55 protein-coding genes, 2 tRNA genes and 3 pseudogenes (2 of these 60 cut by a window edge) are annotated in these 55,930 nt (G+C 65.9%); 30 read left to right on the forward strand and 30 right to left on the reverse strand.

Translation table 11 applies throughout. The annotated features are described in order from the left end of the window. From BLT81_RS10570 to BLT81_RS10605, 8 genes are all read left to right on the forward strand, one after another. Positions 1-386 carry the 3' portion of an FHA domain-containing protein FhaB/FipA gene (locus BLT81_RS10570; RefSeq protein ID WP_019193613.1) on the forward strand. 61 nt of this gene lie to the left of the window's left edge, so the window shows 386 of its 447 coding nt (coding positions 62-447); the start codon falls outside the window, past its left edge; its stop codon occupies positions 384-386. Then, a complete protein-coding gene (locus BLT81_RS10575; protein ID WP_019193612.1) occupies positions 383-1,810 on the forward strand; it encodes a PP2C family protein-serine/threonine phosphatase in 1,428 nt (475 codons plus the stop codon). The genes BLT81_RS10570 and BLT81_RS10575 overlap by 4 nt, the downstream gene beginning before the upstream one ends. A gap of 1 nt (position 1,811) precedes the next feature. Continuing rightward, complete coding sequence (locus BLT81_RS10580; protein ID WP_019193611.1) at positions 1,812-3,167, forward strand: FtsW/RodA/SpoVE family cell cycle protein; 1,356 nt, start codon at positions 1,812-1,814, stop codon at positions 3,165-3,167. Then, positions 3,164-4,597 (forward strand): penicillin-binding transpeptidase domain-containing protein, encoded by a 1,434-nt coding sequence (locus tag BLT81_RS10585; protein ID WP_019193610.1) that lies wholly within the window; start codon positions 3,164-3,166, stop codon positions 4,595-4,597. Before BLT81_RS10580 ends, BLT81_RS10585 begins: the two co-directional genes overlap by 4 nt. Beyond that, positions 4,597-6,099 carry a serine/threonine-protein kinase gene (locus BLT81_RS10590; RefSeq protein ID WP_019193609.1) on the forward strand — a complete coding sequence of 501 codons (1,503 nt, stop codon included), beginning with the start codon at positions 4,597-4,599 and terminating at the stop codon, positions 6,097-6,099. The genes BLT81_RS10585 and BLT81_RS10590 overlap by 1 nt, the downstream gene beginning before the upstream one ends. Next, positions 6,096-8,066 carry a Stk1 family PASTA domain-containing Ser/Thr kinase gene (gene pknB, locus BLT81_RS10595; protein ID WP_019193608.1) on the forward strand — a complete coding sequence of 657 codons (1,971 nt, stop codon included), beginning with the start codon at positions 6,096-6,098 and terminating at the stop codon, positions 8,064-8,066. Before BLT81_RS10590 ends, pknB begins: the two co-directional genes overlap by 4 nt. A gap of 56 nt (positions 8,067-8,122) precedes the next feature. Then, a complete protein-coding gene (gene crgA, locus BLT81_RS10600; protein ID WP_019193607.1) occupies positions 8,123-8,398 on the forward strand; it encodes a cell division protein CrgA in 276 nt (91 codons plus the stop codon). Positions 8,399-8,511: 113 nt separating this feature from the next. Further along, complete coding sequence (locus tag BLT81_RS10605; RefSeq protein ID WP_019193606.1) at positions 8,512-9,870, forward strand: hypothetical protein; 1,359 nt, start codon at positions 8,512-8,514, stop codon at positions 9,868-9,870. Between the two features lie 256 nt (positions 9,871-10,126). Here the strand turns inward: BLT81_RS10605 and BLT81_RS10610 are convergent, their stop codons facing one another. The 4 genes from BLT81_RS10610 to BLT81_RS10625 form a co-directional block, all read right to left on the reverse strand. After that, on the reverse strand, positions 10,127-10,747 hold the full coding sequence (locus BLT81_RS10610) for a rhomboid family intramembrane serine protease (protein ID WP_019193605.1): 621 nt from the start codon (positions 10,745-10,747) through the stop codon (positions 10,127-10,129). A 57-nt stretch (positions 10,748-10,804) separates the two neighbouring features. Next, positions 10,805-11,326, reverse strand: coding sequence for a peptidylprolyl isomerase (locus BLT81_RS10615; protein WP_040420971.1), 522 nt, complete (start codon positions 11,324-11,326; stop codon positions 10,805-10,807). A 70-nt stretch (positions 11,327-11,396) separates the two neighbouring features. Next, positions 11,397-13,652, reverse strand: coding sequence for a 5-methyltetrahydropteroyltriglutamate--homocysteine S-methyltransferase (metE, locus tag BLT81_RS10620; RefSeq protein ID WP_019193603.1), 2,256 nt, complete (start codon positions 13,650-13,652; stop codon positions 11,397-11,399). Between the two features lie 45 nt (positions 13,653-13,697). Further along, positions 13,698-14,696 (reverse strand): methylenetetrahydrofolate reductase, encoded by a 999-nt coding sequence (locus tag BLT81_RS10625; protein WP_019193602.1) that lies wholly within the window; start codon positions 14,694-14,696, stop codon positions 13,698-13,700. A gap of 276 nt (positions 14,697-14,972) precedes the next feature. Between BLT81_RS10625 and BLT81_RS10630 the strand changes: the two genes are divergently transcribed. Continuing rightward, entirely contained in the window at positions 14,973-15,677 is a 705-nt protein-coding gene (locus BLT81_RS10630; protein WP_019193601.1) for a hypothetical protein, read from the forward strand. On the opposite strand, the gene BLT81_RS10635 is transcribed toward BLT81_RS10630, so the two are convergent. Next, on the reverse strand, positions 15,674-16,240 hold the full coding sequence (locus BLT81_RS10635; RefSeq protein WP_019193600.1) for a TetR/AcrR family transcriptional regulator: 567 nt from the start codon (positions 16,238-16,240) through the stop codon (positions 15,674-15,676). The genes BLT81_RS10630 and BLT81_RS10635 overlap by 4 nt on opposite strands. A gap of 238 nt (positions 16,241-16,478) precedes the next feature. On the opposite strand from BLT81_RS10635, the gene BLT81_RS10640 reads away from it, so the two are divergent. Then, positions 16,479-16,940, forward strand: coding sequence for a DoxX family membrane protein (locus BLT81_RS10640; protein WP_019193599.1), 462 nt, complete (start codon positions 16,479-16,481; stop codon positions 16,938-16,940). Positions 16,941-17,092: 152 nt separating this feature from the next. Here BLT81_RS10640 and BLT81_RS10645 read toward each other — a convergent pair. The 4 genes from BLT81_RS10645 to gyrA all read right to left on the reverse strand — a co-directional run bounded on the left by BLT81_RS10645 (position 17,093) and on the right by gyrA (position 20,237). Then, positions 17,093-17,165, reverse strand: a tRNA-Ala gene (locus BLT81_RS10645). A gap of 1 nt (position 17,166) precedes the next feature. Further along, a tRNA-Ile gene (locus tag BLT81_RS10650) sits at positions 17,167-17,243 on the reverse strand. Positions 17,244-17,318: 75 nt separating this feature from the next. Further along, complete coding sequence (locus tag BLT81_RS10655) at positions 17,319-17,663, reverse strand: DUF3566 domain-containing protein (RefSeq protein ID WP_019193598.1); 345 nt, start codon at positions 17,661-17,663, stop codon at positions 17,319-17,321. 3 nt (positions 17,664-17,666) lie between these two features. Beyond that, entirely contained in the window at positions 17,667-20,237 is a 2,571-nt protein-coding gene (gyrA, locus tag BLT81_RS10660; protein ID WP_019193597.1) for a DNA gyrase subunit A, read from the reverse strand. Positions 20,238-20,316: 79 nt separating this feature from the next. Here gyrA and BLT81_RS10665 point away from each other — a divergent pair, with 79 nt between their 5' ends. Beyond that, complete coding sequence (locus BLT81_RS10665) at positions 20,317-20,532, forward strand: hypothetical protein (RefSeq protein ID WP_040420969.1); 216 nt, start codon at positions 20,317-20,319, stop codon at positions 20,530-20,532. 7 nt (positions 20,533-20,539) lie between these two features. Beyond that, positions 20,540-20,809 carry a hypothetical protein gene (locus BLT81_RS10670; protein WP_019193595.1) on the forward strand — a complete coding sequence of 90 codons (270 nt, stop codon included), beginning with the start codon at positions 20,540-20,542 and terminating at the stop codon, positions 20,807-20,809. 221 nt (positions 20,810-21,030) lie between these two features. On the opposite strand, the gene BLT81_RS10675 is transcribed toward BLT81_RS10670, so the two are convergent. Beyond that, a complete protein-coding gene (locus BLT81_RS10675) occupies positions 21,031-22,212 on the reverse strand; it encodes an IS1249 family transposase (protein ID WP_083337269.1) in 1,182 nt (393 codons plus the stop codon). Between the two features lie 248 nt (positions 22,213-22,460). On the opposite strand from BLT81_RS10675, the gene BLT81_RS10680 reads away from it, so the two are divergent. Both BLT81_RS10680 and BLT81_RS10685 read left to right on the forward strand, forming a co-directional pair. Next, the gene (locus BLT81_RS10680; protein WP_019193594.1) at positions 22,461-22,739 is read left to right on the forward strand and encodes a hypothetical protein; all 279 of its coding nucleotides are present in this window, start codon (positions 22,461-22,463) and stop codon (positions 22,737-22,739) included. Positions 22,740-22,865: 126 nt separating this feature from the next. After that, on the forward strand, positions 22,866-24,290 hold the full coding sequence (locus BLT81_RS10685; RefSeq protein WP_155860795.1) for an HNH endonuclease signature motif containing protein: 1,425 nt from the start codon (positions 22,866-22,868) through the stop codon (positions 24,288-24,290). Here BLT81_RS10685 and BLT81_RS10690 read toward each other — a convergent pair. Genes BLT81_RS10690 through BLT81_RS10710 form a run of 5 tightly spaced genes read right to left on the reverse strand, consistent with a single transcriptional unit; the run spans position 24,287 to position 28,392 of the window. Continuing rightward, positions 24,287-25,141, reverse strand: coding sequence for an alpha/beta fold hydrolase (locus BLT81_RS10690; protein WP_019193592.1), 855 nt, complete (start codon positions 25,139-25,141; stop codon positions 24,287-24,289). The two genes, BLT81_RS10685 and BLT81_RS10690, sit on opposite strands and share 4 nt — an antisense overlap. 37 nt (positions 25,142-25,178) lie before the next feature. Continuing rightward, positions 25,179-25,967 (reverse strand): ABC transporter ATP-binding protein, encoded by a 789-nt coding sequence (locus BLT81_RS10695; RefSeq protein WP_019193591.1) that lies wholly within the window; start codon positions 25,965-25,967, stop codon positions 25,179-25,181. Between the two features lie 6 nt (positions 25,968-25,973). Continuing rightward, complete coding sequence (locus tag BLT81_RS10700) at positions 25,974-27,005, reverse strand: taurine ABC transporter substrate-binding protein (protein ID WP_019193590.1); 1,032 nt, start codon at positions 27,003-27,005, stop codon at positions 25,974-25,976. A 6-nt stretch (positions 27,006-27,011) separates the two neighbouring features. After that, the gene (locus BLT81_RS10705; protein WP_019193589.1) at positions 27,012-27,827 is read right to left on the reverse strand and encodes an ABC transporter permease; all 816 of its coding nucleotides are present in this window, start codon (positions 27,825-27,827) and stop codon (positions 27,012-27,014) included. Between the two features lie 40 nt (positions 27,828-27,867). Then, positions 27,868-28,392 (reverse strand): flavin reductase family protein, encoded by a 525-nt coding sequence (locus BLT81_RS10710; RefSeq protein ID WP_019193588.1) that lies wholly within the window; start codon positions 28,390-28,392, stop codon positions 27,868-27,870. A 217-nt stretch (positions 28,393-28,609) separates the two neighbouring features. Here BLT81_RS10710 and BLT81_RS10715 point away from each other — a divergent pair, with 217 nt between their 5' ends. Continuing rightward, the gene (locus BLT81_RS10715; RefSeq protein ID WP_019193587.1) at positions 28,610-29,824 is read left to right on the forward strand and encodes a MarR family transcriptional regulator; all 1,215 of its coding nucleotides are present in this window, start codon (positions 28,610-28,612) and stop codon (positions 29,822-29,824) included. 22 nt (positions 29,825-29,846) lie between these two features. On the opposite strand, the gene gyrB is transcribed toward BLT81_RS10715, so the two are convergent. The 5 genes from gyrB to dnaA form a co-directional block, all read right to left on the reverse strand. Beyond that, a complete protein-coding gene (gene gyrB / locus BLT81_RS10720; RefSeq protein WP_019193586.1) occupies positions 29,847-31,895 on the reverse strand; it encodes a DNA topoisomerase (ATP-hydrolyzing) subunit B in 2,049 nt (682 codons plus the stop codon). A gap of 84 nt (positions 31,896-31,979) precedes the next feature. Continuing rightward, entirely contained in the window at positions 31,980-32,582 is a 603-nt protein-coding gene (locus BLT81_RS10725; protein WP_019193585.1) for a DciA family protein, read from the reverse strand. Then, on the reverse strand, positions 32,575-33,747 hold the full coding sequence (recF, locus tag BLT81_RS10730; protein WP_019193584.1) for a DNA replication/repair protein RecF: 1,173 nt from the start codon (positions 33,745-33,747) through the stop codon (positions 32,575-32,577). Before recF ends, BLT81_RS10725 begins: the two co-directional genes overlap by 8 nt. 3 nt (positions 33,748-33,750) lie before the next feature. Continuing rightward, positions 33,751-34,938 carry a DNA polymerase III subunit beta gene (gene dnaN, locus BLT81_RS10735; RefSeq protein WP_019193583.1) on the reverse strand — a complete coding sequence of 396 codons (1,188 nt, stop codon included), beginning with the start codon at positions 34,936-34,938 and terminating at the stop codon, positions 33,751-33,753. A gap of 562 nt (positions 34,939-35,500) precedes the next feature. Beyond that, positions 35,501-37,045, reverse strand: a complete 1,545-nt coding sequence (gene dnaA / locus BLT81_RS10740) for a chromosomal replication initiator protein DnaA (RefSeq protein WP_019193582.1) — start codon at positions 37,043-37,045, stop codon at positions 35,501-35,503. Between the two features lie 906 nt (positions 37,046-37,951). Here dnaA and rpmH point away from each other — a divergent pair. From rpmH to yidC, 4 genes are read left to right on the forward strand one after another with little or no spacing between them, the layout of a single operon-like run. Next, the gene (rpmH, locus tag BLT81_RS10745; RefSeq protein ID WP_019193581.1) at positions 37,952-38,089 is read left to right on the forward strand and encodes a 50S ribosomal protein L34; all 138 of its coding nucleotides are present in this window, start codon (positions 37,952-37,954) and stop codon (positions 38,087-38,089) included. A 49-nt stretch (positions 38,090-38,138) separates the two neighbouring features. Next, the gene (gene rnpA / locus BLT81_RS10750) at positions 38,139-38,504 is read left to right on the forward strand and encodes a ribonuclease P protein component (RefSeq protein ID WP_019193580.1); all 366 of its coding nucleotides are present in this window, start codon (positions 38,139-38,141) and stop codon (positions 38,502-38,504) included. Beyond that, positions 38,504-38,800 (forward strand): membrane protein insertion efficiency factor YidD, encoded by a 297-nt coding sequence (gene yidD, locus BLT81_RS10755; protein WP_019193579.1) that lies wholly within the window; start codon positions 38,504-38,506, stop codon positions 38,798-38,800. Before rnpA ends, yidD begins: the two co-directional genes overlap by 1 nt. Before the next feature lie 15 nt (positions 38,801-38,815). Beyond that, positions 38,816-39,793: a membrane protein insertase YidC gene (gene yidC, locus BLT81_RS10760; protein WP_019193578.1), complete on the forward strand. Its 978-nt coding sequence runs from the start codon at positions 38,816-38,818 to the stop codon at positions 39,791-39,793. A 558-nt stretch (positions 39,794-40,351) separates the two neighbouring features. Here the strand turns inward: yidC and BLT81_RS10765 are convergent. From BLT81_RS10765 to BLT81_RS10775, 3 genes are all read right to left on the reverse strand, one after another. Next, a complete protein-coding gene (locus BLT81_RS10765; protein ID WP_155860793.1) occupies positions 40,352-40,609 on the reverse strand; it encodes an integrase core domain-containing protein in 258 nt (85 codons plus the stop codon). Between the two features lie 98 nt (positions 40,610-40,707). Continuing rightward, the gene (locus BLT81_RS10770) at positions 40,708-41,475 is read right to left on the reverse strand and encodes an ATP-binding protein (protein ID WP_019193576.1); all 768 of its coding nucleotides are present in this window, start codon (positions 41,473-41,475) and stop codon (positions 40,708-40,710) included. A 5-nt stretch (positions 41,476-41,480) separates the two neighbouring features. Next, entirely contained in the window at positions 41,481-42,410 is a 930-nt protein-coding gene (locus BLT81_RS10775; protein WP_231908943.1) for a Mu transposase domain-containing protein, read from the reverse strand. Between the two features lie 139 nt (positions 42,411-42,549). Between BLT81_RS10775 and BLT81_RS10780 the strand changes: the two are divergent. Next, positions 42,550-43,900: pseudogene (locus BLT81_RS10780) on the forward strand (IS256 family transposase). A gap of 86 nt (positions 43,901-43,986) precedes the next feature. On the opposite strand, the gene BLT81_RS10785 reads toward BLT81_RS10780, so the two are convergent. Then, the gene (locus BLT81_RS10785) at positions 43,987-44,298 is read right to left on the reverse strand and encodes a transposase (RefSeq protein ID WP_081582861.1); all 312 of its coding nucleotides are present in this window, start codon (positions 44,296-44,298) and stop codon (positions 43,987-43,989) included. On the opposite strand from BLT81_RS10785, the gene BLT81_RS10790 reads away from it, so the two are divergent. After that, positions 44,297-44,872: an ATP-binding protein gene (locus tag BLT81_RS10790; RefSeq protein WP_231286574.1), complete on the forward strand. Its 576-nt coding sequence runs from the start codon at positions 44,297-44,299 to the stop codon at positions 44,870-44,872. The two genes, BLT81_RS10785 and BLT81_RS10790, sit on opposite strands and share 2 nt — an antisense overlap. A 79-nt stretch (positions 44,873-44,951) precedes the next feature. Here the strand turns inward: BLT81_RS10790 and BLT81_RS10795 are convergent, their stop codons facing one another. The 3 genes and pseudogenes from BLT81_RS10795 to BLT81_RS13130 form a co-directional block, all read right to left on the reverse strand. Continuing rightward, positions 44,952-45,812, reverse strand: coding sequence for an IS256 family transposase (locus BLT81_RS10795; RefSeq protein WP_231908945.1), 861 nt, complete (start codon positions 45,810-45,812; stop codon positions 44,952-44,954). Positions 45,813-45,903: 91 nt separating this feature from the next. Beyond that, a pseudogene (locus BLT81_RS13125) lies at positions 45,904-45,957 on the reverse strand (hypothetical protein); the annotation flags it as partial. Next, positions 45,944-46,090: a hypothetical protein gene (locus tag BLT81_RS13130; protein WP_231286591.1), complete on the reverse strand. Its 147-nt coding sequence runs from the start codon at positions 46,088-46,090 to the stop codon at positions 45,944-45,946. The gene BLT81_RS13130 and the pseudogene BLT81_RS13125, both read right to left, overlap by 14 nt. 126 nt (positions 46,091-46,216) lie before the next feature. On the opposite strand from BLT81_RS13130, the pseudogene BLT81_RS10800 reads away from it, so the two are divergent. The 9 genes and pseudogenes from BLT81_RS10800 to BLT81_RS10825 all read left to right on the forward strand — a co-directional run. Beyond that, positions 46,217-46,552: pseudogene (locus BLT81_RS10800) on the forward strand (transposase); the annotation flags it as partial. A gap of 346 nt (positions 46,553-46,898) precedes the next feature. Then, positions 46,899-47,987, forward strand: a complete 1,089-nt coding sequence (locus BLT81_RS12790) for a phosphotransferase family protein (protein ID WP_155860792.1) — start codon at positions 46,899-46,901, stop codon at positions 47,985-47,987. Between the two features lie 24 nt (positions 47,988-48,011). Then, complete coding sequence (locus BLT81_RS12795; protein ID WP_155860791.1) at positions 48,012-48,824, forward strand: T3SS effector HopA1 family protein; 813 nt, start codon at positions 48,012-48,014, stop codon at positions 48,822-48,824. A 1-nt stretch (position 48,825) separates the two neighbouring features. Beyond that, the gene (locus BLT81_RS13430) at positions 48,826-49,404 is read left to right on the forward strand and encodes a flavoprotein (protein WP_407918951.1); all 579 of its coding nucleotides are present in this window, start codon (positions 48,826-48,828) and stop codon (positions 49,402-49,404) included. After that, entirely contained in the window at positions 49,388-50,266 is an 879-nt protein-coding gene (locus BLT81_RS12800) for a hypothetical protein (protein WP_155860790.1), read from the forward strand. Before BLT81_RS13430 ends, BLT81_RS12800 begins: the two co-directional genes overlap by 17 nt. A gap of 238 nt (positions 50,267-50,504) precedes the next feature. Next, entirely contained in the window at positions 50,505-51,161 is a 657-nt protein-coding gene (gene rsmG / locus BLT81_RS10810) for a 16S rRNA (guanine(527)-N(7))-methyltransferase RsmG (RefSeq protein ID WP_019193573.1), read from the forward strand. Between the two features lie 60 nt (positions 51,162-51,221). Then, positions 51,222-52,187: a ParA family protein gene (locus BLT81_RS10815; RefSeq protein ID WP_019193572.1), complete on the forward strand. Its 966-nt coding sequence runs from the start codon at positions 51,222-51,224 to the stop codon at positions 52,185-52,187. Positions 52,188-52,189: 2 nt separating this feature from the next. After that, positions 52,190-53,230 carry a ParB/RepB/Spo0J family partition protein gene (locus BLT81_RS10820; protein WP_019193571.1) on the forward strand — a complete coding sequence of 347 codons (1,041 nt, stop codon included), beginning with the start codon at positions 52,190-52,192 and terminating at the stop codon, positions 53,228-53,230. An 11-nt stretch (positions 53,231-53,241) separates the two neighbouring features. Next, positions 53,242-53,868 (forward strand): hypothetical protein, encoded by a 627-nt coding sequence (locus BLT81_RS10825; RefSeq protein WP_019193570.1) that lies wholly within the window; start codon positions 53,242-53,244, stop codon positions 53,866-53,868. A gap of 7 nt (positions 53,869-53,875) precedes the next feature. Here the strand turns inward: BLT81_RS10825 and BLT81_RS10830 are convergent, their stop codons facing one another. From BLT81_RS10830 to trxB, 3 genes are all read right to left on the reverse strand, one after another. Then, the gene (locus tag BLT81_RS10830) at positions 53,876-55,066 is read right to left on the reverse strand and encodes an N-acetylmuramoyl-L-alanine amidase (RefSeq protein WP_019193569.1); all 1,191 of its coding nucleotides are present in this window, start codon (positions 55,064-55,066) and stop codon (positions 53,876-53,878) included. A gap of 79 nt (positions 55,067-55,145) precedes the next feature. Next, positions 55,146-55,469 (reverse strand): thioredoxin, encoded by a 324-nt coding sequence (gene trxA, locus BLT81_RS10835; protein WP_019193568.1) that lies wholly within the window; start codon positions 55,467-55,469, stop codon positions 55,146-55,148. 47 nt (positions 55,470-55,516) lie between these two features. Next, positions 55,517-55,930: the final stretch of a thioredoxin-disulfide reductase gene (gene trxB, locus BLT81_RS10840; protein ID WP_019193567.1), read on the reverse strand. It continues 594 nt past the right edge of the window; 414 of the gene's 1,008 nt are visible here — the last part of the coding sequence; its start codon lies off the right edge, out of view; it ends in the stop codon at positions 55,517-55,519.

Genomic DNA, 55,930 nt, shown 5'->3' on the forward strand with positions numbered 1-55,930 from the left:
TCCTGCTCGTCTTGTGGGGCGTGCGCCGAGACGTGTCGGCGGCGTCTGGGGTGCGTCGACAAGCAACTGCGTCTGCCCCCGTTACAAGGGACAAGGCGCGGCAGATCGTGGTGGCCGAGGGCCCGCTGCGGGGCTCGCACATGAGCATCGCCAGCGTCGAGGACATCACCCTCGGGCGCGCCGACACCAACGACTTCGTGCTCGGCGACGACTACGCGTCCTCGCGGCACGCGCGGCTGTTCCGCCGCGGCAGCGAATGGTTCGTCGAGGACCTCGACTCCCGCAACGGCACCTTCGTCCAGGGCACCCGCATTGACCAGCCGGAACGCGTGTCCGTGGGCACGGATATCAAGATGGGCCGCACGATTGTGAGGTTGATGCCATGAGCCTGAAACTCAACTACGTCGCCGCCTCCGACCGGGGCCTCGTGCGCGGCAACAACGAGGACTCGGCCTACGCGGGCCCGCACCTGCTCGTGCTTGCCGACGGCATGGGCGGCCACGCCGCCGGTGAAGTCGCCTCCCAGCTCATGGTGGAGCACATGGAGCACCTCGACCGGGACCCGGCCGACGCCGACGTGCTAGCGCTTCTCGGCGCCGCCGCCGAGGACGCCAACGCCGCGATCGCCCGCTCCGTCGACGACCACCCGGAGCAGGAGGGCATGGGCACGACCCTGACGGCCCTCATGTTCAACGGCACCCAGGTCGGGCTCATCCACGTCGGCGACTCCCGCGGCTACATGCTTCGCGACGCCACCCTCACCCAAATCACCGAGGACGACACGTTCGTGCAGTCCCTCGTCAACGAAGGCCGGCTCGACCCCGAGGACGTGTCCACGCACCCCCAGAAATCCCTCATCCTCAAGGCGTACACAGGCCGCCCCGTCGACCCGCACCTGGAGATGATCCCCGTGCGCGCCGGCGACCGCTTCCTGCTGTGCTCCGACGGCCTGTCCGACCCGGTCACCGCCGACACTATCGAGGAGACGCTGCGCCACGGCACCCCCGAGGCCGCCGCGCAGCGCCTCATCGAGCTCGCGCTACGCTCCGGCGGGCCCGACAACATCACGGTGGTCGTCGCCGACGTCGTCGACAGCGCGGAGGCCGACGGCCCCGCGCTTCCCACAGCCGCCGCTATCGCCGGCGCGCTCGCCCCCGGCTCCGAGCCGACGCACCCCGACTCGGCGGCCAGCCGCGCCGCCGCCCTCGTGCGCTCGGAAAGCGCCCCCTCGTCCGCCGCCGTCCACATGGCCACGCAAAAAAGCCAAAGCGCAGAGAACGCACGCGCCGGACACGCCGGGGACTCCGAGCCCGCCCACCCCGAGGACAGCAGCGACGACGAGGAGCCCCGCCGACGCCACTCGCCGTGGCCCTGGGTCGTCGCTCTCCTCGCCGTCGCCATCGTCGGCGTCGCCGCCGTGGCCTGGTTGGATAGCCGCGCCGAGGACACCTACTTCGTCGAGGCCAACTCCGACAACCAGATCACCATCACGCGTGAGGACGGCTCGCTGTTTTCTGGCCTGCGCTCCGCGGAGCACTCCGAGATGCAGCTCGCATGCATCGACAAAGACAACAACCTCCGCGTCGTTGACACGGGCGCCGAGCCCGAGAACTGCACCGTCTTCACCACCGACGACCTACCCCCCTCGCAGCAGTCCGCCCTCGAGGACTTCCAGGGCGGCACCTACGAGGAGGCCGTCGCCTTGATGAACCGGCTCGCCGACGGCGCCCTGCCGGTCTGCGTCTCCGAAGCGAAAGAACACGACAAGGAAGGTACGGAATCCAGCACCCCCTGCAGGACGGTGAACTAACATGACCCGCTTTTACTCCCGCGGCCGCGAGCTTTTCTTGCTCATCTGCGCGGCCGCGCTCCTGCTACTCATGCTTTTTGGCCTGGAGATGTCGCAGGGGCGCACCCTGTCCACCGAGATGCTCTACCTCGTGGGCGGCTTCGTGCTCGTCTACGCCGTCGCCCACCTGGCCATCTGCGTGACCGCCCCCCACTCGGACCAGCTGATGCTGCCGGTCGTGGCCACCCTCAACGCCATCGGCCTCGTCGTGATCTACCGACTCGACCTCGCCGAGCGCCCCGGCTACGGGCCGCTTGCCGAGCGCCAAGTGCTGTGGTCCCTGGCCGGCGTGATCCTGCTCGTGCTCACGCTCGTGGCGCTGCGCGACCACAAGTCGCTGTCGCGCTACTCCTACCTGCTCGGCCTCGCCGGGCTCATCCTGCTGGCGCTGCCGCTCGTGTGGCCCCAGCCGCCGGAGTTCGCCGACGCGCGCATCTGGATCTGGCTCGGCCCGTTTTCCATCCAGCCGGGCGAGTTTTCCAAGATCCTCCTGCTCATCTTCTTCGCCCAGCTCTTGGCGCAGAAGCGCTCCCTGTTCACCGTGGCCGGGCGGCGCTTCTTGGGTGTAAGCTTCCCGCGCCTGCGCGACCTCGCCCCCATCCTCGTGGTGTGGGCCATCGCGATCTGCATCATGGGCATCTCCAACGACTTCGGCCCGGCGCTCTTACTCTTCGCCACCGTGCTCGGCATGGTCTACTTTGCCACCAGCCGGGCCTCCTGGCTCATCATCGGCGTCGCCCTCGTCGCCCTCGGCGGCTGGGCGGTCTACCAGGTGTCGGACAAGATCCAGGAGCGCGTGAGCAACTTCATCGACCCGCTCGCCCACTACGACACCAGCGGCTACCAGCCGGCCCAGGCGCTGTTTGGGCTCAGCTGGGGCGGGGTGACCGGCACCGGCCTGGGCTACGGCCACCCCGACATGGTGCCGGTAGCGCACTCCGACTACATCCTCGCCGCGCTCGGCGAGGAGCTCGGCTTCGCCGGGCTGGCGGCCGTCATCATCCTCTTCGCCCTCTTCACCACCCGCGGCTTCCGCGCCGCGCTGCAGGTGCGCGACACCTTTGGCAAGCTGCTGGCCGCGGGCCTGGCCACCACCATCGTCATCCAGATCTTCGTCGTCGCCGGCGGCGTCTCCTCGCTGCTGCCGATGACCGGCCTGACCACCCCGTTCATGTCCGCCGGCGGCTCGGCAATCATGGCCAACTACATCCTGCTCGGCCTGCTGCTGCGCATCTCCAACGGCGCAAACAGGCCGTCTGAGCTCGACAACGCTGCGGCCGCCGGCCAGGCCCCGCAGCCCGTGGAGGCAGCCCGATGAACAAAGCCATTCGCCTGGGAGCCTTTGTCTCCCTCATCCTGACCGTCGTCCTGCTCATCAACTTCACGGTGATCCAGGGCTTCCGCGAGGAGCGCTACGCACAGAACCCGCTCAACGCCCGCACCTTCGTCGAAATGAAGCAGATCAACCGCGGCAACATCAACGCCGGCGGCCAGGTCCTCGCCGAGTCCTACAAGGACGACAACGACTTCTACCAGCGCACCTACCCCAACATGCCCGTTTCCTTCGCGCCCGTCGTCGGCTACGTCTCCGACCAGTACGGCACGGCGGGCATCGAGGCCGGCTTCAACTCCGAGCTCATGGGCGAGGACACGCTCGGCGGAAGCCGCTTCGTACGCACCGGGCAGGAAGCGGACAAGGCGGGCAACACCGTCGAGCTCACCCTCGACCCGAACTTGCAGGCTCTCGCCTACGAGCAGCTGAGTAACCCGGGCTACGAGGGTGCGGTGGCGGCCATGCGGCCGTCGACAGGCGAGGTGCTCGCCCTGGCCTCGACCCCCTCCTACGACCCGAACTCGGTGGTCAACCCCGAGACCGCGGAGCAGGCGTGGGAGCAGCTCACCAACGACCCCGGCAACCCCCTGCTCAACCAGGCGACGCAGGAGCAGCTGCCGCCCGGGTCGATCTTCAAGATCATCACCACCGCGGCCGCGCTGCGCAACGGCTACACGCCGGATTCACCGGTCACTGGCGAGGCCGAGATCACGCTGCCGGGCACCAACGCCACCCTGCCCAACTACGGGGGTCAGGCCTGCGCGGGCGGCGGCACGGTCACGCTGCGCACCGCCTTCGCCCTGTCGTGCAACACCGCCTTCGCGGAAACCGCGATGGACTTCGGCCCCGAGCCGTTGCGCGAGGCCGCGGCCGCCTTTGGCGTCGGCGAGCAGTACGACCTGGGGCTGCCCACCGCCGCGGGCTCGCTGGGCGACCTGCCCGGCGCGGCCGAGCTCGGGCAGTCCGCGATCGGGCAGCGCGACGTCACCATGACCGCGCTGCAGGCCGCCGTGATGACCGCGACGGTGGCCAACGAGGGCCGCCGCATGGCCCCCTACGTCGTCTCCCGCGTCGTGCGCCCCGACCTCACGCCCGTGCGCGAGACGCGCCCGCGCGAGATCACCGAGGCCATCACCCCGGAAGAGGCGGCGACGCTGCGCGACCTGATGTTCAGCTCCGAGCGCGCCACCTACGGCTACAACGGCAACGGCTACGCGTCGAAGACCGGCACCGCCGAGCACGGCGAGGACGCCGCCCCGCACGCGTGGTACGTGGCCTTCGACCCGGACAAGGACGTCGCCGTGGCCGTCGTCGTCAAAAACGGCGGCAACCTGGGCGCGAGCGCCACGGGCGGCCAGGTGTCGGCGCCGCTCGGGCGCACCATTCTCAACGCAGCACCGGCAGGAGGGAACTAATGCATACCGACAATAGGGACGAACTGCAGGAACTCGTCGGCCCCGACTACCGGCTGCAATGGGTCATCGGGCACGGCGGCATGTCCACGGTGTGGCTTGCCGACGACCCGACCCACGACCGCGAAGTGGCCATCAAGGTGCTGCGGCCCGAGTTCTCCTCCAACGAGGAGTTCCTCACCCGCTTCCGCAACGAGGCCCGCGCCGCCGAGGGCATCGACTCGCCGAATGTCGTGGCCACCTACGACTACCGCGAGGTGGACACCGGCCACGGGTACGCCATGTGCTTCATCGTCATGGAGTACATCCGCGGCGAATCCCTCGCCGACCTCATCGCGCGCGAAGGCCAGCTCGACGAGGAGCTCGCGCTCGACGTGCTCGAGCAGGCGGCCCACGGCCTCGCCGTCATCCACCGGATGGGCCTGGTGCACCGCGACATCAAGCCCGGAAACCTCATGATCACCCAGAACGGGCGGGTCAAAATCACCGACTTCGGCATCGCCAAGGCCGCCGCCGCGGTGCCGCTGACCCGCACGGGCATGGTGGTGGGCACCGCCCAGTACGTCTCGCCCGAGCAGGCCCAGGGGCTGCGCGTCAGCGCGGCGAGCGACGTCTATTCCCTCGGCGTCGTCGGCTACGAGATGCTCTCCGGCACCCGCCCCTTCACCGGCGACAGCTCGGTCTCCGTCGCGCTCGCCCACGTGTCCAACGAGCCGCCCGCCTTGTCGACCGCGATTAGCGCGCCGGCCCGGGAACTCATCGGCATCGCGCTGCGCAAGGACGCCGCCACCCGCTTCCGCGACGGCAACGAGCTGCAGCTCGCGGTGGCCCAGGTGCGCCGCGGGCAGCGCCCTAGCCAGCCCGGGGGCGGCACCACCACGCTCATCGCCCACGAGCCCTCCGCCACGGAGTCGACGCAGATGCTCGCCTCCGTCGCCCAGCCGACCACGACGAGCCCCGCGCAGCCGCAGAAACGGCCCCCGCAGGGCGAGCTCGCGCAGCAGCAGCACACCGCCGTCGCGCAGCAGGAGGCGCAGCGCCCGGAGGAGCGGGACAAGGAAAACAAGGGCGGCTTCGGCCTCGGCCTGCTCATCGCCGTGCTGGTGCTCCTCGTCGGCGGCGGCCTCGCGTGGGCCCTGACCGTGGGGCCCCTCAGCGGGTCGGGGGAGCCGACGACGACGCGTGAGCCGACCGTCGTCACGCACACGCAGACCGTGTCCCCCTCCCCCGAGCCCTCGACGCAGACGGCGACGACCACCGTGCCCCCGCGCGTGACCACGAACGAGAGAGCACCGGGGACCGTCAGCTTCGTCGAACCGCCGTCCTCGCAGCCCCAGGCTCCCGCGGAGCCCTCCGCCCCGTCGCCCGCGCCCGCCCCCAACGATCCGACGCGAGTGCAGCCGACGAGCGCAGCCCCGACCAACCCCACGACTCCGGCGGCGCCCGACGCGAACGGGCAGGACCCCGACGGCCCGAACGACCCCCAGAATGGCGGTAACTCATGACTCTGATTGCGAACCGCTACGAGCTCAACGAGCCCATCGGCACCGGCGGCATGTCGGACGTCTACGCCGCCACGGACACCGCCCTCGGGCGCCCCGTGGCTGTGAAGATGCTCAAGGTCGACATGGCACGCGACGAAAACTTCCGCGAGCGCTTCCACCGCGAGGCGCAAAACTCCGCGCGGCTGAACCACCCCAACATCGTGTCCGTCTACGACACCGGGTCCGTCGAGCGCGAGGGCGTGGATGTGCCCTACATCGTCATGGAGATCGTCAACGGCCGCACCCTGCGCGACATCGTCCGCTCGGACGGGCCGCTGAGCCCCCGCGCCGCCGCCGAGCTGCTCCTGCCCGTCACCCACGCCCTGCAGGCCAGCCACGACGCCGGGATTATCCACCGCGACATCAAGCCGGCGAACATCATGGTGACCACCACCGGCGCGATCAAAGTGATGGACTTCGGCATCGCGCGCGCCCTCGACGACTCCACCTCGGCCATGACGCAGACCGCCGCCGTGATCGGCACCGCGCAGTACCTCTCGCCGGAGCAGGCCCGCGGCAAGCCCGCCGACGGCCGCAGCGACGTCTACGCCCTGGGCTGCGTCATGTACGAGCTGGTCACCGGCAACCCGCCCTTCGAGGGCGAAACCCCCTTCGCCGTGGCCTACCAGCACGTGCAGGAGGACCCGGAAGCACCGAGCTCCCGCCTGAGCACGCTCGCGGAGAGCGAGGCCGTCAACCTCGACGCGGTGGTGCTCACCGCGATGGCGAAGCACCCCGCGGACCGCTACCAAAGCGCCTCCGAGATGGGCGCTGACCTCGAGCTGCTCGAGCGCGGCGCCGTGACCAGCGCCGCCCGCAACCACCTGTCCTACACCGCGCCCGCCGCCGGCGACGACCCCGACGCCACCGTTGTCACCGGGGCGGCCGTCGGCGCGCGCCCGCCCGCGCCCGCGCAGGACGCCGGCCCGAGCCGCTACGAGGAGCACCGCCGCGCCAACGAGAAGACCAGCGGCAACGGCTGGATGAAGTGGGTCGCGCTCCTGCTCGGCCTCGTTCTCGTCGGCGCCGCGGGCGTGCTGGCCTACAACGTATTCACCGGCCCCGCCGGGGACGGCGAGGTCCAGGAGCAGGCGATCGTCGTGCCCGATGTCGCGGGCGCGCCCCGTGAGGAGGCCGTGGCCCAGCTCGAGGGCCTCGGCCTGCGGGTAGCGGTGAACGAGGCCCCCAGCCCCGACGTCCCGCGCGGGACGGTCATGGCCACCAACCCGACCGCCGGCTCGAAGCTGCAGCCGGGCACCCTCATCACGGTGACGGTCTCCTCCGGCCGCGAGATCACCGACGTGCCCGACCTGACGGGCCTGACCCCGCAGGACGCCGCCCAGGTGCTCGACGACGCCGGGCTGGTGCTCAACACGGACATCCGCGAGGAGCCGAGCGACGACGTGCCGGAGGGCGTGATCATCTCCCAGAACCCCGCGGGCGGCTCCCAGCTGTCCAAGGGCTCCGAGGTCTCCATCGTCGTCTCCACCGGCCGGGAGCAGGTCACCGTCCCCTCCATGGAGGGCCTCAACGCCGAGCAGGCGACCTCGCTGCTGGAGTCCCTCGGCCTCCAGGCCACCGTCACGCAGGTGGATTCGGAGCTGCCGCGCGGTGAGGTCGTCGCCGCCGCCGGCGAGGGCAGCCAGGTCGACCGCGGCACGACGATCGAGCTGCGCGTGTCCAACGGCATGCTCATGAAGATGATCGACATCGCGCGCATGACGCCCCAGCAGGCGGAAAGCGCGCTTCGTGGCGCCGGATGGAACGGCCGCCTCGTCGAGGGCCCGACCGTGCCCACCGGCGCCGTCGTGGACCAGGGCCGCATCGGCCACCAGGAGGTCCCGCCCGGGGAGACGATCCGCAAAGACCAGGAGATCGGCTACAACCTCTGGGAGTTCGACCCCGCGAAGCTGCTGCCCGGCCGCTAGAGCGGGGTGGTAAAATCGCCGCCTAGAGCACGTCCGAGAGCGAAGGGTTATTCACTATGCCGAAGGCAAAAGCCACCAAGGACTCCCACCCCGCCACCTCCTCCTCGGCGGCGGCGACCTCGCGCACCCCGGTGAAGATCAACACTGGCGGCACCCCGATCTGGTACAAGGTCATCATGTTCGCCCTGATGATTGTCGGCCTGGGCTGGCTGGTGCTGTTCTACGTCGCGGGCGACCAGATCCAGTTCCTCGCCGAGCTGGGCCCGTGGAACTACCTGATCGGCTTCTCCGGCCTCATCCTTGGCCTGCTCATGACCATGGGCTGGCGCTAGCTTTTCTACTTTCGTACCGTATTTCCCAGCTCCTGTTGAACTTCCTTCCAGGCGGGCATAGGTTCTTTCTTCGGTAAAGGTCCCCGAGCCCTTCTGAAGAAAGGTCAACAACCATGAAGTTCACCGGATTCGCGCGCCGCGCGGCATCCCTCATCGCGGCCGCGGCCGTCGCTGGCACCGCCGCGACCGTCGCCCCGTTCGCCTCGGCGCAGACCCTCGAGGTCTCCGCCCCCGAAACCCCGGCCACCAACAGCGCACTGCCCATCATCCACACTTACCGCGGCAGCGACCACCTGAAGGCCAACATCCTCAACCCGCGCCCCATCTGCAACTCGACGGAGGACTACCGCACCGTCGTGTACAAGGTCACCGACAACTTCCTGCCGGTGGGCACCATCTCCACGACCAACCTGAGCGACAGCCCCGTCCCGCTCACGCAGGACCTCTCTCGCACGGCGTCCATCTCCGCCTCGATCAACGGCTCGCGCACGGAGACTCTCAACATCGGCGGCAACGCATCGCGCAACGGCATGCAGGGCTCCATCGGCTACTCGCTGGCCAAGACCCTCGGCTTCAGCGTCTCCGGCTCGCTCGCCTGGACCGCAGGCCAGAAGATCGGCCCGTACACCGTCCCGGCCGGCAACACCGGCGAGGCCACCTACGGCTTCCGCACCGTCACCATGACCGGCACGCAGCAGCGTTGCCGCCCGAACGGCACCTGGGCCACGCCGACCGCGTGGGTGGCCAACATGCCGGTCAAGAACGAAGTCCGCGTGAAGAACTACTCCACCCCCGCCGGCTCCTGGGCCCCGAACAAGGGCGCGCAGGTCACCGAGAAGGTCAACCCGTCCTACGAGGCGGACTCCAAGGAGATCACCGAGGGCGAGTCGCTTGATGACGTCACCAAGGTCGCCGACACCGAGCCCTCGGACGTGAGCAACCGCGAGTTCGACGCGACCACCCCCGCCGAGAACACCGCCGCCGACACCGCCGCTGCCGCACTCGACCTGGAGCCCTACTTCACCACCTCGTCTGCGAAGTCGGCCGGCTTCGCGGGCACCGTGGCTCTGCGCGTGAAGAACAACGGCACTGAGCGCTACTGGGGCGAGTTCCCGCTGCTCACCTTCCGCGTCGAGGTCAAGACCGCCGAGGGCCCGAAGGGCGTCGACCGCCTAATCACCCCGCGCGGCGCGAACGGCTCCCACGTGCGCGACCTGGGCTACAACTTCTCCACCGGCACCCGCACCTTCGAGGTCACGCTGTCCAACCCCGTCAACGCCGGTGAGGACGTCTTCCTCGCCGCCTTCGACTTCGGCGACGGCAACACCCGCGAGGGCCGCCTGCGCAACTACATGACGGTCACCCAGACCGGCCGCCTGAGCGGCGACACCTCGACGTCCAACGACCAGAACGTCGATTCCCGCTCGGCCACCCGCAACGACTTCGGCAAGCCGAACGCGGGCCTGTTCTAACTGTGAGTCGAGTTATCCACAGCGTGTGAAGGATTGTGTGATCCGCGGGGTTATCCCCACCTGTGGATAACCCTGTGTACTACCTACCCACATGCGAACACCGCTCGGTGAGCGCTCGCTCCCCCGCTGGTCAGACGACCGCGGGGGAGTTTTCATCGCCACGGAGTTCGAGGAATAACACACGTGTGGTTATCCACATTGTGGGCAAAAGTTGTGGGTAACTCGGCCTGGGGACAACCGGTGAACAACACGCCGGCTACGCCAGAAGGAGCCCCACGGCGACGCCGCCGAGGACGACACCGCCCGCCGCGCCCAACGCGCGCACCCGACCATCCTGCGAGGTCAGCGGGTACGCCAGCACGATCCCCATGAGCATCCCGCCGATGTGGCCCCACAGGCTCACGCCGGGGGCGATGAGGGAATACACCAGGTTCACCGCGATGAGGGCGAAGGCGGGGCGCAGGTCCGTCTGACGTCGATACGCGATGCCGACGAGCAGCGCCATGAGCATGTAGAGGACCCCCGAGGCGCCCGCCGTGGGCGTGGTGAAGTTCATCGCGAGCACCGCGGCCGAGGAGCCCAACAAGCCGGCCAGGTAGGCGAGGGCGTAGGCGCGCGAACCCACGAAACGCTCCACCTCCGCGCCGATGAGCGCGAGCATGAGCACGTTGAGCGCCACGTGCGGCAGATCCAGGTGCATAAAGCCGGACGTCAGGGCGCGCAGCCACCCCCACCCCTCGGCCGCGTACGGGCCGAACAGGTACATCGATTCGCGCAGCCCCGTCCCCGGCAGGGCCGCGGCGACGAACACTATCGCGCACAACGCGCAGGCGAGCGCGGTGACGGGGGCGCCGGCAAAGATTCTCTGTGCATTCATAGATAAAAACCCCCGGCGCGGCGAGGCGCTCGGGGGCGGGTCGGGCAGCGGCTGGTGCTAGTTCACCTCGACGGACTCGATGACGACGTCCTCGACTGGGCGATCCATGCGGCCGGTGCGCACCTTCGAAATCTCCGTGACGACCTTCTGGGAGTCGGGGTCGGTGACCTCGCCGAAGATCGTGTGGCGGTTGTTCAGCCACGGGGTGGCGTCGACCGTGATGAAAAACTGGGAGCCGTTCGTGCCCGGGCCTGCGTTGGCCATGGCCAGCAGGAACGGGCGGTCGAACTGCAGCTCCGGGTGGAACTCGTCGGCGAACTGGAAGCCCGGGCCGCCGGTGCCGGTCCCGGTCGGGTCACCGCCCTGGATCATGAACCCCGGGATGATGCGGTGGAAGATCGCGCCGTCGTAGAACGGGCCCTCGGTCGTGCCCTGGGCGTTCTTGGTGGAGTACTCCTTCTCGCCGGTGGCGAGGCCGGTGATCGTCTCGACGGTTGTCGGCGCGTGGTTGCCGAACAAATCGATGACGATATCGCCGTGGTTGGTGTGCAGGGTCATAGTCTGCGTCTTCTGAGTCATGCGGTCCAGCGTACCCGCGACGCGTGTTCCCCGACGCGAACCCCTTAAGCCCCGCCACCGGCCCGCGAGGCTACTGGGCGCCCACGACCTCGTTGCGCGCGGCGACCAGGTTGCGCAGAGAGGGCTCGACCTCCTTGTAGCCGCGGGTCTTCAGGCCGCAGTCCGGGTTGACCCAGAGGCGCTCGGCCGGGACGTTGTCCAGCGCGGCCGTGATCAGCTCGACCATCTCCTCCTTCGACGGCACGCGCGGGGAGTGGATGTCGTAGACGCCCGGGCCGATCTCGGCGTGGAAGGTCTCGTCGATGTCCTCGAGCAGCTCCATCTTGGACCGCGCGGCCTCGATCGAGGTGACGTCGGCGTCCAGGCCGGCGACGGCGTCGATGATCTGGCCAAACTCGGAGTAGCACAGGTGGGTGTGGATCTGCGTGGCCGGCTGGGCCTCCAAGGCCACGAGGCGGAAGGCGCGCACGGCCCAGTCGAGGTAGGCCGGGCGGTCGTCGGCGCGCAGCGGCAGCAGCTCGCGGAGGGCCGGCTCGTCGATCTGGATCACCTTGATGCCCGCCTCCTCGAGGTCGCGGACCTCGTCCGCGAGCGCGAGGGCGATCTGGTCGGCGGAGACGGATAGCGGGACGTCGTCACGCTTGAAGGACCACGCCAGGATGGTGACCGGGCCGGTGAGCATGCCCTTGACCGGCTTGTCGGACAGGGACTGCGCGTAGCTCGACCACTCGACGGTCATCGCGGCCGGGCGCGAGACGTCGCCGACGACGATCGGCGGGCGGGTGCAGCGGGAGCCGTAGGACTGGACCCAGCCGTTCTCGGTGACCACGAAGCCCTCGAGCAGCTCCGCGAAGTACTGCACCATGTCGTTGCGCTCCGCCTCGCCGTGGACGAGGACGTCGAGGCCGATCTCCTCCTGCAGCTCAATGACGTTTTTGATCTCCGTCTTCAGCGCCTCGCGGTACTGCTCGTCGCTGAGCTCGCCGGCCTTGTGGTCGGCGCGCGCCTTGCGGATCTCGGTGGTCTGCGGGAAGGAACCGATGGTGGTCGTGGCCAGCTTCGGCAGGCCCAGCTCGGCGTGCTGCGCCTTCTGCCGCTCGGCGAACTCGGGGGAGCGCTTGACCTCGCCCTCCGGTAGCGTGGCGACGCGCTGCGCCACCGCCTCGTTGTGGATCGTCGTGGACTCGGAACGGGTGCGCACGGCGCGGTCGGACTGCGCGAAGGCCTCGACGGCCTTCTCCGGGCCGGCGACGAGGGCCTGGACCTCGCCGATCTTCTCGTCGGCGAAGGACAGCCACGGGGCGACCTCGACCGGCAGGCTGCGCTCGGCGTTGACCGTATGGGGCACGTGCTGCAGGGAGGTGGAGGTGGACACCGAGACGGAATCGCGCGAGAGGGAGGCCAGGACCTCGGCGCGCTCGCGTAGGTTGGCGGCCCAGACGTTGCGGCCGTCGATAAGCCCGGCGACGAGGTGCACCTCGGAGGGGATCGCGGCGGCGACGCGGGCGGGGTAGCCCGGGTCGGCGTCGAGGGTCCAGGGGGCGAGGTCGACGTGCAGGGCCTCCGGTGCCAGGGAGCCGAGGACGTCGAGGGCCTCGCGGGCGGAGCCGTACGGGGTGGTCAGGTAGACGTTGGGCCGGTCCTCGCGGGCGAGCAGCGCGGTCCACGCCTCGCGCAGGTAGCCGGCGAGCTCGGAGTCCGGGGTGGACAGGTCGGCGACGAGGGCAGGCTCGGCGACCTGGACCCACTCGACGCCCGCCTCCTTGAGCGCGCGGAACACGACGGCGTAGGACTCGACCACCGCGTTCAGCAGCGACCACTCGGCGGGCTTGGATAGCGCCAGGAGGGTGACCGGGCCGACGAGGAAGGGGCGCACGGTGTGGCCGGCGTCGCGCGCCTCCTCGACGATGCGCACGATGCGCTCCGGGGCGGGGGTGACGTCCTGGCCGGCGGCCAGCTCGGGCACGAGGTAGTGGTAGTTGGTGTCGAACCACTTGGTCATCTCGAGCGGGACGCGGGTGTCGGTGCCGCGGGCGAGCGCGAACTCCTCGTCGAGGTCCGTGCCGCCGGGCACGACGCCGACGGTCAGGGCGGTCTCGAGGACCTGGTCGTAGTAGGCGACGTCGGCGGGGATGGCGTAGTCCTCGGTCAGGCCCAGGTCACGGAGGCGGTTGTAGGTGTCAATGCGCAGCGCACGCGCGGTGGTGCGGAAGGTCTCGGCGTCGATACGCCCAGCCCAGTAGGACTCGAGGGCCCTCTTCAGCTCGCGGTTGGCGCCGATGCGAGGGTAGCCCTCGATCGTCGCGGCGGGAAAGGAAGTGGTCATGGGGTGTCCTTAACAAGTAGGTCGTGGGTACAACTGACGGGGCGGCTACTGGGGCCGCGGGATGCCCACCCGGTCCAACAGGTCGCGGGTGACCGCGATGTTGTTGTGGGTGTAGATGTGCAACCCGCCCGCCCCCGCATCCAGGATCGTGCGGGTCATGTCGGCGGAGAGCTCCATGCCGACCTCGTACTCCTCCTCCGGCGTGGCGGCGGCGGAGAGGCGGTCGATCACGCGGTCGGGCACGGTGACCCCGGACAGCACGCCCATGCGCTCAACCCGCTTCAGGCTGGTCATGGGCATGATCCCCGGAATCAGCGGGATGCGCACCCCCGCCATGCGGGAGGTCTCCGCGAAGCTCAGGTAATCCTGGGCGTCGAAGAAGAGCTGCGTGATGGCGAAGTCCGCGCCGAGGCGCTGTTTGGCCAGCAGCACGTCCAGGTCCTCGTCGCGGTTGCGCGACTCGGCGTGGCCGGCCGGATAGCACGCGACGGAGAGCGCGAGTTTGCCCGCGGCGAGGTGGAACGCCTCCTCGTCCTCCACGTCCTGGATGAGGTTGAGCAGGTCAGTGGCGTGCTGCAGGTAGCCCGCCGGCAGTCGGGTCTCGCCCTCCGGCAGGTCGCCGCGCAGGGCGAGGAAGCCGCGCACCCCGGCGTCGAGAAGCGTGCGAATCCACTCGGCGAGCTCCTCGCGCGTGCCCGCGGTGCAGGCGAGGTGGGCGATGGTGCGCAGGTTCGTCCTGCTCGCGAGCAGAGAGATCAGCTCGGCCGTGCCGGCGAGCCAGCCCGAGCGGCGCGAGGAGGTCACGGAGACGTAGTCCGGCCGGTAGGCCGCCAGGCCCTGGATGAGCGCGCCCAGGCGCTCGGCGTCGGCGGAACCGCGGGGCGGGATGAGCTCGAAGCTCAGCGCCGTCCGGGTGGCCGGCTTGGGGGCCGGAGGTGGATCGTCGGGGCCATCCAGCGGCGCCGAGGCTGAGACCAGCGGATGCGTGGCCCAGACCCGGGGCGTCGGCGTGGAAAGCCGCGACGAAGGGTTATTCCCACGCATGAAGAGCAACCTTTCATCAGCGGTAATTCCTGGCCGGGCTCGGCGCTTACGGTGCAATGGTGCATAGGTTATTGGGCCGGTATGGGCGTGACAACGCGTTCCGTACAGCTCTGTCTAATTTGCTGGTCAGCGGCGCGTTCACGGTGAATATAATTCACTCGGCGGGGGTTCCCGGTGGACAGCTCTGTCCACTTTTGCCTGCGTGTCTTCCGCCCCCGGCGTAGCTAGGCTGGTGCCACGGACGTACCGCACCACAATGAACACGAAGGAGCGCCCATGAACCTCACCTCCGCCCGCCTCGCCCTCCGCGGGGCCAACGCCGCCTACACCTACTTTCGCAAGCTTGACGACGAAAAACAGCGCGACGTCTACAACGCCGTCGTCGACTCCATCAAGAACAGCACCGACGACGTGGAAGGCCGCCCCACCCTCGACGACCTGCGCGAGATCTACGGCGCCGCCCGCGCCGAGGCCGGCGCCGTGACCCGCAACGCCCACGACCGCCTCGATCGCCGCCGCGCCGACTTCGACGCCTCCGCCCCCGCGCGCAAGGCCCGCCGCCAGGCCCTGCTTGACGACGCCAAAACGGCCCCCTCCCGCATCAAGAACAAAAAGAAGGAGGAGCGCAAGGCCGCCGCGCGTCGCGCCGCCACGGCTGCCGGCGTCGTCGGCGCGATCGCGGCGCTCGGGGCCGCGGCCTACGCCGTGTACGCCTTCGTGGTGAACAAACGCGACGAGACCCCCGCCGCGCCCGCTCCGGCTGCTGGGGGCGGGCGCGGGCGCGCGACCCTCGTCTACTCCACCACCACGGAGGACGACCGCAACCCCGCCGACGCGTCCTCCAACGCGCACGGCTCGGCGGGCCCGCTCGGCGAAGAACCGGCCGAGCGCGACGAGGAACTACTCAGCTCGCTCGACGAGCAGCTGTCCACGCTGGACACCCTCGAGGACGAGCAGCGCGACACCCGCGGCACCAACTAAGCGCGCTGCGGCCGCCACGCCACGAGCAGGTGGCGCACCATCCTCTCCCGAACGTCGGGGAACAGCTCGTTGATCGCGCGGTGTCGGGGGCGCGTCACCGCGATCAGCTCCGCGGCGATCACCCGCGCGTCAAGTGAGGCATCGACCAGGCCGCGCCGCGCAGCCTTGGCCAGCAGTTCGTCGAAGCGCGCGATGACCTGCTCCAGGCGGGTCAGCAGGGAGGGGTCGATGTCGCCGGTGTGCTGTTCGGCCAGCGCCGCGTCGAGCATCCCCGTGCCCTCGTCCACCATCCGGCAGATCAGCCCCTCCCAGTGCCGCACCGGCTCCGTGTCGAACGACTCCAGCGCCTCGGCGATGACGGCGTCCAGCGTGTCCAGGAGGTCGAGGGCGCAGGCGGTCCGCAGGTCACGGCGGGTGGGAAAGTGGCGGTAGAGGGTGGCAATACCTACGCCCGCCTCCTTGGCGATCCCCTCGAGCGTGATGCTGACGTCGGGAGCCGCGCGGAAGGTCCGGGTCGCAGCATTGATGATCAGCTGGCGCCTGTGTCGCGCGTCGGCTCGCATGACGCCGATGCTAACACGGGGGCATCTCCCGCGAGCCCGACAATCTTCGGGCGGCAGGTACTCATCCACGTTCACGTATTGATGCCCATACTGATCCCGTGCCGCGGGCTCTTTTCTCAGACGGGGTGCGTCCACGGCGGACGGTGGGTTCGCGGAGGGCGCCTCCGCCCTCGGTGCCCTCGCCCGCGGTCGGGTTACCATAGTGATGTATTAAAGATCGCCTACGTAAGGAGACCCCATGTTTAACCCTCTCAAGCTCATCCCGACCGGCGTCAGCACCGCCCAGGACAAGGCCACCACCAAGGTCGCCTCCGTTGCGCTCCGCGCGCCTCTCGGCCTGTACATCCTCAACGCCGGGCTGGGCAAGTTCAACTCCGACGAGGAGGCCGCGCAGGGCCTGCAGGACATGGCCGCCACCGGGCTGCCCTTTGTCAAGGAAATCGAGCCGAAGAACTTCGCCTCCCTCCTCGCCGCCGGTGAAACCGCCCTCGGCGCCGCCCTCCTGCTCCCCTTCATCCCGAACCGCCTCGCCGGCCTCGGCCTGACTGCCTTCTCCGCGGGCCTACTCAGCATGTATTTCGGCAACCCGGACATGACGGAAGACGACGGCATCCGCCCCAGCCAGTCCGGCACCAGCTTGGCCAAGGACTCCTGGCTCGGCGCCGCTGGCGTCGCGCTCATGGCGCTGCCCAAGAAGTAAGCACACGGCGCGCTTCGCCCGAAAAACGCAACCCTAAAAAACCACGTTTAGGGCGCCTCGGCGCCGGTTTTTAGGGTTCCGTTGTGAGAGTTTCTCGGGCGGCCGCCCGGCCACGGCAACGCGAAACCCCCGCTGCGCGGGGGTTTTTTCTGTGGAGGATAGGAGAATCGAACTCCTGACATCCTGCTTGCAAAGCAGGTGCTCTACCAACTGAGCTAATCCCCCGTGGTGGGCCTAGCAAGAATCGAACTTGCGACCTCATCGTTATCAGCGATGCGCTCTAACCGACTGAGCTATAGGCCCTGGGAACGAGATAGAACATTACCCACCGCGCCAGTCGACGCCAAATCGCCAGGTAGCAGGCATGTTCAACCCCGTCTAGCGCGCGTTGTTGTCCATCTGCACGCACAGCCCGCCCACGAGGTTGGCCACGGCGTTGTACATCACCGCGGCCAGCGGGGACATGACCGCGACGAAGACGACCCCGACGAGGCCGAGGAGGGCCGCCGCGGACAGGAACAGCGGGAAGTCGACGACTTGGTCGCCGCCCACGCCGCCGATGAGCGAGTTGAGCGACTCGATCACCCCGGCGCCCTGCAGTCCGCCGTAGACGAGCGCCGCCGCGAGCATCCACGCGAGGAAGCCGAAGATGGCGAGGATCGATCCGATCTTGAACGCGGACACCGCACTCACGTGCGTGATGGTCACTTTCCGGGCAGCCATGGCTTACTCCTCACCTTCTGGTTTCACGGGCGCCCCCGGGGCGGACGAGGTGATCTCCATCGCCTCCTCGAGCGTCTTCTCACCTTTCGCCACGGCGGTGGCCTCCTCCTCGCCCTCATCCTCGACGTTCTTGTCGATGGCAAGCAGCTCCACCCCGTCGGACAGGTCCACGAGGCGCACGCCCATCGTCGCGCGTGACGACGGCCTGATCTGGCTGACCTCAGTACGGATCACGCCGCCGGCGGAAGTGATGGCGAAGATCTGGTCCTCCTCCTCCACGGCCAGGGCGCCGATGAGCTTGCCGCGCTTCGGGGTGTACTTGAACGTCATCACACCCATGCCGCCGCGGCCCTGCGCGTTGTACTCCTCGATCGGCGTGCGCTTGCCGTAGCCGCCGGTGGTGGCCACGAGCAGGAACTGCCCGTCGGCGACGACGGTCATGGCGAGGAGCTGGTCGTCCCCGCGGAAGCGCATGCCCTTCACACCGGCGGTGGCGCGGCCCATCGGGCGCAGCTGGTCGTCGTCGGCCGTGAAGCGGATCGCCTGCCCCTGCTCGGAGACGAGGAGGATGTCTTCGCCCTCGTTGACCAGCACGGCGCCGATGAGCGAGTCGCCCTCGTTGAGGTTGATGGCGATGAGCCCAGCGGAACGCGCCGATTCGTAGTCGGTCAGGCGCGACTTCTTCACCCGGCCCTCGCGGGTGGCCAGAACCAGGTAGGGGGCGTCCTCGTAGGACTGGATCTGGATGACCTGGGCGATCTTCTCCTCCGGCTGGAATTCCAGCAGGTTGGCCACGTGCTGGCCGCGGGCGGTGCGCCCCGCCTCGGGCAGCTCGTAGGCCTTGAGGCGGTAGACGCGGCCGAAGTTGGTGAAGAAGAGGATCCAGTCGTGGGTCGAGCAGATGAAGAAGTTCTTCACCACGTCGTCCTGCTTCAGCTCGGCGCCGCGCACCCCCTTGCCGCCGCGCTTCTGGGACTTGTAGGCGTCGACCTTCGTGCGCTTGGCGTATCCGGTGGAGGTGATGGTGACCACGACGTTCTCGCGGGCAATGAGGTCTTCCTCGGTGACGTCGCCGGTCGCGGCGACGAGCTGGGTGCGGCGGTCGTCGCCGTACTTGTCCACGATCTCGGCGAGCTCCTCGCCCACCAGCGCGCGCTGGCGCTCCGGGGTGGCCAGGATCTCCTTGTAGTCGGCGATCTCGCGCTCGATCGCGGCGAGGTCGTCGACGATCTTCTGGCGCTCCAGGGCGGCCAGGCGGCGCAGCTGCATCGCGAGGATGGCGTCGGCCTGGACCTCGTCGACGTCGAGAAGCTCAATGAGCCCGGCGCGCGCCTCGTCGACCGTCGGCGAGCGGCGGATCAGGGCGATGACCTCGTCGAGCATGTCGAGGGCCTTGACCAGGCCGCGCAGGATGTGGGCGCGCTTTTCCGCCTCCTCGAGGCGGTAGCGGGTGCGCCTGACAATGACGTCGATCTGGTGCTGCACGTAGTAGCGCAGCATCTGGTCGAGGCGCAGGGTGCGGGGCACGCCGTCGACGATGGAGAGCATGTTCGCGGCGAAGTTCGTCTCCAGCTGCGAGTGCTTGTACAGGTTGTTGAGCACGACGCGGGGCACGGCGTCGCGACGCAGGGTGACCACGATGCGCATGCCCACGCGGTCGGAGGACTCGTCTTCGATGCGGGCGGCGCCCGGCATCTTGCCGTTGGTGATCTGGTCGGCGATGCTGGCGATGAAGTTGTCCGGGTTGACCTGGTAGGGCAGCTCGGTGATGACGATGACCTGGCGGTTGCCGATCTCCTCGATCTCCGTCACGCCGCGCATGCGGATCGAGCCGCGGCCCGTGGTGTAGGCGTCCTTGATGCCTTGGTCGCCCACGATGAGCCCGGCCGTGGGGAAATCGGGGCCCTTGACCCGTTCCATCACCGCGTCGAGCGCGGCCCTCTCCTCGGCCTCGGGGTTGTCCAGGAGCCAGTAGATCGCCTCCGCCAGCTCCCGCAAGTTGTGCGGCGGGATATTGGTGGCCATGCCCACGGCGATGCCGCCCGAGCCGTTCATGAGGAGGTTGGGCACGCGCGAGGGCAAAACGTCCGGCTCGCGGGTCTTGCCGTCGAAGTTGGGGGAGAATTCCACGGCGTCCTCGCGGATGTCGCGGACCATCTCCATCGCGATGGGCGTGAGCTTGCACTCCGTGTAGCGCATGGCCGCCGGGCCGTCGTTGCCGGGGGAGCCGAAGTTACCTTGGCCGTCGACAAGCGGGTAGCGCATCGCCCACGGCTGGGCCATGCGCACGAGGGTGTCGTAGATGGCGGAGTCGCCGTGGGGGTGGTAGTTACTCATCGTCTCGCCGACGGCCTTCACGCTCTTGACGTAGGAGCGCTCGGGGCGGAACCCGGCGTCGTACATGGCGTACAGGACGCGGCGGTGGACCGGCTTCATGCCATCGCGGACATCGGGAAGAGCGCGGCCCACGATCACGCTCATGGCGTAATCGATGTAGCTGGTCTGCATCTCCTCATTGATGTCAATGGGCATGATGCGGTCGTATTCGTCACCGCCGAGGGTGTCATCACTCATGGGAAGCCTTTCTTTCGTCTGCGCACATTCTAGCGGCCCCTGCGCGCTTTCCCGCCCCCGGCGGTGGTATCACAGTGGTATGGCAATGACACTTCGGCTGACCACGGAGGAGGACAAAGCCCTCGTGCTGCTCGCCTCCGCGTGGGGCTGCTCCAAGCAGGAGGCCGCGCGCCGCGCTATCGCCACCGCGGCCGCGCGCATGCTTGACGACGCCACCATTACCGCCCTGGCCCGCACCCACGCCCAGGAGTACGCCACCACCGAGGCGCGGATCCGGCGCGCGAGGGACGCGTGAGGCGCCCGTGAAGAGCCTGAGCTCCGAGCAGATGCTCGCCATCGCCGACGAGGTGTGCCACATATATAGGGTGCGCGTGCGCTCCTTCGCGGCGCTAGCCGCCTGCGCCGCCGTCCCCGGGGCCCGCATCCACGGCGCGCCGGTGTTTGATTCGCGTGACGCGGCGGCCGCCCAGCTGCGCCGCACCGTCCTCGCGCTGGGTCCGCTGACCGGCCACAACGACGCCCTCGCGGAGGTCGCCGCGGCGGTGTACCGGGAGTGGGTTGACGCGGGGTGAGGGCGTCGACAAGCAAACCGTGCATGCGGGACGGGCTGACGGTGGCGCCGCCCCGACCCCCGTGTTACATTTGTTGCCGTTGTGGTTGCAGTGACGAATGTGGCTGAGGAGTTGCCCGGCGCTGCGGCGGAAGAGCCCCAACACGAAGAGGCCCCTGTCACGAGGGGCCTTTTTCGGGTTATACGACAAAATGTGTGTCTGGTGTCGGCGTGTCGCGGGGGCTAGATGTGGCCTTTTTGGATGCCGATTGAGTGGGTGTAGTTGGTGTCGATAGCGTTGTCGTAGAGGGCTGGTCGTCCTGTTTCGTGGTCGGCGTGGTTCTCGTTGTGGGTCAGGGTTGGAACTTTGGCGAGTTGGTCCTGACCCCAGTTGGACTGTCTGGCGATCTCGACTGGGTCGTCAGGCAGTTCTGTTTTCAGGTAAAGCCACCAGTCGAGCATCCGGCGTTGATGCTCACCGGATCTGCCGCGATGGGTGCGGGCAAGCAGTTTCAGCTGGGCGTTGATCCCGCCTTCAAGACTGTTAGTCGTCGGTTTGATCCGCCCGGGGTTGATCACACCAGCGGGTGGGGCGAGGTAGACAAACAACAAGTTGTTGCGCCACAGGTGGTTGAGGCTGTTGTAGGCCTTGCGGGTGCGCTCATGCGTCCACGACCAGGTGCGTTGTTTCGTCAATGGGTCGGTTGTCCACGTTTTCTGGTTCATCCAGTCGCGGTAGACGTTGCCGTATTCGTGGAGCTTGGCACCCCACGCGGCCGCCTCATCAAGATCGGTGATCTTCGTGAGGTTAAGCGCGAGATGGTAGATCGCTCGTCCAGCATCCGTGCGCGGGCGGGAGGTGGTGTAGCGGCGCACCACACGTTGGGCGTGGACAAGGCAGCGTTGGATCTTGGTGTTAGGCCAGCACTTCTTGATCGCGCTGGCCGCGCCTTGTCCACCGTCGATCACGGCGATCAGGGGCGCGGGGATGCGTTCACACAGTTGCTGGTAGTCGCGGGTGGTTTCGTGTGTGCACCAGTGCCAGGCAATGACGTGATCCAAAGTGGCGGCAACTATGAGACATCCGCCGGCGGTGTAGGTGCCGTCAAGAAAGACCTGGTCATAGACTCGGCCTTCGTGCCCGATGGTGGGATCGGGAACATCAACTAGCCAGAAGTGCTCAAACCGGCGTTGCAAGGTGCGTGGGTTGCAGCCTGTTTTGGCAGCGGTGATTTTCAGACTGTCACCCGTGGTGACGTGAGTGATAAAGGCGTTGAAGGCGGCGGCGTTGGTGATATCCGGCCGTCGTTTCGTGACGGAGGCACCGCAGATCTTGCATCGCCACCGAGTGCGGTTCGCGGAGGTTTTCCCATTACGCTTCATTTCGCCGCCGCACACAGCGCAGCGGGGTCGGTTCTTCGGCATTGGGCCACCACACCACCGGCCCCTACCACATCAACCACGCCACACCGGGGATATACGACCACAACAGCGGATATACGCTCTTGGGGCATATACTTCCGGAAATCGCCGAGGTCAGATACCGGAAATCACCAATTCCGGACACACATTTTGACCCTTAACCCCCTTTTTCTGTATGGAGCACCCCGCAACCTTGTAAAATCCTGTAATCTAGATCACGTTCCCCCCCACCACCCACGGAAGGCACTCTCATGAAGCTCAAGAAGGCGCTGGTCGCCGCACTCGCAACCACAACCATCGTTTCCGCGGCCCCCGCCGCCAATGCGCAGATCGTTGCGCCGGAACCCAGCTCTCGCATCCAGATCCCCGGCGACATCGTCGACTTTTTCGACGGTCTGACCCCGATCAACCGTTTCGAGACCGAGCAGGCCCTGAAGATTGGCGCCGCCGCCATCCTCATCAACTCCTCCATCGGCATCATCAGCTCCCTCATCCTCATCCCGCTGCGCCTGGCCGGCTCCTCCCTCTAGCACCCCAGCCCGGGCTGTCCCGGGCCTTTTTTGCAGGCTGCGTTCGAACGTGTGTTCGTATCGATAGGGCGTGTGTCGGGGCGGGGCTTTAGGGTGTGGGGCAGGTTCCAAGAAAGGGGGGTGGCCGTGTCAACGTCACTGTCAACGCCGCTCGGCTCGCTTGTCGACGCCATCACGTCCGCCACCAGCGACCTTTCCGCGATCTTCTCCACCCCCGACGACCTCACCTTCGGCGCGGTGCGCGCCGACATGGAGCGCCTCTACGCCTCACTCGACGCGCTCGCCGCCATCGACGCCGCCTACGCCTACCTCGCCGACCGCGACGGCGCCGGCGAAGTCGTCGGCGCCAACCACGCCACCCAGTACTTCGTCGACGTGCTCGGTCTCTCCCGCGCCGAGGCGCGCAGCCGCATCACGCGAGGCCACGACCTCTACGGCGAGCCCGTCGTGCCCGACATTCCCGCCGACTCCGAACCCACCCCGGAACGCGAACGCGCCCGCGAAAAGCGCCTCGAGCGGGCCCGCCGCGCCCGTGCCGCCGCCCGCTCGCGCGCCGGCGCCGTCAGCGCGGAAAAGCACAAAGTTATCCAGTACGCCCTGCGTGACCTCAACGAACACGCCACCCCCGGGTACGACGAGCTACACGCCGAGGCCCTCGCTCACGCTACGGGGTGCGGGCCGGAAGAGCTGCGCCGCTGGCTGCGCGACAACGTCCGCCGCGCCAACCTGCGCGGCCGCGACTACGACGGAGAGAAAGACCCCCACGCGGCGTGGAAGAAGCGCTCCATCAGCTTCGGGCGCCCCGACGCCGACGGCTTGGGCCGCGTCACCCTCCAGCTCGCCCGCGGGGAGATGGCCCTGCTCAAAGCCCTCATCGAGCCCGGGTACGCGCCCGGCACCAACGTCTCCACCGACCCGGCCGAGGACACCCGCACCCGGGCCCAGCGCGGACACGACCAGCTCGTCGCCATCCTCCACAGCTACGAGCACGGCAAGCAGCAACGCGGCCGGGGCGCGGCCTCCGTCGTCCTCTCCCTCACTGCCGAGGACCTCACCTCCAGCGACCGCGACACCCTCTTTGCCACCAACACCGGCATCGACCTCGACGCCCACGACATCCTCCGGCTGGGCCTGAGCGGCACCGACTTCATCCTCGAACTCGACCCCGTCACGGCCCTGCCCCTGTCGCTGGGGCGCACCCGCCTAGCCTCCGTCGGGCAGAAACTCGCCCTCCTTGCCACCCAAGGCGTCTGCGCCTGGGCAGGCTGCGACCGCCCCGGCATGGAGCTCGAGGGCCACCACATCGTGGCCTGGAAAAACGGCGGCCTCACCGACATCTCCAACCTCGCCGGGCTGTGCCGCGAACACCACCGCTGCGTCAACGACGACAGGGACGGCGCCCGCAACAAGGGCCACGTGGACATCAACCGCACCACGGGCCGGGTCGAACACCACCCGGCCGACGGATCCCCACCCCGCACGAACGAAACCCACGGGTACCGCACCTCAGCGGGCGCACGCATCCGACATCGCGCGGGGCCCGCCGCTTAGGCCAGCTTCTCCTCGTAAAAGCGCACGAACCTGCGCCCCACGACCTCCGGGTCGCGCGCCCACTTGTTGTGCCCCAGGCCCCCGTCGAGCTGCTCCACCGCCAGCTCGGCGGCGGGCGCATGCTGCGCGAGCGCCTCCGCCGAGGCGATCGTGCAGTCCTCGTCGTTGCCAAACCGCGTCAACAGCACCGGGACCTGCACCCCCGACACAGCCGTCGGATAATCCGCCCCGGCGATGTGGCCGATCGAGTTGCTGCGCGACAGCTGCGCCCACTCCCGGACGTGGCGGCCCGCCTGCCGCCCGTAGCCAGCCAGGTCCCACTTCCCCGCCGGCCAGAAGCCCAGGGTGCGCGAGACCCCCGCCATCACCGGCGCCCCCATCCCGATGCGCCGCTTGCTGCGGCCCGTGAAGGACTTCCAGTACGGGCTGCCTGTGCCCACGCCCATCATGCCGACGACGTTCTGCTCCCGCGCCCGCGCGCTGGACAGGTACAACATGCCCACCTGCCCACCCATCGAGTGCGTCAGCAGCGCCACGGGGTGCCCGGCCGATAGGCCCAGCACCTCCTTGGCGGCGCTAATGGTCAGCGGGTAGTCCTCGGTGACCAACGTGTGGTAGCCCCAGGTGCGCGAGCGGGAGGCGCGCGCCGTGCTGGTTCCCTGGCCGCGCAGCTCGCCGATCGCCGAGGGGAAGCCGTTATCGCTCAACCAGCTCGCGATGGGTGTGTAGTAGCGCGCCCCCATGCCGAAACCGGGCCAAATCACGACGAGGGGCTTCTCCGCTCCCGCCGCCGGAAACAGCGAAACGGTGCTGGTCGAACGGTCGGGCAACGTGATGTCGACAGAAACCATGTGTGGAGAGTGTACTCGCCTCTCTGTGATCCCGCTCTCAAACAGATGACGTATTGACGGCCGCCTCACTGATCGCGCCCTTCACCTCGCGGCGCAGCTCGCGGAACTCGGGCAGGTCGCTCACCGCGGCGAGGTCCGGCTCCGCCCCGGCGAGAGAGCCGTAGACGTCGGGCACGTCGTAGACGCCCACGATGCGCCCCGGCTTCGCGGCCATCACCACGACCCGCTGGCCGAGCAGTAGGGCCTCGTCGACCGAGTGGGTGACGAAGACGATGCTGGGCGTACTCGCCGCCCAGATGCCCAGCAGGTCGGCTTGGAGCTGCTCGCGGGTGAACGGGTCGAGCGCGCCGAAAGGCTCATCCATGAGGACCACGCGCGGCGACTGCGCCAACACGCGCGCGATCTGGGCGCGCTGTTGCATGCCGCCGGATAGCTCGTGGGGGAAGCGCTCCCGCGCCTCGCTCAACCCCACCACCTCGGTGAGACGCTCGGCCGCCTTCTCCTGCTCAGGGTCTCCGGTCAGGGAGGCGCCGAAGCGAATGTTGTCCTTCACCCGCAGCCACGGGAATAAGGTCGGCTGCTGGAACACCACCCCGCAATGATTGCCGGGCCCCTTCACCGTGCGGCCCGCCACGGTAATTGTCCCGGTGGTGGGGAGGAGGAAGCCCGCGATGAGGCGCAGCAGCGTCGATTTCCCGCAGCCGGACGGGCCGACGACGCAGACGCGCTCTCCGTCGGCGATGTTGAGGCTGAACTTCTGCAGGCTGGGCACCTGCTCGCCGTCCTCCGTGGTGTAGACGTGAGACACGTGGTCAAGCGTGATCATCGTGGGTTACCTTCCTTCCATGAAAAACACCGCGTCGTAGGCGTCCTCGCTGGACAGCGGCGCGGCGACCTCGCGTTCGCCGGCGAGGAAGGCGGAGGTGCGCTCGAGCGCCTCGGGCACGCCCCGGAGCTGCTCGAGCTGCTCCGCGCCGCCCACAATGTGCAGGCCATCGAGCTGGTACAAGGTCTCTTCGACGCTGAGCTGCGCCTCGTTGGCGTTGCCCTGCGCAAACTCTTCTGGGTCGTCGCGTCGCACCTGCGCCGCCCAGTCCTGCAGGTCGAGCCACGTCTGCACAAGCTCCGTGTTCTCCTCAACCCAGCCGCGGGCTGCGAGCGTGAAGTTGTACGTCGGCGCTCCCGCCTCCGCGACGTCGGTGCTGGTGAGCACGATGTGGCCCGACTCGGCGAGGAAGGCCCGGACGGGATCCCACACATAGGCGGCGTCGATCTCGTCCGACTGCCACGCCGCCGGCAGCGCGTCCGGGGAGAGGTTGACCAGCTCGACGTCCTGCGTGGGGTCCATTCCGGCCGAGCGCAGGGCGTTGAGCAGGCTGTAGTGCGCCGTGGAGGAGTACGGCACGGCGATCCTGCCGCCGCGCAGGTCCGTGATGGTGTCTACCGAATCGTCCTTGGCCACGAGCGCCTCGGTGTCCCCGATGACGGCGCTGACGCGCGGGATAACCACGTCGAGGCTGAGCGGCTCGCTCAGGGCCTTCGCGGAGGGCGTGGATCCCAAAAAGCCGAGGTCGATGGAGTCGGAGGCCAGCCCTTGCACGACGTCCTGGCCGGTGGGGAAACGGATCCAGCGCAGGTCGGCGTTGGGCATACACGCCTCCGCCAGCCCCCGGTCGCGGACGTAGAGCTCAGTGCCCAGAATGACCTGGTAGCCGAGCCGGACCTCGCCCGCCGCCTCGGTAGGCTCGACGGGACATTCGGCGTTCGTGCGCTGCTCGTACTCGCTGGCCGGAGTGCCCACGCACCCGGTGAGGAGCACACCCGCGGACGCGAGAAGCGCCGCGGTGAGAGATCTCGCGTTCATCGGCAGTTATCCCTTTCCGCGCCAGGGGGCCCAGCGCCGCTCGGCCCAGAGGAAATGCTGATCCATACCCACGGCCACGACGCCGATCACGATGATGGAGGCGATGGTCAGCGAGGTGTTCAGCTGCGTACCGGAGATGAACGCCAAGGCGCCGATCCCCGGGATGCCGTCGTTGAGCTCCGCGGCGATGATCGCCGACCACGCCATGCCGTTCGCGAGCCTCATGCCGCTTAAGATCTCGGGCAACGCCCCGGGGATGGTCACGCGTTGGAGTACCTGCGCGCGATTCGCCCCCATCGATTGGGCGGCGCGCACCCAATCGTGGCGCACGCCGATGACGCCGGAGGTGGTGGCGACGGTGATGGCGGGGAACGTGGCGAGGAACAGGAGGATGACCTTCGAGGTGTCTCCGATGCCGAACCACACGATGAGCAGGCCGATGTAGCCCAGCGGGGGCAGCGCGCGCATGAAGCTGACGTAGGGTTCGACGATCGCGCGGAGCACGCGGTGCGACGCTAGGAGCCAGCCAAGCGCCACGCCGACGATGATGCCCGCGCCGAAGCCGACCGCCACGCGCTGGATGGTGGCGAGCAGGTGCTGCCACAGGAAATAGCCCTGCACGCCGCACGTACGGCGCGCACTGCCATCGCCCTGCTCGCGGCAGATGTTCGTTTCCACGAGTTGCCTGCCCACGTCGACCGGGGAGGGCAGTATCACCGGGTTGATGTGCGAAAAGTGGGTGATGGCCCACCAGACGGCGATGAGCGCGACGAGCACAGAAAACTGCACGCCGCGGAGACGCCACCGGTTATCCGCCAGCATTCGTACTCCTCAGAGGTGATACTTCAGTAGGGGCCGCGGCCTAGATCGTCGTTGTCACCGCGGAGCGGTGGAACACGAGAGGGCGGTGGCTCTCGCCGTCGTCGGTGGTGGTCGTGTGCGCGCGCTCGATCTGCGCGATGGCGAGGATGTGGTCGCCCACATCGATTTCCTCGACGAGCCGGGCGGTGGCGTTGAACGCGGCGCCGGGCAGGAGGATGGCGCTGCCGTCGGTCTCGAACTCGAGCCCGTTGAAGCGCTCGGCGGAGGGGCGGGAGAAGTTCGCGACGGCCTCGCGGTTGGCCTCCGAGAGGATGCTCAGGCCGATCAGCGGGGCGCGGCGCAGCAGCGGCCACGTGGTGGAGGTCTTTTGGATACTCACACTCACCAGCGCCGGCTCCAGGCTGTGGCCGACGAAGCTACCGATGATCATGCCGGCCGGGTGGCCGTCGACAAGTGCTCCCGCGGTGGTCAGCGGGGTCGGGGCGAGCGCGAGCGCGGCGCGCAGGGCCCGGGTGTCCGCGAGGTCGACTGCGGTCCGCGTCGGGGCTGGGGTGCTGGTGGTCATGGGGTCTCCTTCAGAGCGGTTTCTGTGCGGTGTCACTGCGTGGCCTGTGTCGTTCGCATCCTCGGTGCGAGGCATGATCGCGAGTAAACCACACGGTCTATTTTTGCCCCATAGTTCCAACCACGATGGATAAAACTAAGGTCAACGGGCGTGCCTCGGTACACGCGAGACGCGGCCCTAAATAGACCGCTTTGTCTTTATCCCGTATCATCAGCGTATGGCTGTACCCCCCACCACCCAGGCGACGCCCCGGCCGGTCCACTTCCGGCTGCCCTCGGATATCGCCGGACGCTGCCTCCAACAGGTCCGCGTCCACCCGGGGATTACCCGCCGCGAGCTGCAAGACGACCTCGGCCTGACGCAAGCCACGACCTCGCGGCTGATCACCCGGCTGGAAAAGGCCGGCCTGATCCGCCTCGGATCGTCGCAGGACACCGGGCCCGGCCGCCCGAGCGCGGGACTCTACGTCGATGGCGAGGAGCTCCTCGCGGTGGGCGCCCACGTGGGCAAGCGCGACACCCGCATCGTTCTCACCGACCTGCAGGGCCGGGTGCTAGCGCAGGACCGGCTCGCCCTCGACGTGAGCACGGCTCGCGCCGACGACGCGCTCGAAACCGTCGCGTGGCGCATGGCGCACCTCGCGCAGCAGGCCCCCGTCCCCATCCAGAACGCGGGCGTGGCGTTTTCCGCCGACGTCCACGACGACGGCACCATCACCAGCCCCACGTACGGATGGGACAACGTTCCCGCGCTCACACTTACCCGCGCGGCGCTCGGCCGTGTCGCGGCGACCTCGAACTTCGCCCCCGACGTGGACGTGGAGGTGTGCACGGGCGTCTCCGCGATGGCCGCCTTCGAGCTCGCCCACATGGACCTACGAGACCTCGAGAGCGCGGCGCTCACGCGCTCGGCGCTCTACGTGTACGCGCGCGAGGTGGTGAGCTACGCGTGGATCGTGCACGGCGGCATCCACCGCCCCCGCCTGGGCCACCAAAACCCCCTGCTGTCGCGCTTCATGCGCGACTCGCCTCTCTCCGCTGCCTCCGCGCACGATGGCACCGACCCGCTGAGCGTGTCGGCCCTGCTCGCGTGCGCGGCCGACTACGGCTACCGCGCGTCGAGCCTCCCCGAGCTCGTGCGCGCGGCGCGTCGCGACGCCCGCCTCGCCGCCCTGCTCGACCACCGGGCGGACATCCTCGGCGGCGTCGTCGACGTCGCGGTGCAAGTGATCGACCCCGCGGCGGTGGTCTTCGCCGGCGAGACCTTCTCGGCGGACCCGCAGCGCACGCGGCGCATCGCCGGGCACGTGCAGTCCGCCCCAGGCAGCGACTACGCCCTGAAGGCCTACCCGGCGAACATCGACGTCATCGTCGAGGCGGCGAAGATGATCGCGCTGCACGCACCATGGCAGCAGCCGCTGGGCGCCCTCTGAGCGCCCCTCTGCGAGCCCAGCGTTAGACGTCGAGGAAACGGACGTCCTTCGCCTTGCGTGTGATGAAGGAGCGGCGCGCCGCGACGTCGTCGCCCATGAGCACGGAGAAGAGCTCGTCGGCGCGCTGCGCGTCCTCGAGGTCGACGCGGCGCAGGATGCGGTGCTCCGGGTCTAGGGTTGTCTCCCACAGCTCGCTGGCGTTCATCTCGCCGAGGCCCTTGTAGCGCTGGATGCCGTCGTCGGTGTTGATCTTGCGCCCGGCCTCGAGTCCGGCGGCGAGCTCGTCGTCGCGCTCGGCGTCGGAGAAGGCGTACCCCGGCTCGCCCTTGGCCCACTTGAGCTTGTACAACGGCGGGTTAGCCAGGTACACGTGCCCGTTTTCGATGAGCTCCGGCATGAAACGGAACAGCAGGGTGAGCAGCAGGGTGGCGATGTGCTGGCCGTCGACGTCGGCGTCGGCCATGAGCACGATCTTGTGGTAGCGCAGCTTGCTCAGGTCGAACTCGTCGTGGATGCCGGTGCCGAGGGCGGTGATGATGGCCTGGACCTCGGCGTTCTTCAGCACCCTGTCCATGCGGGCCTTTTCCACGTTGAGGATCTTGCCGCGCAGCGGAAGGATCGCCTGGTACATGGAGTCGCGGCCCTGCTTCGCGGAGCCGCCCGCGGAGTCGCCCTCCACGATGAACAGCTCGGAGTTCTTCGGGTCCTTGGAGCGGCAGTCGGCGAGCTTGCCGGGCAGCCCGCCCATGTCGCCGGCGGACTTGCGGCGCACGAGGTCGCGGGCCTTGCGCGCGGCCTGGCGGGCCTGGGAGGAGGCGACGGCCTTGTTGATGATGGCCTTCGCCTCGGCCGGGTTGGCGTCGAACCAGTCGGACAGGTGCTCGCCCACGGCGCGCTGGACGAAGCCCTTGATCTCCGTGTTCCCCAGCTTGGTCTTCGTCTGGCCCTCGAACTGCGGGTCGGTCACGCGCACGGAAACGATCGCGGAGATGCCCTCGCGGCAGTCGTCGCCGGTGAGGTTCGCGTCTTTCTCCTTGAGCAGCTTGTGCTCGCGGGCGTAGCGGTTCATCAGGGTCGTCAGGGCCGCGCGGAAACCCTCCTCGTGGCTGCCGCCCTCGTGGGTGTTAATGGTGTTGGCAAAGGTGTGCACGGACTCTGTGAAGCCGGCGTTCCATTGCATCGCCACCTCGGCCTCGTGCTCCGCGGCCTTCGCCTCGAAGCCGATGATGGTGGGGTGGATGGCGTTCTTGGCGCGGTTGAGGTACTCGACGTAATCGATGAGGCCGTTCGGGTAGTGGTAGGTGACCTTCTTCTCGCGCTTCTTCTTCGTCGCCGGGGCGCCGTCCGTTCCCGCAACCACGTCGTCGTCGAAGGAATCGCCCTCGACCAGCGCGGCGCTCTCGCCCTCCTCGACGATCGCCTCGATCTCAAGCTCCTCGTCGGAGGCACGTTCGTCCTTGAGCGTGATGGTCAGGCCCTTGTTCAAGAAGGCCATCTCCTGCAGGCGGCGGGCGATGGTGTCGTAATCGAACTCGACGGTTTCGAAGATCTCCGCGTCGGGCCAGAAGCGGATCGTGGTGCCGGTGCCGCGGGCGTTGCCGCCCTCCTCCAGTTCGTCGGGGATGGCGTTGGTGAAACGCTGGTACCAGTGCTTGCCGCCGCGCTTGATGTCCGCCTCGACGCGGGTCGACAGCGCGTTGACCACGGAGATACCCACGCCGTGGAGGCCGCCGGACACCGCGTAGGACTCGGAGTCGAACTTGCCGCCAGCGTGCAGCTGGGTCATGACCACCTGGACGGTCGGGGCGCCGGAGGGGTGCATCTCGACGGGAATGCCGCGGCCGTTGTCGACGACCTCCACTCCGCCGTCGGCAAGCAGCGTGACGTCGACGCGGTCCGCGTAGCCGGCCATCGCCTCGTCGACTGAGTTGTCGACGACCTCCCACACCAAGTGGTGCAGGCCGCGCGTACCGGTGGAACCGATGTACATACCGGGGCGCTTGCGCACGGCCTCGAGTCCCTCGAGAATGGTGATCGATGACGCGTCATAGTGCGGTTCGTTGGTAGCCACGTTTGATGGACTCTCCTATTGCGCTATCGGGTCTTTAACCCGTCCTATCTTACACCGTGTGATCCCACCCACGGCACGCGCAACTTACCCGTACGTGTCGCGCGGCCCGCGGCCCTTGACGTGCAGCGGCCCGTAGCGCCAGCTCTTCGTTTTCGGCGGGTAGACGTGCAGTTTGGTCACCACCCCGGGGCCAACCTTGCGCGCGATCTCCGCGAGCACCGTACCCTGCATGTACTTCAACTGCGTCGCCCAGGCAGTTTGGTCGCAGGAGACGAAGACCTCGCCGTCCTTGACCATCTCCACCGTGGTGTGCTGGGCGATCTTCTCTCCCACGAGGCCCTCCCAGTTGCCCATGACCCAGCCGTAGGCGATGTTGTGGGTCCAGTCGCGGTCGCGGATCTCCTTGCTCACCAGCGCGCCGAACCCCTGCACCCGCGTGCTGCGCCCCAGCGGGCGCCCGTCGAGGCCCGTCGGCCGGCCCCTACCCCGCCACGGCGTGGGCCCCGCCTGCTCCAGGTTCAGCCCCGGCACCGTGACCTCCGGGGTCCCAGGAACCGCCACGCCCCGCGGGGCGCTGCGGCGGGGAATGACGCTCGCGCCCTGGCGCCGCAGGTCGGGCAGCTTCACCCCGCGCCGCCGGGCGGTCAAGCGCAGGGTGTCGAAGGTGTCTTTGACCAGGTCACTCAATGCGCGACACCCCCTCCTCCATGACCACGCTGTAGCGCCCGCTCACCACGTCGTGGAGGTTGCCAGGCAGGTCGTCGCCCACCGCGGCGGTGATGAGCACCTGCTCGGCGCCCTCGGCGACGTGGACCAGACGCTGCCGGCGCGCGGCGTCGAGCTCGGCGAAGACGTCGTCGAGGATGAGCACCGGCTCGGACCCCTCGGCCGCGAGCAGCGAATACTCGGCCAGGTGGAGAGCGAGCGCGAGCGACCAGGTTTCGCCGTGGCTGGCGTAGCCCTTTGCGGGCTGCTCGCCGAGCAGAAGTACCAGGTCGTCGCGGTGGGGGCCGACGAGGGTGGTGCCGCGCTCGATCTCCTCGGCGCGCCTGCGGCCGAGCTCGGTGAGCATGGCGGCCCCGATGACCTCCGGGTCGCGGGTGCCCTCCCCGAGCAGGGTGCGCACCGCGTCGTCGACCGTGGAGCGGTAGTGCGCCGCGGCGGGGCGCGACTCGGGGGCGACGGCGGCGTAGGACTCGGTGATGGGCGCGGCGAGGTCGTCGAGAAGCGAGAGCCTGCCCGCGATGACCTGCGCCCCGGCGTGCGCGAGCTGGGCATCCCACGCGTCGAGGGTGCTCAGCGCGGCGGCGCCGGCCGGGTCGTCGTAGCCGCGCCGCAGGTTGAGGGCCGAGCTGCGCAGCAGGGCGTTGCGCTGGCGCAGGATCTTGTCGTAGTCCGCCTTCACCCCGCCGAGGCGCGGCGTGCGCAGGGCGGCGAGGTCGTCGAGGAAGCGGCGCCGCTCCGCGGGCTCGCCGACCACAAGGCGCAGGTCCTCCGGGGAAAAAAGCACCGTCCGCAGCACGCCGAGCACCTCGCGGGGGGACTTTAAGCGGGTGCGGTTGATCTGCGCCTGGTTGCCACCCGACTCCTTGATGAGCAGGTGCGTGGTCAGCTCGCGGCCCTCGTTAACCGTGGTCACGGACACGCGCGCGTTGGCGGCGCCCGCGCGGATGAGCGGGCCGTCGGCGGAGACGCGATGGCTTTTGAGCACGGAGCTGTAGTACACCGCCTCAACGACGTTGGTCTTGCCGTGGCCGTTGCGCCCCGACAGGACGGTCACCCCCGGCGAAAGCTCGAGCGAAAGCTCCGGCCAGGAACGAAAGTCCCGCAGGTCGAGTTCGCGGATGTACACGGCTTAGCCCGGCAGGCGCACCGGCATGAGCAGGTAGGTGAACTCCGTCTGCGGGGTGGCAAACGTGCCGTCGGCCCCGGGGGCGGGCAGTTCGTCGGATGCCGGGATCATGATCGCGGGGCGGGAGGCTTCGGTGAAGCCGAAGACCACGTCGTCGGTGGGGATGACCGCGAGACCGTCCTTGAGGTAACCGGAGTTGAAGGCGATGAGCAGGCCCTCGGCACCCTCGAACTCCGCCTCGACCGTTTCCGTGGCCTCGCCGGAATCAGCGCCGGAGGCGAACAGGGTGACTTCGCCCGAGCGGAACTGCATGCGGATCTGTGCGTTGCGGTCGGCGACAAGGCTGACGCGGCGGATGGCCTCGACCAGGGGCGCGATGGCCACGCGCGCCATGGAGGTGTGGGACTTCGGCAGGAGCGGCTGGACGTTCGGGAAGTCGGCGTCGAGCATGCGGGTCGTGGTTTCGCGGTTGCTCGAGTGCAGGCCGAAGAGCCCGTCTCCGCCGATGTTCTCGGTGTCGCCGACGGCGATCTCGACGGGGGTGTCGATGTGCGTGTCCAGGGTGCGCGCGTTGTCCAGCAGCGTCTTCGCGGGCACGAGCAGCTTCGCCTGGACGGACTCGGCGACCGGCTCCCACGAAATGGTGCGCAGCGCCAGGCGGAAGCGGTCGGTGGCGGTGAGCTGCATGGTGGAGCCGGTGACCTCGAGGTGGATGCCGGTGAGCATGGGCAGGGTGTCGTCGCGCCCGGCGGCGGAGGCGACCTGGGTGACGGCGCCGACGAAGTCCGCGGGAGACAGCGTGCCCGTCACCTCGGGCAGGGTGGGCAGCTGCGGGTAGTCGTCAAGCGGCATGAGCGGCAGCTCGAAGCGCGCGGATCCGCCCTGGAGCAGCAGCTTCGATCCGTCGGAGGAGACCTCGACGGGCTTGGCGGGCATGTTGCCCACGATGTCCGCGAGGAGCTTGCCCGCGACGGCGACGCGGCCCGGCTCGCCCACCTCGGCGCCGATGCGCACGCGGGAGGACACCTCGTAGTCGAAACCGGCGAACTCCAGGCCGTCGTCGTCGACGGTGATGACGACGGCGCGGAGGATCGGTTGCGTGTTCTTCGTTGGCAAGCTTCGTGCGACCCAGGCTACGGCGTCGGAGAGGTCTTCCTTGTGAACGCGAAATGACACGCGGTTGTCGTCCATAGCGGCGAGCGGCTCCTTGCACGTTGGCCCGCGCCCGAAAGCAGCGGACAGAATGACGGAATTTCACTCCACCTTAGGCGCAGCGCCCACCCGTGTCATTTACCGGGGTCGCGGATTTCGCTTGCTTGTCGATGTCCCGAGCGGCGTGACTCACAGGTCCTCTTTCCCTCGGGAGAATGACAAAAGTGAGGAGTCGGTAACAGCAATAAGTCCTGTGCATTCTGTGGATGAACCAGGGTTTGGTGTGGTCGCGCCGGAAAAACGGGGTGTGCCGTCCGGTGTGGATAACCTGTGGATAAACCGGGGCCGATGTGGATAACTTTCCAGGCGTCGCGTCCTTCCACAGCGCGTGGGGGCTTGTCCACTGGGCTTTCACACGAACCCGCGAGTTATCCACACCCACGCTGCGTCGTGGTCTGGGTCAGAGTGTGCGTGAAATCATGGAATCACATCGGTGGAATTACACAGCTGTGCACAAACCTGTGGAGAAGGCTCTGCGCGTACGAAAAAACCGCGGGCGCTGCCGAAACAGCGCTCGCGGCGAGGGAGAAGAGAAGCCGGGTTACAGCATCCGGGCCCTGTTCTTGATCATCTGGGTCAGCTCTTGGATCTCGTCGTAGGTCCCGCGGTTTTCCGTCATTTCCTTGCGGATCTTTCGGTCGGCGTACATGACGGTCGTGTGGTCCTTGCCGCCGAATTCGTCGCCGATCCTCGGTAGGGAGAGCTCGGTGAGCTCGCGGCACAGGTACATCGCCAGCTGGCGGGCGTGGGCAACCTGCCGGGTCTTGCCCGCGCCGGTGATCTGCTCGAGGGTGACGCCGAAGTACTCGGCGGCGGCGTCCTTGATGGCGGCGGCGGTGATGTTGATGTCGTTTTCGTCCGGCAGGATGTCGCGCAGCGCGACCTGGGCCACCTCGAGCGTGATGGGCTCTTCAATGAGTGAGGAGTAGGCGGAGACCCTGATCAGCGCGCCCTCGAGCTCGCGGATGGAGGACTGGAACTGGCTGGCGATGAGCTCGAGCACCGCGTGGTCGACATGGGTGCCGTCGGCCGCCGCCTTCTTCATCAGGATGGCGATGCGCGTTTCCAGGTCGGGCGGCTGCACGTCGGTGATGAGCCCGCCTTCGAAGCGGGTGCGCAGCCGGTCTTCCAGGGTGGTCAGCTGCTTCGGGGGCCGGTCCGAGGACAGGATGATCTGCTTGTTGGCCTGGTGGAGGGCGTTAAAGGTGTGGAAGAACTCTTCCTGGGTGCCCTCCTTGCCCTCGAGGAACTGGATGTCGTCGACCATGAGGATGTCGAGGTTGCGGTAGCGCCGTTTGAAGGATTCCTGCCGGTCGTCGCGCACGGAGTTGATGTAGTCGTTGGTGAACTCCTCGGAGGAGACGTATTTGATCCTTAAGCCCGGCTGGAGCACGTGCGCGTAGTTGCCGGCGGCGTGCAGCAGGTGGGTCTTGCCCAGCCCGGAGCCGCCCCAGATGAATAGGGGGTTGTAGGCGCGGGCGGGGTTTTCGGACACGGCCACGGCGGCGCCGTTGGCGAAGCGGTTCGAGGAGCCGATGACGAAGTTCTCGAAGGTGTATTTCGGGTTGAGCGAGGTCTCGCGGTCCGGGTCGTGCGCCGGCTTCTCGCGGGGAATGCGCTGGGCTGGTGCCGACGGCTGCGAGGCGGCCTGCTGCTGAGAGTGCATGCGGGCGAGCTCGTCGAGGCCCATGGGGATCTGCTCTCCCGGCTGGTGGGGGCGCTCGGTGCGAAAGGACTCGGACGTCGTCGGGTACCACTCCTGCCCCGCGGGCTCGGGTTCCGGCGCAGGTGGCGCGGGCGGCGCGGGCTGGTGGACGGAGACGGCGAGGCTGCACGGGGTGCCCAGGTGGCGCGTGAGCAGCGCAACGATGTGGGGGGCCAGGTTGTCCTCGATGACGGACTTGGCTGCGGCGTGCGGGGTGGACAGGATGGCGTAGCCGTCGACAAGCATGACGGGGCGCACCAGCTGGAGGTAGGCGCGCTCCTGTGGCGTGAGGGTCGGAATCGCTGAGCTCGGGCGCTCCGACAGAGTCAGCAGTTCTGCGACGATGTCGCGCCACAGCGCTTCGATGGGTTGTTCCGCCACGTTATTGGTCCTCGTCCTTCCTTCTTGCGCGCCGCGCGAGCATAACTCCGCGGGGCGCGATGAAACGGCACGGGTGTCATTCGCCCGCGATTCACCGTTTCATCCACACGTTCAGCGCCACCGGCGGTGGCTTCTACCTGTAGTTCCACAACTTTATCCACAGGTGTGGAGTACGCGACTTTGGCCCGTTCTCCACAACCGACGCACACGCCTGTGAATAACTCTCGCCGATTAATTATGCGCCTTTACCTGCATAAACATGTAACCTTTGCTGCCGGTCTGAACCATTCGTTGAGAGTTACCCACACGACTGTGGGTCGTTTCGGTGTGAAGTTGTGGTGATTCATCATTGGTACCCCGTCGACCGTGCGCGTGTCCACGCGTTCTCTCGCCGCGTGCCTGTGGATAACTCCGCGGCGTGCGCGTCGCGCCGGCGAGCCGCAGCATGCGTCGGCGTGTTGGCAATTCGCCAGCTCATAACCACAGTTGTGTAATTACGGGGGGAGCCCCGTTACCCCCGTGTCCTCGCGGTGTGTCGATTTGTCCGCAGGCCCGGAACTCACGTAACCTGATGGGGTCTGTCACATCGAGCAGCGAGGCAGCCGGGTACATGACCCCGCCCCCCACGCTGCGCCGGTGTGCGTGAGAGCAACACCCGCGCGGTGCACCGGGCCGCCCTAGGGCGAGTCAGCGCAGGAGTTGCACGCGTGGAGCACCGCCGACCCCTCGGGAAACGCCCCGGGAACGGTCACGGAGCGCCCGCAGCTCGCACGAAGTTTTCATACCGGGACGGTCTCTACCCCGGGAGGTCGCACGCGCACGAGCGCGTCGCCGCTGGCCGTCGCACAGTGCCACCGGGCCTTGCCCCGACGGCGCTGGGCAAACAGCACAGTACAAGGAGTCTCCATGTCGAAGCGGACTTACCAGCCGAACAACCGTCGCCGCGCCCGCAAGCACGGCTTCCGCACCCGTATGCGCACCCGCGCCGGCCGCGCCATCGTCTCCGCGCGCCGCCGCAAGGGCCGCGCGAAGCTCACCGCGTAGTTGCGTAGTTCGTATCCACGCGGCAGCGACAACGACGGGCCACCCGATCGTGCTTCCCACGCACCACAAGCTCACCTCCTCCGCGGACTTTCGCCGCGCGATGAGGAAAGGCACGCGCGCGGGGTCGGCGACGCTCGTGGTCCACGTCACAGCCCGGACCGACCTCGCCATCACAGGCGGGCCTCGGTTCGGGCTGATCGTGTCCAAGCAGGTGGGCAACGCGGTGACGCGGCACGCGGTGTCGCGCAAGCTGCGTCATGTGTGCCGCGGGGACGTCGACATGCTTGAGCGGGCCCACGACGTCGTGGTGCGGGTGCTGCCTGCCGCCGCGACCGCGACGAGCGGGGAGCTGGCGCGCGACTACCGCTCGGCGTTGGCGCGGGCCCTGAAGAAACAATCCACCAAGAAACCGTAATGGCCTATTACAACGTCCTCGGCCAAGAAATCCCCGCCGCCCCCGGGCCGGCGGCGCGACTGCTGGTGAGGGCGGTGCGCCTTTACCAAAAATACGTCTCACCCCTTAAGATGGCAGGGACGTGTCGCTTCATGCCTGTGTGCAGCGCTTACGCGCTCGAAGCAGTGTCGCGCCACGGGGCGGTGAAGGGAAGCCTCCTCGCCGTCGGGCGCGTCTGCAAGTGCGGGCCCTGGCATCCGGGCGGCTTCGACCTCGTCCCTGTCCCGGGCAGCGCGACCCCACCCGTTACCGACTAGGAGCAACGACGCCAAGTGCTGAACTTCGTATATTGGCCGATCTCAGCAGTGCTGTGGTTCTGGCACAAAATCTTCGGATTCATCTTCTCGCCCGATTCCGGCATCTCGTGGATCCTGGCCATCGTCTTCCTGACCTTCACCATCCGCGTCCTGCTGGTCAAGCCGATGGTGAACCAGATGCGCACGATGCGGCGGATGCAGGAGATGCAGCCACGCATGCAGGAGATCCGCGCCAAGTACAAAAACGACCAGCAGAAGATGGCGCAGGAGACCCAGAAGCTCTACAAAGAGATGGGCGCGAACCCGCTCGCCTCCTGCATCGTGCCGATCGTCCAGTTCCCCGTCTTCCTCGGCCTTTTGCATGTCCTTCGGTCCTTTAACCGCACCGGCACCGGGCTCGGGTCGTTGGGCATGAGCGTCGAGGAAAACCGCAACACGGCGAACTACGTCTTCTCCCCGGAAGACGTCCGCTCCTTTCTTGACGCCGATTTCTTCGGTGTGCCGCTGTCGGCCTACATGGCCATGCCGGAAAGCGCTTTCGCCGCCTTCACCGGCTTGGACTTCACCCGCGTCAACATCATCGCGGTGTGCTTGCCGCTGGTGATTATGTCCGCCGTGTTCACCCACCTCAACGCCCGCCTCTCCGTCACCCGCCAGAACGAGCGTCGTGCCTCGGGCAAGATCAGCGCCCCGACCGGCGATAACGCGCAGATGATGGAAACCCAGATGCAGATGATGAACAAGATGACGCTGTGGATCTTCCCGGTCATGATCCTCGCCTCCGGCTTCATGTGGCACATCGGCCTGCTGATGTACATGCTGGCCAACAACGTCTGGACCTTCTTCCAAACCCGCATCGTCTTTGACAAGATGGGCAAGGAGGAGGCCGCCGAGGAGGAGGCCAGGCGCGAGGCAAAGCGAGCCTCCGCGCCGCAGGTGGCCGCGCGCCGCGTGGACAAGCGCAGCAAGCGACAACGCCGAAAAGGTTCTTAACTCGGTATCGTTGCGTTCTAAACCGTATGACTGCTAGATCGTATTATAGGACAATTTTTCTGAGGTTAATGGAGGATAAATACTCTGAATGGCACCTACAGCTGCCTTCGAAGTACGCTCTCAAGCTAGGTCAGCGTGTTGTTGAATTGGTAGAGTGTGTCCTCGCTGAATCGGACGCCTCAGGTGCTGCGATTGCCTGAGTCGGTGGCGAGATAGAGGTCAGCTAAGTAACACACCGCGTTATGTGTACGAAGCCCAAGGCAGTCGGGAGTGTAAACCCCAGCTGAGTCGATGCACGCTGCGGTACGAAACCGTAGGGTGCTGGCCGGGCACAGGAAAGCGAAACGGGGCATTGAAATATTCGGAGAGGAAGTCGTCTTTCTAGCAGCGGAACCTGAGGATCATCGAAGCAGCTCTTTGCTTTACCGGCCGCGGCAGCCGTGACAAGTTCCGAGCCAGGCCGATTGCTTGCGAGCAAGGTATAACCACTCCGAGAGCCGTCACCCAGCGTCATTTATGTCAAGCCCCGAGTTTTGTAGAGGGTCCTATTGTTGTCGATTAGGCCGCTTGGGTGTTCGCGGCGGTGTATTCCTGATGGGCCTGGCGGGGCGGGCGGTATCCCAGCGCCGAGTGCAAGCGGCGGTTGTTGTACCAGCCGACCCATGTCGAGGTCGCGACGAGAACATCTCGCAGTGCCGGCCAGGTCCTTCGGTCGATGAGTTCAGCTTTGAATACGGAGTTCAGCGCTTCTGCCATTGCGTTGTCGTAGGAGTCTCCCCGCGAGCCAACCGAGGCGATAACCTGCGACTGAGCCAAGGTTGTTCAGAAGACCGAAATGGTAGCGGTGTGGTGAGTATCTGGTAGCGCCTGAGTGGGTACCCGGTAGCGGTATCTCACTCAGGCGTTGCCGGTTGTTATGCGTTGGTGGTCAGGCGCATGTTTGGTCCTTCGAGTGTGATGATTTCGGCGCCGGAGACGAGTCGGTTGAGGATTGACTCGGAGATCACGGCGTCGGGGATGGACTTGTACCACTCGTGTGGGGTGAACTGTGAGGTCACAATGGTTGAGACTTTGCGTTCCCGCCCGGCGAGGATATTGAGTAGTTGGTGCGCGGTCGCGGCGTCAACAGGTGTGGTGAGAAAGTCATCCAGGACCAGGACGTCGACGTCGTGGAGTTGCTGGATGAACTTCAGCCGTGTGGGGTTATCGGGTTGGAGGACTGCCAGTTCGGCGGCGAGCATGTCGGTGCGGTAGAACCGTGCGGAGTAGTCGTTGCGGCATGCGGCGGTGATGAGTGCTTGGGCGAGGTAGGTTTTACCAACTGAGGATTTGCCCAGGATGACGATGTTTTGGCCCAGGTGGCACCATTGTCCGTGAGCGAGTCTGCTGACTTGCTCGGGGTTGATGTTGCGGTCAGGCGTGCACACCACGTTTTCAAGGCAAGCATCATGGTTTGGCGATCGGGATGCTTTAAGCAGTTTGCTGATGCGTCGTTCACGCCTGGCTGCGACTTCTTTATCGAGTGCGTAGAGCACCTTTTGGGAAAACGTCCACGTGTCGAAGGCGGGATCGTTGGCGATATCGATGACGCTTCTGCCGAAGGCAGTCATCCGCAGTGCGGTGAAGTCGGCCAGGACGGATTCGTCAAGGAAGCGATCTGTTGGCGGGGTTGGTGAGGACATGGGTTTTAGTTTCCTTTCTTAGCGAGGTTGTCCATGCTGAACTGGTCTGCACCGCCAAGGAACGCGCCGGTGGTGTCCCGGTCAGCGGCTACAGGTCGGGCGGGTTGGTTGGTTGTGGTGCTGCGCGGGGGCTGGTCAAACCCGCGTGGTCGGGTTGCGTGTTCCTTGCGGACAGCGGCCATCATGTTTTTGACTGCGGTATATGACACTGCCCGTCGGCTGCCGTCGTTGGCTATCAGGCGTTGGCATGCTTCTTCCAGGATTGGTTTGTTGGCATGTTTGCCCATTGACAGCACGTTTCGGCAGGACTGGTATGCCTGGGCCGGGATGGCTTTCGCCGTGATGAGTTCTTCGATGACCTTGCGTGTTGCCGGGCCAACTTTGCTGGCTTCGCGATAAAAGTAGTCGCTTGTCCACAGTCCACGGGTGGAGTCCATTCCAGATGGAATGTGCTCGTAGTCAGTGACATAGGCCCCACGCTTATGTGAAACCCGGTGGGTTGCCACGGTTGCCCCTTGGTCAAAGACGGTCAACATCTGGCCGGTGATGCGCACATCGACAGTGCGGCCAACAAGCTGGTGCGGAACGGAGTAACGCACTGTTGCAACCGTGACATGGAAATCCGGGGCCACTTTTGCCCGTTTCCACTCGGTGTGTTGCCACGGGGTTGCCGGCAGATCCGCAAGCAGATGCTGTTCGTGCTCTTCAAAGAGATCCCTCCGGCTTGACTGCTGGCTGCGAAACGGCACGGACGTGTTGATTGCGTCGACGAAGCCCACAATCTTTTCGTTGAGCTCGTCAAGGTCAACACACTGGTGGCCATTAAGCGCGTGGATGACTTTGTGTGTGACGATCTTTACCGCAGCTTCCACATTTGCTTTATCCTTCGGACGACGCGCGCGTGTGGGAAGTGCTGCTGTGTTGTAGTGCTCCAAGAACTGCTGGTAGGTGTCGTTGACCTTCCGATTCCTATCGGCAGTGCTGATCGCATTCGACGCCGTCGACGCGTTATCTGGGAGAGGGTGTCAGGTGTTTTGTGTGTGAGGCTCTGATCCAGAAGGAGTTTCACTGATAATGACTACTGTGTCACCGAAGAAAGGCCATGACCCGAGCAGGGTCAATGAGATCAGCGCGAAGCTGATGGAAAACCCGGAAATCGCCGCACTGATCGGCGAGCTATCAACCTCCGTCGACGATGCCAGCGACCTGGTCAAAGGTCTTCTGCAAGCCTCGATCAACGCAGGTCTGCAGGCGGAGATGGACGCCCATTTGGGGTACGGGCACTCAGATCGCGCGGCGAAAGCCCAGGTAAGCCCCTCAAACGGTGGCAATCACCGCAACGGGTCGTACACCAAAACTGTGGGCACCGGCTACGGCCCGGTGGATATCACAGTGCCTCGGGATAGAGCGGGCACGTTTCACCCGGTCATGGTGCCGAAAGGGGCACGCCGGCTGACAGAGCTCGATGACATGATCGTCTCGCTCTACGCCGGCGGAATGACGGTACGCGATATCCAGCACCACCTGGCATCGACCCTGGGGGTGGACATCAGCCCGGATACCATCAGTACCATCACCGATGCGGTCCTCGATGAGGTGATGGTGTGGCAAAACCGTCAGCTCGACGAGTTCTACCCGGTCATTTTCCTTAGACGCGCTGCGGGTGAAAATCCGCGACGGTCACCGGGTGGTCAATAAATCCTGCTACATGGCTGTTGGCATCGACATCGACGGGACCAAACACATCCTGGGACTATGGATCGCCGACAACGAGGGTGCCGCATTCTGGGCATCCGTGTGCGCGGACCTGGCGAACCGTGGAGTCAATGATGTGTTCATCGTCTGCTGCGACGGGCTCAAAGGCCTGCCTGAGGCCGTGGAAGCGACCTGGCCGAACTCGATGGTACAAACCTGCATCGTGCACCTGATCCGGGCCGCCAACAGGTGGGTGTCCTATAAGGACCGCAAATCTGTATCCAGCGCATTGCGGCAGGTCTACACCGCACCGAATCAGGACGCCGCTTGCGCCGCCCTCGATGCCTTCGAAGCCTCGGAACTGGGGCGGAAGTACCCCCAGTCGGTGAAAGTCTGGCGCGACGCGTGGGAGAGGTTTATACCGTTTCTGCAGTTCCCGCCTGCAGCTCGCCGGGTGCTCTACACCACCAATGCCATCGAGTCGCTTAACGCTGAGCTGCGGAAAGCGACCCGCAACCGTGGCCAATTCCCCACGGATGCTGCGGCGTTGAAGACGCTGTGGTTGATGGTCTGCAACATCGAGGACAAACGCGCCGCCCAACGCGCGAAAAAAGCGAAGCGGGCAATCGACTGCAACGGCTATATTGAAGGGGCGAAAACCTCAGGGTGGAAACAAGCCATCAACCAACTATCCGTGGCCTACCCAGACCGGTTCGCCAACTACTTGTAAACCAAGCCCCCGCACACAAACAAACGGACACTCTCTAATCGGCTCGACCCCGAATTCCTCCCGGTTGTCGTCGATGAACCGGACGACTACCTGTGTGGGCGCTCGCACTCCGCCGCGAAAAAAGCCGACGCTCTTTTCACAATCTCGTTAGCGCGCTTCGCTTCAATCAGTTCAGCTCGCAGTCTGCGGTTTTTTGCTGCAAGATCCACCGATTCAGCCGGGGTTGCCGCGCCGGATTGTTTATGAGCGCGGACCCAGCCGCGCAGAGTTTCCTTGCTCATTCCGAGCTCGACAGCGATGCGGGATATCGCACCACGAGACGTGTCAGGGTCAGCTTGCGCGTGCAGCACCAGTTCGATGGCACGCTGCCTCAACTCAGGCGTGTACTTCGAGGGCATGTGTAGGGCTCCTTTTCCAAATTCCTACCCTCCATTAAACCCGGGGCGAACCACTTGTATCGAAGACATCACTTACACGCCCGGCCGCACCATCAACAAAGAGCAAATCACCCGACTCGCTCACTGCCGATGGTGCCAAAGCGCACAAAACATTGTCATCCTGGGCAAATCCTCCGTCGGCAAGACCTACCTCGCCCAAGCACTGCTCGCCGCGGCGTGCCGAAACGACTACTCCGCACGCTTCTTCCGCACCGACACGCTCTCCAACCACCTCGCCGTGCTCAAACACGACGACCCAGCCCGCATCACATTCCTCGAAGACCTCCACCACACAGACGTGTTAGTCCTCGACGACTTCCTGACCACCCCAATCGATGCCGCTACCGCACACCAACTGCAAAACATCCTCGCAGAGCGCGAACCCCGTGGATCCACCATCGTGACATCCCAGTTCACACCCGACGAGTGGTACAAATCCATCCCGGATGCCGTCATCGCCGAATCCATCCTCAACCGACTCGTCGCCGGCGCCGAAATCATCACACTCGACGGCACCAACATGCGACTGGCCTAATAACCCCACCGAAACCCCAAAACGCCCGGGTGTTACTCGATACTCACCCGGGCGTTACCCGATACTCACCACACCGTTACTAAACACGTGGTCCTAACACGAGTACCGCCCCGACCAGACGCACGACGGCGTCGCGGTTGGGGAAGATCCCCACGACGTCGGTGCGACGTCTGATCTCCCGGTTGAGCCTTTCGGTGGGGTTGTGTGACCACACCTTCGTCCACACCGCTTTCGGGGCGTTCGTAAACGCCAACAGGTCGTCTAAGGATTCCTCCAGGTGAATGCGCCACATGGGGGAATGTCTGCTGGCAAAACTCGACAACGTCTCGGGCTTGGTCCCACACGGTGTGGGCGTCGGGTTGTTGGAAGATCGTGTGAAACATCGCCGATAGGGTGGGCCACTTATGTTTTCGGCACCATCGATGATGAGGTTCTTCGCGAAATGGGTGCGGCACCGCTGCCAGGACGCGTTGGGCAGGCAGTCCCCCACAGCGGTGTGGATGCCTAGGTGGGCGTCGCTGGTGACCAGGTACACCTGATCCAGGCCCCGGGCTTTCAGGTCGCGGAAGAACCCGGTCCACGACGCGACCGATTCGGCGGTGGCGACCTGCATACCACACAACTCCCGGTACCCGTCGGCGTTAACCCCGGTGGCCAGCAGCACGCTGGTTTTCACGACGCGCCCACCTTCACGCACCTTCATCGTCAGCGCGTCGCAGGAAACATAGAGGTAGGGGCCGGTGCCCAACGGGCGGGTGCGGAAGTCTTCGACCATCACGTCGAGTTCTTTGGCCATGTCAGACACCTGCGATGTCGATAGGTTGGTGATCCCGAGGGTGGCGACCAGGTCGTTCATTTGGTGGGTGGAGACCCCCTTGAGGTAGCAGGTGGCTACGACGGTGGCCAGGGCGCGTTCTGCTCTTAAGCGGCGCGGGGGCAACCAGTCGGGGAAGAATGATCCGTGGCGAAGTTTCGGGACTTTTCACGCAGGTGGTGCCCACACGAAGGTCCAGGTCGCGGTGGCGGTAGCCGTTTCGATGGTTGGTGCGGGTGTCGCTGACTGTGGCGTAGTCAGCCCCGCAGATGCTGTCTGCCTGGGTGGATAAGGATCTGGTTGATGACATCCTGCAGCATCTGACGCATCAGATCCGGGGATGTGTGGGCGAGCAGCTCATCAAGGTAGGCGGTCGGGTCGACATGATTGGGTCCAGCGGCCACTCGCGTTGGTTCCTTTCGAGGAGATGTTGGAGTTGATTCGAAAGGTACTGCGGTGGCCGCCTCACACATTCATGAGGCCCCTCACCGACAGTCACAGATACACCACGCTAACGGACGCAACCGCTCTGGCGTGATGCGTGGGAGAGGTTTATACCGTTTCTGCAGTTCCCGCCTGCTGCTCGCCGGGTGCTCTATACCACCAATGCCATCGAGTCGCTTAACGCTGAGCTGCGGAAAGCGACCCGCAACCGCGGCCAATTCCCCACGGATGCTGCGGCGTTGAAGACGCTGTGGTTGATGGTCTGCAACATCGAGGACAAACGCGCCTCCCAACGCGCGAAAAAAGCGAAGCGGGCAATCGACTGCAACGGCTATATTGAAGGGGCGAAAACCTCAGGGTGGAAACAAGCCATCAACCAACTATCCGTGGCCTACCCAGACCGGTTCGCCAACTATTTGTAAACCAAGCCTCCGCACACAAACAAACGGACACTCTCGTAGGGGTCGCCCAGGCGCCGGCACCGGGGCGAACTCTTTGGATTATCGCCCGCCGACAATTTGGAAAAAAATTCCCAGAAGGATTTACAAGGTGCCGAGCATCCTGTAGCATCAATCAAGACAACCTCAATACCCACTGGGAAAGGCAAGCCATGGCTGATATCAACCGATACACATCGACCAAATCAATCGCGGAAGACGCTCGCCAAGCGGATGATGGACGCACCACCCCGACGACTGTATCTTCCTGGATCTGCACCGAAGCAGCTTCGTACACCGTAACGATTACGGCTTCCTTGGGCTGCTGACGATGGCGGTGTCTCCCCTAGAAGACAATAGATCTGAAGCTCGAAACTGGACAACGGCGACACGGCGAGATCTAAAAGTTACTCTGGGGGAGTTTTCTAATTTCGAGGTTGGTGATTTCACCGGCCGTGGGGAATATTTTGTCGTCGAACTGAAGGAAAGCGGCAAAAAGTTTATCAAGACTATTTTACGTAAAGATTTCCTTGATGACAGTTCACGGCGCGCCGAAGGAGAGCTTCTGGCAAGCATGGCGGAAATTCCTAGTACTAGTCGGATAGCCCCTCTGACGCCAACTCAGGTGTTGCAATCTACCCAGTTTTCAGGCGACTTCTACGCCGTATCGACGTTCAAGGAGCACACGCGAAATCTTTACGCAGATAGGAAGCTCCTAGACCCGGGTCTCCTAATGGATCTAGGTGAGTTCACTTATCGGCTAGGTTCGACGGCGGTGCCGAGGAACTTTGAAACCCGGCGAGCTAGTGACTCCATACTGTCGCTGCTGCATCTTTCAGAGTCTCGGGCCTCGGCGGAATGGTCCCAAAGTTCCAGGGGCGCTCACCAAGCTATCTCAATCGTCCAGAGTGAGTCTCCAAAGATCAAGGCATTAATCGAAGAACTCAATTCTTTTCCGGATCCACCGGTGTTCTCTCACGGCGACCTAAAGCTTGCTCAATTCATCGAACCGTTAGGTGAGGATAAGATCCTATTGTGTGACTGGGAGGAGTGTGGCGTTTCTTCCCATCTAGCCGATTTGTGTTTTCTTTGTTCGGACGTTTTCTATAGCCAAGTCAGAAGCCAAACCGACGACGATATGGCTGGGGAAAGCGATCCTGCGCTCATTCAAGAATCGTACGATTCCGCAGTTGCTAACGCCTCGACACAGGTCTCTCGTGTTTTGACAGGCTACTTAAATGCGCGGCGTAAGCCGTTTTCGGATGGCGAGCGGCGCGCGATTGAGATCCGCATTGGGTTGTCCGGTTTGTATCGGCTTTTTACCGTGGGCGTCAAAGGGTCTGATCTTCGACCGCGCGAGTTGGCACTAGCATCCATAGGTATGCAGATAGCCCTAGGGGATATCCCTGAGCTTTTTTGAAATCAATAAGGAGGTTCTTGCCGGATGGGTTTTCAGCGCGAGATCGGGGAAATCTTAGAGCATTTCAAGCTCTTAGACCCGAGGACGATCGAACTACCTCCAGTTTACGGCGACTTAGGAACGGTGTCAGTTGACATTCAAGCACCAGATGCTCACTCACTCCTGAGCGAATTAATTTATAATAAATTTCACGCGCGAACGCGCGAAGTCGTAGCGGATACCACCAAAGTAGACATCGTGCGTTTCCTGCGTAGTCATTCGATGTTTCAAAAAGCGCAGTCGGGCGCCGGATATGAGAAGCCCTTTCCAAGGCTTTCATTTGATCGCTCTCCGGGTTTTGCTCACGTCTTTGGAAGGCAAGGGTGGAGCGACCAGATAACGGGAGTTGGTCGCGTGTATATTACCGCTCCGGGTGCGGTCGCTAGAACCAACCTGTTCATAAAAGTCCTTGAATCGTTCGAGAGTTTTGCCTATCCGCTTCAAGCAAAGATGAGCTGGAACCCCTCAGCGTTACGTTCGGACGACATCGTACTTTACTTCGATGCGAGTCATGGTTTTAGTGAGGGCTGTGATTTAGCGTCCTTCGTTTTGAACGAGGTCGTCGACCCGCATTTTCGGGGTGCGAAATCGGTGTTTACAAAGACTTTGACAAGCTGCGCAAGTATTGCGACAGAGGTTCGCACACCAAGGAATGAAGGTATGAGCTTCGGAATAGAACGGTCAGCGATTTGCGCAGACCTAGTATTGGCAATTTTACGGGGAAAGGGTGACGAGATACAGTCTATTGCGGAAGGTTGGGGGATCGACTTATCAGCGCTTTTCCCGGGGGTGAATTGAGTTGAAAGTATCTTGGCTCATAACTGGATCTTTACCTGCAATGGCTATTCCGGGTATCTTGTTCAGCCTAAGGTCTCACTATCCTGCTATCAGTGTCTCACCATTCGTAACTGAGAGTGCCTCAAGGATGGTTACCAGAACATTGCTTGATCACTTCGCGGGTGCGGCTTCTCATTTAGATATATGGGAGGAAGTAGGCTCGCCAGCTTCGAACTCGGTTCCTTCTAAGCACATTGATCTGGAGGCTAGTTTTGACGCATTTGTTGTCGCTCCTGCTTCTCTGGATTTCATGGTGAGATTTGTCCACTACGATTGTTCAAGCCCGTTTAGACTTGCGCTCCAGTGCACGCGTAAGCCAGTCGTTTTGGCCCCTTGCTTGCCACCTGGCGGCATCGATTCCGTCGCATACCTCGATGTTGTTGACAAACTCGCAAGGTGGGATAATGTCTCGTTACTTCCGCCGGTTCCCACACTGAGTGTTGCTCTTTCGGATCGATCGTCCGCTGGTTTTGGAGATCCGACTCGATTGATGGATTTCGTCCTGCAATCGTTGGAGGTGACCGATGGAGGTGATCTTTGAAAACTCTCTACGGAGAGTATGGAGGCAGTCGTCGACCACCGAGCCAACGGTTTGGACGGAGGTACGTGAATATTCTGAAATGACACCGGCCCTTTTGTCGCGCTCGGAGAGGAGGCTGCGTGATGACAGTCCCATTTATTGGGGTGAAGCCGAAGGCCATACCTTTCGTATCGGGTCGGTAGAAGCGGAACCATTTTGGGAATATTTTAGACGGCAGGCATCGTGCTTCTCCGACGTTAGTAACGAATTGCGTCTCATTCGACATGTCGACCTTGCTCTTGAGGCTTCTTCCGCCTTTTCTGAGGAGGCAGAAATAAGATATTCGGCACTAAGGAGCGAGTGTTTAGGTCATTTACCACGCGATTTTTGGGAGCTCCGATTGCTCCTCGGAGATCCGCTTGTTGTTTCCACGTTTTCCGATTCTGGTCTCAATGTTTCTAGTGTGCAAGAAATTCTGTCACTCGTATTGGAATACCTGTCGGGGTGCAGCAAAATGGTGCACGGTTGTTTTCGGCTCAGAAATATAATTTTCACCCCGCGGGAACGGCTTGCCGTTATTGCGGGCGACGATGTTGTTTATGGATCTAACGTAGTACCTATCGCGGCGATTTTGTCCGACCTGTTTGAACTGGTTTCGTCGGGTGCGTTTTTCCTGGAACGCCCCCTCATTTCGCTGTATCGTAGGCTCGAAAATAGTGTGGAGGATCAGAAAGTTCTTGAAATGTTGGTCTTCCTTTATGCGGTCGCTCACAGTGCACAATATATTCATACATATAAAGTGAGGGGGAGGGTTAGTACCGTTCGTGCCAGTGCCATTTTGGCTGATAGGGGTCTGTTAGCTGCTGTACGATCGGCCAGTTAAATGCGGTTACTCGGCGGGATTGCTATTTGACTGTCTGCACTCTGACACCTCAGGCTTCCCAAGTCAACTGTGGCTTTTCTTACTGCTGAGCTGTCGGCTTCGGTTTTGCGGTTTCGTGGCTTTGGGTCCGCAGGTGATGACTCCTCCCCCATCTGAGGCCGCGGACTGGCGGGCAATCGGCTGCACGTCGGTGCTGGCTACTAGAGTCGGGAAAGCATACGCCACCCGCCGAAGGAGAATGGAGAACACAGCCGTGTCACGCGCCCTGCCTGCCCCCGAACCCGCGCCCGCGGCCGCCGAGGCCTTCTTCGGCGAGCGCTTCGCCCTGGCGCAGGCCTACCACCGCTCGCTCACGGAGGTCGCCTCGGAGCGCGGCTTCATCGGCCCGAAGGAGGTCGAGCGGCTCTGGTCGCGCCACCTGCTCAACTGCGCGGTCGTCTCGGATGCGCTGCCGGAGGGTGTGAGGGTAGCGGACGTCGGCTCGGGCGCGGGCCTGCCGGGCATCCCGCTGGCGATCGCTCGCCCCGACCTGCCCGTCACCCTCATCGAGCCGCTGCTGAAGCGCTCCACTTACCTCTCGGACGTCACGCAGCAGCTGGGCCTGGACAACGTCACCGTGGTGCGCGGGCGGGCGGAGGAGTACACGGGCTCGCTTTTCGACGTCGTCACGTCCCGCGCCGTCGCCCCCCTGGGCAAGCTGGCCGGCTGGTGTCTCCCCCTCGTCACTGTCGGCGGGGTGATGCTGGCGATGAAGGGCGCGAGCGTCGGCGAGGAGCTCGAACGCGACGCCCGGGACATCGTCCGGGCTGGCGGTGGCGACGCGGAGATCCTGACCGCCGGCGAGGGCGTCCTGGAGCAGCCGACGACGCTGATCCGCATCCCGCGGCGGCGCTGACCCGTGGGGACATCACGCGATCGCGATAAGGTGAGAGGCGACGAGGAGAAAGAGGGCGCGGTGGACGACAAGAGCCAATGGGACGACACCCCAATCGCAGCGGCGGCGCAGCGCGCCGCGCGCTTGAGCATGGGCATGGAGAAGCTGCCGCGTCCCGAGACGACGCGCGTGTTCACCATCGCCAACCAGAAGGGCGGGGTGGGCAAGACGACGACCGCGGTGAACCTCGCCTCCGCGTTGTCCCGGCAGGGAATGAAGGTCCTCGTCATCGACCTCGACCCGCAGGGTAACGCGTCGACGGCGCTCGGTGCCGAGCACCGGGCGGGCACGACCTCGAGCTACGAGCTGCTCATCGGCGAGGCAGAGGCCGCCGACGCGATGCAGCCCAGCCCGGGCAACGACAACCTCTTCTGCATCCCGGCCACCATCGATCTGGCGGGCGCGGAGATTGAGCTGGTCAGCCTCGTGCGCCGCGAGTACCGCCTGCACGACGCGCTGCGCCGCGGCTTCATCGCGGAGCAGGGATTCGACTACGTGTTCATCGACTGCCCGCCGTCTCTCGGCCTGCTCACCATCAACGCGATGACCGCGGTGGACGAGGTGCTCATCCCCATCCAGTGCGAGTACTACGCTCTCGAGGGCGTGGGCCAGCTGCTGGGCAACATCGGCATGATCCGCGAACACCTCAACCACAACCTGCACATCTCGGCGATCCTGTTGACCATGTTCGACGCGCGCACGAAGCTCGCGGAGGACGTCGCCGCGGAGGTGCGCAGCCAGTTCGGCGAGGTGGTGCTGCGCAACGTCATCCCGCGCTCGGTGAAGGTGTCGGAGGCGCCGGGGTACGGCCAGTCCGTCGTGGACTACGACCCCGGCTCGCGCGGGGCGCTGGCCTACGTGGACGCCGCGCGCGAGATCGCCCACCGCGGCGACTATCAACCCCACGAGACGACCGGACCCATCGGGGTGAGCCCGGAGGTCGCGCGCCAGCTCGACGGGCAGGAACACCAGGAAGGCAGAGAGTAACTATGGCACAGGAACGCAAGGGCGGGCTCGGCCGCGGGCTCGCGGCGCTCATCCCGTCGAGCCCGGAGTCAACCGACACGACCGGCAAGACCGGCAGGCTTGGCGACGGCGCCGCTGACGTCATCCTCGGCCGCTCCCAGCCCTCCCGTGGGACGTCCCCGGCCGGCCCGGTCCCGGGCGCCCCGACCGTCCACGCGTCGCCCGATTCCGCGAAGCAGCCGGCGCCCGTCGGGGCGCGGTACCAGGAGATCGCGCTCGGCGAGATCCAGCCGAACCCGAAGCAGCCGCGCCAGTCCTTCGACGAGGAGGAGCTCGCCGAGCTGGTCCACTCGATCCGCGAGTTCGGGCTGCTGCAGCCCATCGTCGTGCGCGAGACGCGCGGGGGCTACGAGCTCATCATGGGCGAGCGCCGTTGGCGCGCCGCCTCGAAGGCGGGCCTGAAGCTGATTCCGGCGATCGTGCGCGAGACCAGCGACTCGGAGATGTTGCGCGACGCGTTGCTGGAGAACATCCACCGCGTCCAGCTCAACCCGCTCGAGGAGGCGGCGGCCTACCAGCAGCTGCTCGAGGAGTTCGGCGTGACCCAGGAGCAGCTGGCCGACAGGCTGGGGCGTTCCCGCCCGGTGATTACCAATGCGATCCGCCTGCTCAACCTGCCGGTGAGCGTCCAGCGCCGCGTCGCCGCCGGGGTGCTGTCGGCAGGCCACGCCCGGGCGCTGCTCGGCGTGAAGCTTGGCGACGACACGGCGACCGCGGACGCCCAGGCACAGCTCGCCGACCGCGTCGTCGCGGAGGGCCTGAGCGTGCGCGCGACGGAGGAGGCCGTGACACTGCTGAACAAGAACGGCACCGCCCCCGCCCGCCTGAAACGCGAACCGGCCCCGCAGCCCGAGTACCTGAGCCGCGCCGCCGAGCGGCTCTCGGACGTCTGGGACACCCGCGTGCAGGTGACCATGGGCAAGCGCAAGGGGAAGATCGTCGTCGAGTTCGGCGACAAGGACGACTTCGAGCGCATCATGTCCCTGATGCGGGGAACGGACTAGGTCGGCCCGCGGTGGAGCTCGTGCCGCTCGGGCCGGACAGCCTGGCTAGGATTCACCGCTTCGCCGCGCGCTCGACGTTCTGGGAGGTCGACCCTCTCGGCGAGGCCTACTGCTCCCCGACCTCGGAGGTAGACAAGGCCGTGTGGCTCGCCGCCCGCGCCGAGGCGCAGGGCACCGTCGGCGTCAGCGTCGCCGAGCGCTCGACCACCACGGGGGCCTGCGCCACCATCCTTTTCTGCCCCGCATCCGAGGCGCCGGGGGCGGTGCGCATGCCCACGGCGCTCGCGACGCGCGGGGCGTGGCTGCTCACGAGCCTGCACATCGACCCGCCTGCCCGGCACCAAGGCTGGGAACTGCTCCTCGTGGAGGCGGCGACCGCCGCGGCCGCGTGCGCGGGGGCAGAGACGCTGGAAGCCTTCGGCGTGCGGGGCGAGGGGTCGGCGGGGGCATCGGCCGACGCGCTGCGCCGCGACGCGGCGCGCATCGGGCTCATCGACGCCGAAACGCTCGCCGCGGCCGGGTTCCGCGTGCTCCGCGAGCACGGGGCCATTCCGCTGATGCGGCTCGACCTTCCGCCCGAGCGCGAACTGAGCAGCCTCGCCGCAGCCGAAGCAGAGGGCCTGCTGGCCCGCGCGTAAAGCCCGGCTAGCTGCTGGCTTGCTTCTCCTCCTGCAGAAGCTCCTTGAACGTGTACGTGCCGGTCGGCATGTCGTCTTCCTCGAGCAGGTAGAGGCGCTTGATGGCCACGACGATGGCCTCGGCGATGGCGTCGCGCTGGCGCGGGTTGGTCAGGATGGCCACGTCGCCCGGGTTGGTCAGGTAGCCCAGCACCACCTCGACGGTGGGCATCTTGGTCATCCGCAGGATCTCCCACGTGCGCCCGTGGTTGTAGCAGTTCTGCAGGTCGGTGCGGGCGACGATCTCGCGCTGGATGAACCCGGAGAGCGTCTCGCCCGTCATGGAGGAGGCCCCCGCCTCGGATCCGAAGTAGAAGGAGGCGACCCCGTTGGCCTTCTCGTTGTGGTAGCGGTCCACCGTGAGCGAGATGACGACGTCCGCGTTGACGCTGTTGGCGAGGTCGGCGCGTGACTTCGCGCTCGGATTGTCGCCCCGGGGCCGCGAGAGGATCGCCTCGACGCCGGTGGCAATCATGCGGCCTTCGACGCGCTGCGCTAGGTCCCAGAGGATCTCCTCCTCCGTCATGTCGCCGTAGGGCCCGGCCACCGTGGCGCCCGGCTCGCCCTTGCCCAGGCCCGGGTCGATGACGACGCGCTTGCCCGCCAGCCGGGGCCCGGCCTCGCGCACGTTCTCGCGCTCGCGGATGGCTTGGGCGGAGCCGCCGGTGATGCGCCGGCCCAGCAGGCTCAGGGCGTGGAGGGTGTCGGGCCCGCACACCCCGTCGCCGCTGAGCCCGGAGTTGAGCTGGTAGGTCGCGACGGCCTCGTGGGTGTTCGGGCCGAAGTGCCCATCGACGCGGTGGGGGTAAAAACCGAGCTCCTGCAGCTGGTCTTGCAGCTGACGGACGTCGTCGCCGACGAGCACCTGGTTCGGCTGGTAGGACAGAACGCGCGCCCCGAGGGTGTAGGAGGCCTCGCGCAGCTCGCGAAGGGTGACGGTGTCGATCTGCCCGGTGGGGATGATGCCCCGGGACTGCTGGAAGGCTTTCAGGGCGTCGGCGAGTGTGTCGTCGAAAAGCAGGTCCTCAGGCGAGAACTGGCGCTTGTTCCAGTCGCCGAGCTGGCCGTCGAAGTGGTCGATCATGCCCAGCCGCGCGAGGGTCGAACGGACCTCGGCGACGCGGGCGCTCTTGTCACCGACGCTGAGGATCTCTGTCACTGGCGGCCTTTCTGGGGTGCGGGGCGGAGCCGGACGGCGTCTCCAATGAACATTTCTTTATCCTACCCGGGTGGGTGCGTCAGAGCAGATTCTGCACGCGCTCGAGGATTGTCTCCTTCGGCTGCACGCCGGTGAACTGGTCGACCATCTCGCCGTTGTGGAAAATAAGCACGGTAGGGATGGACATGACCTGGAACATCGCGCTGAGCCCGCGCTCGGAATCGACGTCGACCTTGGCCACCTTCACCGCGCCGTCAAGCTCGTTGGCCACCTCGTCGAGGATCGGTGAGAGCTTTGTGCATGGCCCGCACCACTGCGCCCAAAAGTCGACGATGACCGGGGTGTCGGCTTCGACCACCTCGGACTTGAACGTGGACTGGGTGACGTCGATGGGGGTGCTCATGGTTCATCTCCTCTGTTGAGTAGGGGTCCCCACAGCATAGACGGGCGTTAGGAGCCGAGCGCCTCGAGGTAGTGGGACGCGTCGATCGCGGCCCGGCAGCCCGACCCGGCGGCTGTGATGGCCTGGCGGTAGGTCGTGTCCACGAGGTCGCCGCAGGCGAAGACGCCGGCGACGCTGGTGCGGGTGGAGGGCTCCTCGACGAGGACGTAGCCCGCGGCGTCGGTGGCGACCTGGCCGTCGACGAAGCCCGATCGCGGGTCGTGGCCGATGGCGACGAACATCGCGGTCGCGTCCAGGACAGATTCCGTGTTGTCCTGCACGTTGCGCACCTTCAGGCCGGCGACCTTACCGTCGCTGTCCAGCACCTCTTCGACGATGGTGTGGGTGAGAAACTCGATCTTCTCGTTGGCGCGGGCGCGCTCGAGCATGACCTTGGAGGCGCGGAACTTCTCCGAGCGGTG

Origin of the sequence: Corynebacterium timonense (genome assembly GCF_900105305.1) — a bacterium.
In the GTDB taxonomy this organism is placed as follows: domain Bacteria; phylum Actinomycetota; class Actinomycetes; order Mycobacteriales; family Mycobacteriaceae; genus Corynebacterium; species Corynebacterium timonense.

Bases quoted from the DNA above. Each gene is read 5' to 3' on its own strand.
- BLT81_RS10635 (WP_019193600.1), bottom strand. From the start codon at position 16,240: ATGCGAGCCGACGCGCGACACAGGCGCCAGCTGATCATCAATGCTGCG.
- BLT81_RS10770 (WP_019193576.1), bottom strand. From the start codon at position 41,475: ATGTCCTCACCAACCCCGCCAACAGATCGCTTCCTTGACGAATCCGTC.
- BLT81_RS12795 (WP_155860791.1), top strand. From the start codon at position 48,012: ATGGGTTTTCAGCGCGAGATCGGGGAAATCTTAGAGCATTTCAAGCTC.
- BLT81_RS10640 (WP_019193599.1), top strand. From the start codon at position 16,479: ATGTTTAACCCTCTCAAGCTCATCCCGACCGGCGTCAGCACCGCCCAG.
- yidD (WP_019193579.1), top strand. From the start codon at position 38,504: ATGGCCTATTACAACGTCCTCGGCCAAGAAATCCCCGCCGCCCCCGGG.
- BLT81_RS10585 (WP_019193610.1), top strand. From the start codon at position 3,164: ATGAACAAAGCCATTCGCCTGGGAGCCTTTGTCTCCCTCATCCTGACC.
- rpmH (WP_019193581.1), top strand. From the start codon at position 37,952: ATGTCGAAGCGGACTTACCAGCCGAACAACCGTCGCCGCGCCCGCAAG.
- BLT81_RS12790 (WP_155860792.1), top strand. From the start codon at position 46,899: ATGGCGGTGTCTCCCCTAGAAGACAATAGATCTGAAGCTCGAAACTGG.
- gyrA (WP_019193597.1), bottom strand. From the start codon at position 20,237: ATGAGTGATGACACCCTCGGCGGTGACGAATACGACCGCATCATGCCC.
- pknB (WP_019193608.1), top strand. From the start codon at position 6,096: ATGACTCTGATTGCGAACCGCTACGAGCTCAACGAGCCCATCGGCACC.
- BLT81_RS10785 (WP_081582861.1), bottom strand. From the start codon at position 44,298: ATGCCCTCGAAGTACACGCCTGAGTTGAGGCAGCGTGCCATCGAACTG.
- BLT81_RS10605 (WP_019193606.1), top strand. From the start codon at position 8,512: ATGAAGTTCACCGGATTCGCGCGCCGCGCGGCATCCCTCATCGCGGCC.
- BLT81_RS10710 (WP_019193588.1), bottom strand. From the start codon at position 28,392: ATGACCACCAGCACCCCAGCCCCGACGCGGACCGCAGTCGACCTCGCG.
- BLT81_RS10790 (WP_231286574.1), top strand. From the start codon at position 44,297: ATGTGTAGGGCTCCTTTTCCAAATTCCTACCCTCCATTAAACCCGGGG.
- BLT81_RS10590 (WP_019193609.1), top strand. From the start codon at position 4,597: ATGCATACCGACAATAGGGACGAACTGCAGGAACTCGTCGGCCCCGAC.
- BLT81_RS10580 (WP_019193611.1), top strand. From the start codon at position 1,812: ATGACCCGCTTTTACTCCCGCGGCCGCGAGCTTTTCTTGCTCATCTGC.
- BLT81_RS10715 (WP_019193587.1), top strand. From the start codon at position 28,610: ATGGCTGTACCCCCCACCACCCAGGCGACGCCCCGGCCGGTCCACTTC.
- BLT81_RS10680 (WP_019193594.1), top strand. From the start codon at position 22,461: ATGAAGCTCAAGAAGGCGCTGGTCGCCGCACTCGCAACCACAACCATC.
- rsmG (WP_019193573.1), top strand. From the start codon at position 50,505: ATGGAGAACACAGCCGTGTCACGCGCCCTGCCTGCCCCCGAACCCGCG.
- BLT81_RS12800 (WP_155860790.1), top strand. From the start codon at position 49,388: ATGGAGGTGATCTTTGAAAACTCTCTACGGAGAGTATGGAGGCAGTCG.
- trxA (WP_019193568.1), bottom strand. From the start codon at position 55,469: ATGAGCACCCCCATCGACGTCACCCAGTCCACGTTCAAGTCCGAGGTG.
- dnaN (WP_019193583.1), bottom strand. From the start codon at position 34,938: ATGGACGACAACCGCGTGTCATTTCGCGTTCACAAGGAAGACCTCTCC.
- BLT81_RS10610 (WP_019193605.1), bottom strand. From the start codon at position 10,747: ATGAATGCACAGAGAATCTTTGCCGGCGCCCCCGTCACCGCGCTCGCC.
- BLT81_RS10615 (WP_040420971.1), bottom strand. From the start codon at position 11,326: ATGACTCAGAAGACGCAGACTATGACCCTGCACACCAACCACGGCGAT.
- BLT81_RS10695 (WP_019193591.1), bottom strand. From the start codon at position 25,967: ATGATCACGCTTGACCACGTGTCTCACGTCTACACCACGGAGGACGGC.
- BLT81_RS10675 (WP_083337269.1), bottom strand. From the start codon at position 22,212: ATGCCGAAGAACCGACCCCGCTGCGCTGTGTGCGGCGGCGAAATGAAG.
- BLT81_RS10820 (WP_019193571.1), top strand. From the start codon at position 52,190: ATGGCACAGGAACGCAAGGGCGGGCTCGGCCGCGGGCTCGCGGCGCTC.
- BLT81_RS10700 (WP_019193590.1), bottom strand. From the start codon at position 27,005: ATGAACGCGAGATCTCTCACCGCGGCGCTTCTCGCGTCCGCGGGTGTG.
- BLT81_RS10690 (WP_019193592.1), bottom strand. From the start codon at position 25,141: ATGGTTTCTGTCGACATCACGTTGCCCGACCGTTCGACCAGCACCGTT.
- BLT81_RS10630 (WP_019193601.1), top strand. From the start codon at position 14,973: ATGAACCTCACCTCCGCCCGCCTCGCCCTCCGCGGGGCCAACGCCGCC.
- metE (WP_019193603.1), bottom strand. From the start codon at position 13,652: ATGACCACTTCCTTTCCCGCCGCGACGATCGAGGGCTACCCTCGCATC.
- BLT81_RS10625 (WP_019193602.1), bottom strand. From the start codon at position 14,696: ATGCGTGGGAATAACCCTTCGTCGCGGCTTTCCACGCCGACGCCCCGG.
- BLT81_RS10655 (WP_019193598.1), bottom strand. From the start codon at position 17,663: ATGGCTGCCCGGAAAGTGACCATCACGCACGTGAGTGCGGTGTCCGCG.
- crgA (WP_019193607.1), top strand. From the start codon at position 8,123: ATGCCGAAGGCAAAAGCCACCAAGGACTCCCACCCCGCCACCTCCTCC.
- BLT81_RS10705 (WP_019193589.1), bottom strand. From the start codon at position 27,827: ATGCTGGCGGATAACCGGTGGCGTCTCCGCGGCGTGCAGTTTTCTGTG.
- BLT81_RS10575 (WP_019193612.1), top strand. From the start codon at position 383: ATGAGCCTGAAACTCAACTACGTCGCCGCCTCCGACCGGGGCCTCGTG.
- BLT81_RS10665 (WP_040420969.1), top strand. From the start codon at position 20,317: ATGGCAATGACACTTCGGCTGACCACGGAGGAGGACAAAGCCCTCGTG.